Source organism: Paraglaciecola sp. (assembly GCF_030730205.1).
Classification (GTDB): domain Bacteria; phylum Pseudomonadota; class Gammaproteobacteria; order Enterobacterales; family Alteromonadaceae; genus Paraglaciecola.
Window position 1 is genome coordinate 1 of sequence record NZ_JANQVQ010000203.1, and the last position, 41,291, is coordinate 41,291.

The following is a 41,291-nucleotide window of genomic DNA, read 5'->3' on the forward strand; positions in this document are numbered from 1 at the left end:
GTCCAATCAAGCATTGGAGCGACAGAGATTGTGCGATTGAGTTGTTGTGTCACGATTTACCTGATTACTTAGCTATTCAAAGGGCACGCATTTTAGCTGATTTTGCCATCCGGCACTATAGATGCTACCACCCCTTACTTTAGCCAGTGAACTTGAGTTAAAAACGGCGTTAAAAAAAGCCCCGACAAGTCAACTCATCGAGGCTTGTTATGTCTCTTTACTAATTAAAGCACTTTAGCGTCTGAGTCTAATTCCACAATGTTGTTAAATAGCGGTTTAAGACTCTCTAGCACCGTGGCTTTGTCGCCCACAACCACCGTAATCATTTCGTCTAATTGCAAATGTTTCTTGGCCAAGGCATTTAGCTCATCTTTTGACACGTCAGACAAAATAGCGTTTTGTTTATCCACAAAACTTTTGTCTAAGTCATAAGAAATAATCTCTGACAAAAAGCCAAGCTTTTGATAAGGCGTTTCATAAGCGCGAGCATCGCGCTGACCAATGGCATTTTTCATAAAACGTAGTTCGTCGTCGGTCATACCAGCATCAGCGAAGCCTGAAATCTCATTTCTGAACTGCACGATTGAGTCAGCCGTGGTATCAGAACGTACACCAGCTTGAGCGCGGTAAAAACCATGTTTATTGTCACCAAAAAAGAATGAACGCGCTCCGTAGGTGTAACCCTTATCTTCACGTAAATTAAGGTTTATACGACTGTTAAAAGCTCCACCTAGGTTATAGTTCATTAAATCGGCTAGGTAATATTCGCCCGTTGCGTCATATTGTAACGCCCTTTTACCAATACGAATTTCAGATTGAGCAGCTCCAGGCTTATCAACAAAATACAAGGTACCCCCGGCTAGTTCAGGAAACCCGTTTAAACTCGGTGCTGGCGAGCTATTGCCTTGCCATTGATCTAACCCTTTAAGTGAGGCTTTAACGTGAGACTCATCCAAATTACTCACCACAATCAATTCAGCAAGCGAAGGCCCATAATTGGCCTTATAAAATGCTTTTACATCCTCTAAGGTTAAAGAGGCCACCGTATCGATAGTGCCATTACTCGGGTAAGCAAAACTGTTGTTTGCACCAAACACCAACTGGTTAAACACTGCGGTGGCCGTAGCGCTCGCATTTTTCTTGGCATTTTTTAGCCCTTCAATTTGTTGCTTTTGGAGACGGGCAAAATCGTCCTGCTCAAATTTGGGAAAAGTTAGTTTTTCCAACGCAATCGCGAGGGTACTATCAAGATTCTTAGTTAAGGACCGCACACTCATCGTGGTGTGTTCGTCATTCACGCTAAAATCAACGCTAGAGCCTAACTTTTGCAGCTCATTGGATAGTGCCTCAGCGCTCGATTTCTGCGTCGCTTCTTCCATCATTGCAGCCGTTAGTGCAGCCAACCCTAACTTGTCGAGCGGCTCATGGGTCTGCCCAGCAGGAATTTTTAAACGAATGGTGGTAGTAGGTACTTCGTCATTCACTGCGCCAAGAATTGCAATGCCATTTTCGGTTTTGGCTTTATAAATGTCAGGTATTTTGATACTAGGATTTTTGCCAGAAGGCGGAATAACTGAACGGTCAAAATCAGACGTTCCAGGGCGCAACTGTAACGCACTCTCATCCGTTTTTTCAGGGATGGTGCGTGTATAACGCTGCCATGTATCTGGTTTTATAATGGCATCAACTTGTCCCTTAGGGACGATACTCATAATGACGGCATGTTTATTTTTGATGTATTTTTGATACACACGCATCACATCTTCTTTCGTTACTGTTTCGTAGCGGGCGATATCATCACCAATAGCGTTAGGATCGTCGCGGTAAGTTTGGTAAGCCGCTAATTGACTGACTTTGCCACTAACACTTTCTAAGCCATAGATCATGTCAGACACAATACCTGCTTTCACACGTATTAAATCGTCGTCATTGGCACCACCTCGAGTTTCAAATTCAGCTAGCGAGTCACGGGCAATTTGCTCAAGTTCTGCCAATGAATTGCCCGGTGTAGGCAAAGCTAACAAGGTAAATTGGCAGCTTAACTCACCACAGGAGTGACCGGCTTGTGCTTGCACCGCTTTGCCATTTTTAACCATATTTTTATACAACAGTGAGGTTTTACCTGAGCCTAAAATCGACATCAATACGTCAAGCGGGGCTTCATCAGCATGGTTCGCATGGACTGTTGGATATGTCATATACATAAGCGGCAAACCAACATTATCTTCCATGGAGATATAGCGGTCTTCCTTGAGCACAACTTCTGTGTATTCTGGTGCAGCGACTTCTGGCCCACGGGGGATGCCACCGAAATATTTTTTCACCCATGCTAGGGTTTGAGCTTCATTCAAATCACCACCGATGGTTAGTGTGGCGTTGTTTGGCCCATACCAACGTAAAAAAAACTTTTTTAAGTCGTTTAAATCAGCTCGGTTTAGGTCTTCAATATAGCCGATAGTAAGCCATGAATAAGGATGGCCTTCAGGAAATAAGGCTTCATTCACACGCTCACGTAATAATCCATAAGGGCGATTGTCGTAGTTTTGGCCTCGTTCATTTTTAACTGTTTCGCGCTGATTTTCGAACTTTTCTTCTGTCACTGCGTCAAGGAAAAAACCCATGCGATCGGCTTCAAGCCATAACATGCGTTCAAGCTGATTTGATGGCACCGTTTCATAATAATTAGTGCGGTCAGTATTAGTTGAACCGTTTAAGGTTCCGCCCGATTCCGTAATCAAACCAAAGTGTTGTTCATCTGCTACGTTCTCGGAGCCCTGAAACATCATATGTTCAAAAAAGTGAGCAAAACCTGATTTTCCAACTTCTTCACGAGCTGAGCCAACATGATAGGTAATGTCTACGTGCACTAGTGGGTCAGAATTATCAGGATGCAATATGACTGTTAAGCCATTGTCTAATTCGTATTTAGTGAAGGGGATAAGGATCTCATCGCCCTGTTTACTTACCGAGCTAATTTTTTTAAAGCCGTCAGGTAAGGCGCTGGCCTTTGATGAGATTGAACTCCCAACCTCGTCTGGTTTTTTGCTATCACAGGCGCTTAAGCTTAATAGTGCAGCCATTCCCGTGGCGATAATAAAGCGTTTTTTCATTTTTATTTTACCCTCTTTTGCTTTTTTAATTATACAGAACGAATCATGCAGGATTCTCGCGATGGAATAAACCCTAAGGTCCAAACACTGCAAATAGCGGCAGTGTTGGCGTAAATCATTATTGTCGCTGGAGTATTTGAGACTAGAAAAATGCTAGTTGGAAACCCAAACTAATACGTTGTTGGTGGTGATTATAGTCAATCAAAGAATCACCATAACCGTTAAAGTATTGCAACAACACGTTGTATCTATCGTTAATCGGGTAAGAGAGATTGAGCTCAATACTGCCCTTATTATCGTTGGTTTTGAGATTATTACGTAGTAAGGTCAGGACATCGATATTTGCTATTTTAGTTCCAAAACCTAACTCGACATGCCCCAAGAAATCCGTAATGTCAGGATTATCGTCACCATTTGTGTCCATTGGATTTTCTTTGGCATCTTCGGGTATGCGATACCACGCTTTTACATAATAAAACGCATTTTCATCACTAAATAGCGTTGAAACAAATAAGCGATTCCAGCTTCGTGAGCGCAAGCCACTTTGGCCATTACTTTGGTGGTTAAAACCAGCTTGTAGCTGATTAAACTCAAAGCCCAATAGCTTTATTTCTTTTTGCCATGAATAAAAAATTTCAGGTTCATAATTTGTTTCCCGAAAAGGCTTTGATACTTCACTGTTGTACACCTGCCAAAATGACATGGCGGTAAAACCAAAATATAAACCGGAAGAATCTTTATCATGCAGGTATAAAGGCAATTTCATGCTTATTTGGTACTTTGCTTCAAAAGAATCCAAATTTCCGTCATTGATGCCATCTGCAGAAATATCATTTGGTTGCCCCACCCAAGATACAGGCAGCAAATAATTAAGCCGATGTTGTGCGATAGAAAACGGATTGGCGACTGCGGCATTGTCTGCCTTACTTCGCACGTTTAAAATTGACTCACCCGCTTGAGTTTGTTGTGCCTCTGATTGCTCAATTTCTTGGGCATTAATTGAAGTGCAAGATAAAACCAGTATAAGTGTTTTCAAGCACCAAATAGCCCCTCGTTTGTACTTGATTACCATGTCTCTCACCCTTACTTGCGCCCTAATGTAATTTTTTGTCGTATTTTAGCAGTTAACGTCGAGGCCTTATACCCACAATACCGACTTATGGATTGATAAAATATCAAACTAATCAGCTATTTGATTGATTTTAACCAACGACTATTACACACTTATGTCGTCTTACCGCCCTCTTGTACTGAGCCTTACCTTGAACGATAAAACCATAAAATCTGGAGTGCTATTTGCGCTAGCAGCTTATGCGATGTGGGGTTTTGCACCTCTGTACTTTAAATTGCTGCAAGCTTTACCAGCGCAAGAAATTTTGATGCACAGAGTCATATGGTCAGTATTGGTATTGTGTATTTTAGTGATCTTTACAGGTAAATTTACGCAAGTAAAAATTGCAGCTAAAAATATCAAAGTGATGTCTATTTTGCTTTTATCGGGTTTATTACTCGCGGTTAATTGGCTGATTTTTATTTGGGCGATTAACAACGGGCACCTACTCGATGGCAGCTTAGGCTATTATATTAATCCCTTGCTCAATGTATTTTTAGGTCGGTTATTTCTGCAAGAACGCTTACGGCCGCTACAAAAAGCCGCGGTTGCGTTAGCCTTTATTGGGGTTTCCATTCTCGTCATTTCTTTTGGTCAAGTGCCTTGGATAGCTTTGTCTTTGGCTGCGACCTTTGGCATTTACGGTTTATTGCGCAAAAAAGTGGCGGTAGACTCATTGCCAGGCTTATTACTAGAAACAATGATGATGTTGCCCTTTGCGCTAATCTACTGGTATGGCTTTAGTAGTGAACTTAGCGACCTTACTAGCAACTCTTTATCCCTGAATGTTAGTTTAATCTGTGCAGGTATTGTTACTACGGCTCCATTGCTTTGTTTTACTGGTGCAGCACGAAGATTGCGTTACTCAACTCTTGGCTTTTTCCAATATCTAGGTCCGAGCATCATGTTTGTTATAGCTGTTTGGTGGTTTAACGAAGCTTTGGATATGGCGAAAATTACCACCTTTGCTTTTGTGTGGTTGGCATTAGCCATGTTTAGTTTTGACTCTTACCGTGCTTATCGCTCGAGCAAAAAGCAAGCCGCGATAAATGCAACTATTCCTGTACGATAATCGCCTTTATTGGTCGCTGACGATTTGGTTACGTCCTTGATTTTTAGCTTGGTATAAGTGTTTGTCTGCTTGGCGGATCATCCTACTGATGCCGCCTTGAGCCAAATGGGTCAAACCAATACTCACCGTGCAATTAAATTGTACTTTCTCAAACACAAACTTTTTGTCTGCCAATGCAACACGAAACGCTTCTAGCGCTTGATGCACATCTGCTTGCTCTTCGTTGATAAAATAGATGCAAAACTCTTCGCCGCCAAATCGGGCAGCGGTAAAGTTTGCAAAATGTTTGGCCACTAATTTTGCGATTTCTTTTAAACTATAATCGCCGCAATCATGGCCATAGGTATCATTGATCCGCTTAAAATAATCGATATCGAGGATCGCTAAACTTTGCTGTTTTGGCTTATGCTTTTGCAAGGTTTCGACTTTTTCGAAAAAGTAGCGGCGGTTTGGTAAGCCTGTTAAAAAGTCAGAATCCGCGGCACGCCTAATTAATTCAATGTTTTCAACATATTCTATATGTTGCATTACACGACTAAAAAATTCCTCATGGCAATAAGGTTTGAGCAGAAAATCGTTAGCACCGCTTTTAATGTATCGGGCCGATAAGCCGGACTTTTTCGGAGACGTCATACCAACAAACGCCAAGTCTTCTTTTTTAAATTCTCTTCGCACAGCACTGAGCAGTTCGATGCCAGTCACTCTTGGCAGCCCCTCATCGTCAACAATAAGGAGTTTTATACTATTGCAGTTTTGTAAGGTAGTGAAAGCCGATTCCGCATCGGCTGCTTCATAAGTCAAAAAGTTATGACGACGCAGTAAGCCAACCATAGAAGCCCGGCGTGCTCGTAGGGCGTCAACGACTAACACACCAACCTTTTTGTTTTTTTCTAATCGGGATAATAGGCGACTTAAATAATCAAAAACTTGTTCGTTCTCTTTGGTGATGTAATCAACAATGTCTTTTTGAAGAATGGTGTGTCTGGTTTCGTCGTCTAAATACCGCGCCACAACAATAGTGGGCAAATAAGACTGGATAGTAAAATCAATCGCTTGGCCTCTGGGCGCATCAGGTAGATCGTAATCGACGATGGCGCATAAAAACGACTCAGGGGCGGAAGATGAAAAAATGACTTTCGCTTCAATGAGATTACGGGCACAAACGGGGTTCAACTTTGCCTTTAAGATCAGCTCTCGCATCACATCCATGCTGTGAGAATTGTCTTCAATGATCAACACACTTTGAGGCATAACGACCTTGAGCCACCTAAATTATTAAGTAGCAATCTACCAGAAGCAGTGCCAAAGACAAAACGCTCTGCGCTTTCTTTTTATGATTGGTATCAGCAACACACTTAAGCTTGCGTCAGCTTTGCAAATGACATCACCAACCATTTACTTCCAAAGTCTTCGAAATTAATTTGAATGCGAGCATGTTCGCCAGCCCCTTCATAATTTAGCACAGTGCCTTCACCAAATTTAGGATGGGCAACACGCTGACCTAATTTAAACCCCGTAGATTCAAACGCGGTGTGGCCTGTAGTGGGGGTAAAGCGGTTTTGTACTGGCCTTGAAATCGTCGTTCTCAGACGTACTTCTTCAATATACTGACTGGGTATTTCCTTAATAAATCGTGAAGGTGTGTGGTACTTGTCTTGACCATAAAGTCGACGGTTTTCTGCATACGTTATATATAACTTCTGCATTGCTCGGGTCATACCCACATAACAAAGTCGCCGCTCTTCTTCGATTTTGCCTGGTTCTTCATTACTCATTTGGCTTGGAAACATACCTTCTTCTACACCAGCCAAAATCACCAGAGGGAACTCTAAGCCTTTAGCTGTGTGAATGGTCATCATTTGAACTGCATCTTGATGACTGTCTGCTTGCGTCTCACCTGACTCTAAAGTGGCATGGGCCAAAAATGCGGACAACGGCGTCATATTTTCAGCTTCTTCAGGCGCTGAAAACTGCTTACACGCTGTTACAAGTTCTTCTAAGTTTTCAATACGTGCTTGGGCTTTTTCACCCTTTTCAGCCTGGTACATGGCAAATAGACCAGAATGTTTAATCACGTGGTCAGCTTGTTGCTCTAAAGACAATTCCGCAATATCACTCGCTAATTGCTTGATTAACTTAACAAAACCATCGAGAGCATTTAAAGCCCTGCCACTTAGACGCTTTTCATTAATCAGTTGTATCGCCGAATCCCATAAAGATTGCTCGTTCTCTTTGGCCAAATCACGCACAGCAACTAGGGTTTTATCGCCCAAGCCTCGGGTCGGGGTGTTCACGATCCGTTCAAATGCTGCATCGTCAATCTGCTGGTTAATGATCCTTAAATAAGCTAATGCATCACGAATTTCTTGGCGCTCGAAAAACCGTAAGCCACCGTAAATACGATAGGCGATAGACTCTTGCAACAAGGCTTCTTCTAATACTCGAGACTGAGCGTTATTACGATACAAAATGGCACAATCAGACAGTGCATGCCCTTTATCCCGCCAATCTTTTATGCGAGAAACATTAAAACGAGCTTCGTCGAGTTCATTAAAACCTGCATATAAGGAGATCAACTCCCCTTCAACGTCTTCTGTCCATAACTCTTTGCCCAAGCGCCCTTCATTATTACTGATGACCGCATTGGCTGCGTTTAGGATATTACCAGTCGAGCGATAATTTTGTTCAAGACGAATGGTGGTGGCACCACCAAAATCCCTAAGAAAATGCTGAATATTTTGTACGTTTGCCCCGCGCCAACCGTAAATAGACTGGTCATCGTCGCCCACAATAATCATATTGTTGGTCGGGCAGGCTAATAAACGCAACCAAGCATATTGGATATTATTGGTATCTTGAAACTCATCAACCAGAATAGTGCGGAAACGTTGCTGATAATGTTTCAGAACTGCAGGATTGTGTAACCATAATTCATGGGCGCGCAGCAATAATTCGGCAAAATCAACAAGGCCTGCTCGATCACACGTTTGTTGATATACCTGATATATCTCACGCATTTTTTGTTGACTTGCATCACCATGCGTTTCTATGTGTTCTGGCCGCAAGCCTTCATCTTTATTGCCATTGATATACCACTGAACGTGTTTAGGAGCCCAATGCTTTTCATCGAGGTTGAGACTTTTTAATACTCGCCTAACTAAACGATATTGATCATCTGAGTCTAAAATTTGGAAATTTTCTGGTAATTTTGCATCTGCATAATGGGCACGCAATAAACGGTGGGCAATACCATGGAATGTTCCTATCCACATATTCCGCAGAGCCGACCCTTGTAACTGCTCCACTCGACCGCGCATCTCGCGGGCAGCCTTATTGGTAAAAGTAACAGCAAGTATACTATGGGGTGCAATACCTTCGACGTCCATCAACCACGCCATACGATGAACCAGTACTCTGGTTTTACCACTACCCGCCCCCGCTAAAATTAGCATATCAGATGCTGGAGCGGCCACCGCTTGGCGTTGCTTATCGTTTAGTTGATCTAAGAGTCGAGATACATCCATTACAATTTACTTGTCTATATTTTTTTCGCAGTATACCAGTATTACTGTATTTAAATACACTACTACAGTTTTGCTAAAAGGAATTAATACAAGAATGGGATAACTTGTTATTCTGATTGAAGGAAAAAGATGCTGTTACCGCTCATTAACAGTCGCAAGTGTTAAGAGCTCATGCAAACTATTAAGTTGTAGATCAGGAAGTAAGAATAAAGATTCTTTTTTTAAACACATTGCTCGGTCATGGGCATACCAAGCACTTTGAAATCCAGCTTTAATCGCGCCATATACATCATTGTGTAAGTTATCACCTACATGTAAAATCTGCTCAGGAGCCAGATTTAACGCTTCTTTACAAGCATCAAACATCGCCCTATGAGGTTTCATTGGCTGTTCGAGGTTCGCCTTGAAAACATGACAAAAGTAAGGTTCTAAACCTATTTGCTGCAAGTTAACGTTGCCGTTGGTAATCGCAACCAGTGGATAGCGAGTGGCTAGGGCTTTTAATAAAGAATGAATATTTTCTTCTACCGTAAAATTACTGCGATGGAAGTAAAAACGATGGAAGCTATATTCAATAGCGCTGTGCAATTCTGCATTTGAAAAGCCCACTGATTGAAAAACCAAATCAAGTACTTGCTTACGTAACTCTCCCATGTCGTTTTTAAGATTCGGGTTGCTCCCCAGTGCAGCCTGACGAAACGCAAGCCAATGACTTTTCTCAATAGCCATTGTAGCGGGATAGGCTTGCTTGAGATCAGCTAAAAATGCTGCTTCAGCCACAGGCATATGCACGTTGTTGTCATACAGGGTGTCGTCTAAATCAAAGGTAATGGCTTGGAAAGGTTTAAGCTTTTTGTAGAATTTCATTTTTAATCATCTGTTTTAATTTATGACTCAAAGCGCATATTAGGCACCTAAATTCAGTAAACTAACCAACAGACTTAGTATTAATATTTTAATAATTTGGGAATTAATATACTGAGAAACTGCTGTAACTGGGTGATCAATAGGGTATCCATATCAGGATTAAAATGGCTAGCGTCCTTACTACTCACAGCCAGCATACCTAATTCGCCTAGATCACCAAGTAGCAACAAGGCAACTGAGTTTGCTTCTTGATCAGAAAACAATAGTTTTCGTTCATGTTCGCTTAACCGTCCAAAAAAGAACTTATCACGACGAAAACGTTTTTCGATGAATAAACGACGTTGGATCTCAGGAAAAGCATTAGCACCAACAAAAGGTTTAATCACTACCGATTCTAACTTTAAACGCTCTTGCATAATTTCTTCAAGTATAAGTTCAAGCTCTTCCATGCTTTCTGCCGCTAACAAACGCAAGTTTAGATCGGCATAGACGCGGTAAATTTGTTCATTTTGTCGCGCGATTGAAATCAATTGATTGAGTTTATAATTCAATAATCTCACTTTTTTACGCAGTTGTTCACTTTGTAATTCGACTAACGATACACTTCCTTTCAAAGTGTGGGGAATAGTTAAGTCTTCTAAAAGATGGGCATGTTTGATAAAAAAATCCGGATGGGAAAGTAAATAGTCAGCGATTTCTGTATCACTCAAAGCATTGTTGTCAAAGCCTTGGCCGATTTCTAACTCACTTTTTTGCTGTCCCATCACATCACTCATAAGTTTATTATTCCATCAAAAATATGTTCTGCTGCACCGGTCATTTTTAATACCGCATCTTTTCCAGGCCACTTGATTCGCAGACTTCCGCCTGGTAGGTCAACTCTCACATCTTTACTGAGACGATTTTGCAATTGACCTACTGCAACAGCAGCACAAGCACCACTTCCGCATGCTAAGGTTTCACCAGAACCGCGTTCGAATACCCGTAGTTTAACGTGACTTGGATTTATTATCTGCATAAATCCGACATTAACGCCTTCAGGGAAACGCTCATGTTTTTCAAGCAGGGGGCCAAAAGTCTCAACGTCAGCCTGCTGGACATCATCAACTAACAAGACACAATGTGGGTTCCCCATTGAAACCGCCCCACAGAAGAAGGTGTGGTCGTCAGCACGAATAATATAGGTTTTTTCTTGTTTATTTGCTTTCAAAGGAATGTGCACGGGGTCAAAATTAGGCACGCCCATGTTTACCGTAACCATCCCATCTTTTTCAAGATACAATACCATTTTACCCGCTTTGGTGCTGACGGTTATCTTATTACGATTGGTAAGACCTTTCATTTTGACAAAACGGGCGAAACACCGAGCGCCGTTACCACATTGCGAGACTTCAGAGCCATCGGCATTAAAAATGCGATAATGAAAATCTTGCTCTGGATCATAAGGAGGCTCTACTAGCAATAATTGATCAAAGCCAATGCCGAAATTCCGATCAGCCAACTGCTGAATCTTCTCCTTTGAGAAAAATACGTTCTGAGTGACATTATCAATAACAACAAAGTCGTTACCTAAACCGTGCATTTTTGAAAATTGAATTTGCATTATTACTACTTAGCTAATTTCGAACTCTAAGCCCATCGTTTCAGAACTTAGATAACATGTACAATTTATATCACTTCGCTGAATAACTGACTATGTCTTTAATCAGTTAGAGAGAAAAAATCCGGCATTTACGTAGGAGTAAATACCGGATTTTGAGGATTTTTATCCTAAAATATGCTCGCCAGCAAATAATTGCTCGATGCTTTCTCGCTCTCTGACAATATGACTTTGTACGCCATCCACCATTACCTCAGCGGCCCGGCAACGACTGTTATAGTTTGAGGCCATCACAAAGCCATATGCACCTGCACTTCTCACCGCTAAATAGTCACCTGCGGTGATAGCGAGTTCACGCTCTTTACCTAAAAAATCACTGGTTTCGCAGACTGGACCCACAACGTCATAAATTGCAGCAGGTTTAGTATTGTCGATAGCCAAAGGAATAATGTCCTGCCAAGCAGAGTATAGAGCAGGCCGTATCAAATCGTTCATCGCAGCATCAACAATGGCAAAGTTTTTTTCAGCACCTTGCTTGATAAATTCGACCTTGGTTAATAAAACACCTGCATTGGCGACAATGGCCCGCCCCGGTTCAAAGATCAATTGTAAAGATTCACGGCCTTGCATGCGCTGAGCAATCGCTTGCGCGTACTGATCAGGATGAGGCGGTTTTTCGCCTTTGTAGGTTACGCCCAGTCCACCACCAATATCTAAATGGGCGATTTCAATACCCAGTGCGGCAAGCTCATCGATGAGACTTAACATAATGTCCAACGCATCAACGAAGGGGGTTAAATCCGTCAACTGAGAACCGATGTGGCAGTCCATACCGACTATGTGCAAATTATCCAAAGAAGCAGCATATTGATACACTGCAATGGCTTGCTGACGCTCAACACCAAACTTATTGTCTTTGAGACCGGTAGAAATGTAGGGATGGGTTTTAGCATCAACATCCGGATTTACCCGCAAAGAAATAGGCGCCACCTTACCTAAGGATGCAGCAACCTGATTGATTCGGTCTAGCTCCGGTAAAGACTCGACATTAAAACATTTAATATTATGGGTAAGCGCGAGCGCGATTTCTGTTTCTGTTTTGCCTACCCCAGAAAATACGACTTTAGCAGGGTCGCCCCCAGCCTTTAAAACTCGAGTTAATTCACCGCCAGAGACAATATCAAAGCCTGAGCCTAACTTAGCCATGACATTTAATACTGCCAAATTAGAATTCGCTTTTACCGCGTAACACACTAAATGTGGATGGTCGCCTGCGGCCTTATCAAACGCTAACCAATGGCGTTCGATCGTTGCCTTAGAATAGACATAACAGGGTGTACCAAATTTTTGGGCAATGTCACTAAGCAAAGCATCTTCGGCGAAAAGTTGTTGACCTTTATAACTAAAATGATCCATCTCAACGGGGTTCCTGTTGGTTAGGTGACGGTAGGGTTTCACTCTTGTTGCTCGTTGGCTCTTCGGGTAAATACAAAGGGCCTTTTTGGCCACACGCACTAAGACCAACCAAGCCAATAAGCAGTAAAATAAATAACTTAGGATTTTTTAACATCAATATCAAAACAGTAAAAACAGAGTATGACTAATGATGTCATTTGCCAGACAAAAAACAAAGCGCCTTAATGCGATAAGTTAGTTATTTGATATAGATAAACCCGTTGATATTCATTTCGCTGACTGTTGCAATCCATACATATCTGAAAACAAACCAAAAGGCTTGAACGATTGAAAATATTAATGAGGTATTCATCAAGAACGCCCTTGCACAGCTTAAATCCCGAATTAAATTAAAACCGTTTAGAGGATAAAACTTAAGCGATTTACTATTTATTTTATAGCATTGCTAAGTAGGCGCAGTATACTGGATACCGATGTTGCCACCTGAAGGAATTAAAATGGAATACAATACATCTGCGTTGTGTGATTTATTTGCTGACAGTGTAGACGTGGTTGAACCCATGTTCGTTAGCTTTGGTGGCCGCCCGTCATACGGTGGCATAGTGACAACAATTAAGTGTTTTGAAGACAACGGCCTCGTGTTAAAAGCCATTACTCAGCCCGGCGTAGGCAAAGTCTTACTTATTGATGGTGGTGGTTCAATGCGCCGCGCACTCATAGATGCCAGTGCGGCTCAACTCGCTTATGAAAATGGTTGGGAAGGCATCGTGTGCTACGGTAGTGTTCGTGAAGTAGACGAGTTAGAAGAAATTAATATTGGTATTCATGCCATCGCGTCTATTCCAGTGGGTGCCGATGACCAAGAAATTGGCGAAGTCGATATTGCCGTCAATTTTGGTGGTGTTACTTTTCTACCCGAAGATCATATTTACGCCGACCGTACAGGCATAATTTTATCGCCTGAACCTTTGGATCTTGAATAGCTGCTTTATAATTTTCGATTCAAATAAAAACGCCGCTTAATAAGCGGCGTTTTTTTGTATGTATTTAAATGAAGTATTGTTTATTTCGCTACCAATACCGACACTTTGTCGATACCTGCTTTTTTCACTTCGTTGATAACTTCAGTCACCATACCGTGTTTCGCTTTTGGATGAGCTTGAACGGCAGCAGAATCTTGGTTGTTTTCAGCCAAGAAACTTTGAATGTTTGCTTCAACGCGTCGAATGTCTACTTCACGACCATTAACAACAATCGTACCGTCTTCGTTTACACGAATAGATAATGATTTAACATTAGTTGGAGGTGGTGGAGTATTAGTATCTTTCGGGCGGTTTATTTCCAAACCTGTTTCTTTAACAAACGAAGTGGTTACGATAAAGAAGATAAGCATGATGAACACGATGTCCAACATGGGCGTCATATCAATTGCTGCTTCGTCGTCAGAGGAGCCGTGTTTTTTTCTTTTCATCGGTATTAATCGCCAATAAGTTGAATATGAATCTGCCTAGTATAAAGACAGTTTTGCCTGAGAGCATCTATTAATTCGTTATGAATTAATCCAATGCTCAAAAATAAAGTCGTGTTTATTTGCTTATAGCCTGCCCCAAATGACAAAAATAATCCAGTAGCTTATGCGAAATAGTTTGTCTTAATTGATCTTGAGGATAAATTCCAAGCTTTGCTTCAGGACTTTGTTTGGTTCCTTGTACCAAAAACGCATTTTTAATTCGATGGTCCTGTATGGCGGCTTCAAACGCTCGAGCTACTAACTCTTGCGGTTGAGCATAGTAAAAACAATTCAGATGTTGGTCAGCGAGCACACTGCGATTGACAAACTCATTAGGGGCGCGTTCGTCGGTAGTTAAAAAAATACTTGCGTAACACTGTGAAAGTTTGGTGTTTAATGCATGGGCACGCATGTCGCGGTCACCAAGCCAAACGGCCGAGGCGAACTCATTGGGACGACTAGTCAAAAACAATTTATCACAGATATAGTGGTCAAAGGCATGCATCCATTCATGTGCAAGTGATCCACCTCCGGCATTTTTTGCTAAAGCCAGAATACGTGTATTGGACTCATAATGAGCACTGCTGTGTTTTCGCCCGCCTCTACCAAATGCCAGCGATAAGGTACCGTTTAAAGATATGACCTGTTCAGGCACCGCTAAAATATCCATTAAGTCGCATAGAGCATCAAAAAATAAGTTGGCAGCGGTTTGTTGTTCTTGCTTGTTAACCCAACTACCAATTGTGATAGTACGAAAGCCAAACATTTTTCTAATATCTTGAAAACTAACATCCGCCCCATCTCGATGAGAGGCTCCGTTACGATAATAAGGTTGCTGTAGCCGAGAGCTAGGATAAGCCGCCACGAAAAGTTAGATTTCCGCTAACTCGGCAACAAGTTGCTGGCACCATTGATCTATTCTGCTATCGCTTAGTTCATATTGATTTTCGTCATCTAGGCACAAACCAACAAAATATTCATCGTCAGCAATCAAAGCTTTTGATTCGTTAAATTCGTAGCCTTCATTAAACCAATAACCAATAAACTGACAACCCAGTATGGCCAGCTCATCATGCAACAGCCCTAAGGCATCTTGAAACCAGTCGGCGTAGCCAAGTTGATCCCCTAAGCCAAAAAGTGCGACGGTTTTATCTTGTAGATTAAGCTCTGCGATGTCATCCCAACTCGATTCCCAGTCTTCCTGTAACTCACCAAAATCCCATGTCGAGATACCAAAAATCAAAGTCGTAAATTGCTCTGCTTGTTTTAAAGCAACATCTTTTATGTTGAACAGTTGTATGTGCCTTGGGGCGAGTAAATCATTTAACTTAGCCTGAATTTTCTCGGCTGCCATTTCCGTGTAACAGGTGCTAGAGCCGTAAAATAAACCGATGTCATTAGTCGCTGTTGTCATTCAATAAGATACTTAATTTTAAAATTAAAGGAGCTAAACGCTGCAAGAGCATGATCTTATCACTGCCCTTGGATATGACCAACTTATCCACTTCCTTTAAACTATTGGGAAAGCCACCATCACGGTGAGAAAAAGAATAATGAGTCTTTCAGTACGCTGCTCTTCGTCAACTTGATCAAAGACGGTAAATTGAAAAGCCAGTCCTACACCTTCAACATCCTTTGATGTTTGCCCCAACAATTTTTATATAGAAAGAAAAAATTAAGTTTTAGCTGCTCTTTATGTGCATTCAAATATTCGTTAAAGTAAGGAGATCCTAATAATACTATAAATAGTATTCTTAACCGTAACCCGTTACTTGAGAATAGAATGCGACTCCAATGAAAAAAATTCAACTAGGCTTATTACTTTCGGCCGCGCTAACGCTCCTAGCCTGCGGTGAGCAAACACCTCAATTATCGTCACATGACAAGGCAACTCAACCAATGACTTCAACAACAGATAAGGCTCTACCTGATTGGCAAAATCCGCAAGTGTTTCAAAAAAATAAGCTTGCCCCCCGCGCGCATTTTTACAGCTTTTTACAAGACCCAGGCCAATTTGTGAGTGAGCCATGGGAACAAGATAATTACTTAAGCCTCAATGGCATGTGGAAATTTAATTACGTCACTGCCCCTGATGACAGACCAATCGATTTTTATAAAAATGACTATGACGTATCTGCCTGGAAAGAGCTTAAGGTGCCGTCAAATTGGCAACTTGAAGGATACGGCGTAGCAAATTATATCAATATGCGGGTGGACTTTACTGACAAACCTGTGGCCGGTGAGGTGCCTAATGATAATAACCCCGTTGGCTCATACAAACGCGAGTTTGAGCTTCCTGACAACTGGCAAGACAAGCAGGTATTTGCCTATTTTGGCGCCGTAAAGTCCGCTTTTTACGTTTGGGTCAATGGTGAAAAAGTGGGTTACTCTCAGGACTCTAAAAGCCCCGCTGAATTTGATATCACACCCTATGTGCAGTCTGGAAAAAATCAGATTGCCTTAGAAGTATATCGATGGTCTGACGGCACTTATCTGGAACTTCAAGATATGTGGCGTTTGAGCGGAATCGAACGTGACGTATATATATATGCAACGCCCAAAGTTCGCTTGGTTGATTTTCATGCTGATGCAGGATTAACAAACGATTTTGTTGACGGCGACCTGACATTTAATGCCCTTATCAAAAACCACAGCGCTAACACCGCGCAAGGCTATCAGTTGAAAGTGGATATAAGTGACGCTACTCATGCTTCGGTGTTAAGTAAAACAATCAATATTGATGCCTTTACTCGCGATCAAGAGCAGCAAGTCAATTTTGAACAACGTATTAGTAAAGTAAACCCATGGAATGCCGAACAGCCTCACCTCTATGATTTAACACTAACCTTGTTAGATGACCAAGGTGGCACGCAACAAGTCGTGCGAACTCGCCTCGGATTTAAACGCAGTGAACTAAAAAATGGCAATGTTCTAATTAATGGCAAACCTGTTTTGTTCAAAGGCGTTAATCGTCACGAACACGATGAGCATACAGGCCACGTTATTAGTCGAGAATCAATGCGCCAAGACATGGCCTTACTGAAACAATTTAATATCAATGCAGTGCGAACGTCTCACTATCCTAATGACCCTTACTGGTATGAACTTGCAGACGAATATGGCATGTATGTGGTTGATGAAGCCAATATTGAATCACATGGTATAGGTGCGTCTAATCAAGGGCACTCTTACGATCCAAGTAAGCACATGGTCAATATGCCTGAGTGGAAAGCGGCCTACCTATCACGGGTCGAAAATCTCTATGAACGCGATAAAAACCATCCTTCAGTCGTTATTTGGTCCATTGGAAATGAAAGTGGTGATGGCCCCAATATTGAAGCCTTATACGACTGGCTTAAAACCAAAACGTCGATACCGGTTATGTCAGAACAAGCGCAGACACGCCGCCATACTGATATGTACAGCCAAATGTACGCCAGTATCGATACCCTAAAACACTATGCCTTAACTGAATCAGAGTTACCTTATCAGCGCCCTCTGATTTTATGTGAATACGAACACGCCATGGGTAATTCTATGGGAAACCTAGCCGATTACTGGCAATTGATTGAACAATACCCGGTGTTGCAAGGCGGCTTTATATGGGACTGGGTTGACCAAACGTTCGCCATGCCAACGCCCGATGGCGGCACTTACAAGGCTTATGGCGGGGACATGGAAACCGAAGGCATGTACAACGATGGTAACTTTAGCGCAAATGGAATGATGGCAGCTGACCGTTCGCCTAATCCCCACGCTTTTGAAGTGAGAAAGGTATATCAGTATATCGATGTATCCGCTGAAGATTTGTCAAAAGGCCAAGTGAACATCATCAATAAACGAGATTTTACGTCTTTGTCGGACGTTTATTTAGAATGGCGTATTGAGGGGAACGGTGAGCTGATTGAGTCTGGCAAAATTGATACCGTCAACGTCGCGCCTCAGCAGCAAACTATGCTGACATTGCCTTGGAAGTTTAAAGCCAACCCCAATACCGAGTACTTTGCTATTTTTGTTTGGAAAACGAAACAAGCCACGGTTGCCTTGCCTGCCGGCTTCAGTGTTGCTAGCAGCCAACTGGCCTTAAAACCCGCAGCGAGAAGTGAATCACCCGCACTCGCTTCTGGCATTATTGACGTGCAAGACAACGAACAACAGCTGCTTATTGCAACAACATCCAACAATCATAAAACGTCCATCGCCTTTGACAAAACCTCTGGCTGGTTGAGCCGCTATGATTTAGCCGGTAAAAACATGCTTGTAGCAGCTTTGCGTCCTGAGTTTTGGCGCGCGCCAACCGATAATGACTTCGGTGAGCAGTTCCCGAAAAAAGCAGAGGTTTGGAAATTAGCAGGTCAACACAGCACCTTAACTCAATTCAATTGGAAACAACTAAATGACCAACAAATTGAAATAAAAACAGAGCATTACCTTGCTGATGTTGAAAGTCGTTATTTGTCTACTTACCTTGTGTCAGCGTCTGGCCAAGTTGACGTTGATCATTGGTTTTATGCTGCCCCGCATAAATTTCAGTCAGCCCTGCCACGTATCGGGAACTTAATGCAAATTCCCGGTGAATTTGACCAAGTTAGCTGGTTTGGTCGTGGGCCTCATGAAAACTACTGGGACAGAAAAACCTCCGCACTAGTGGGTCGATACAGCATGTCGGTAGACGAATTGTACTTCCCTTATGTCAGACCTCAGGAGAATGGCTATCGCAGCGACGTGCGTGAAGTCAGTTTTACCAACAAAGATGGACAAGGTTTGCAAGTCACAGGTCTTCCGATGATTGGTTTTGGCGCGCAGTTTTATGATGTACACGATTACGACCAATTTGACAAAAAAGGGCTTCATCCGCATGATTTGCCCAAAAAAGAGCATATCTTTATCAATATCGATTACAAACAACGAGGTATAGCGGGCACAGATTCTTGGGGCTCTTCCCCTCTTTATCAGTACACCTTACCTTGGCGCGATTATCGTTATGGATTCAGCATCAAACCCATTTATACCAATAAGTAACTGATAGGCTGATACGAAAGAGGCATGCCCTTTCGTATCAGTTTTTTATGTTAAACGTTTCCTTGCGGTCAAGGTACTTTCATGGCCCCTTCATTGCTACCGTGATTTAATTGAATATTTCACTTTCTAAGCTATAGACCTGCTGGAAAATGGCTTTTAATATGAGTTGACTCAGATGCGCTCAACAAGAATTTCTGTTCTGTTGGTTAGCCATCACCACCATGTCTGCACACTCTGCAGTTGAAAACGCTCGATTATTATTAGGAAGATGATGAAATTTATCGTAACGACGCTTTTAGCAAGCGTACTGCTTAGTTCGTGCTCACCGGCTAAGGTGGAAGCTCCCGTTGCCAAACAGGCTGCCGTTTTTCCCGTATATGGTCAGTGGATTACTGAGCCTGATGGTAGTGTCATGCTCGATTCTCAACCCTCAGGCTTGGTCAATTGGCGTCAGCAATTAATGATACTCAGTGACAGAAGCGCGTTAGAACAACATCGTTTGCGTCTGAGAACGATTGAGCCAAACACGGCGCAAATGCCTGATAGTGGTATAAAATTGCGATTGGCTGATGAGGTCAAAGCAAATTGTTTTGCCGGATATGTGAGCCGTAACCCCGATTTAGAATCCCTAGTAGTTGATCCCGATGACGACACTATTTTGTACATGGTGACTGAAGATGCCACGTATGATGACGAGTTAAGCGCACAATGCCGTGATACGTTTCAGCAGACAGACACAAGCCAGTATCCTTTTTTGCTCGTTCGCATTGTCCTCCAAGACAACAGCAGCGCTTTGATAACGCATATTCGCCCGCTGCAATTTACTGATGAAATGCAAGTGGGCAACACGCCAAATGATGGTATCGAAGCCATGGCTTTTGGGAAAAACCGCACGTTATATTTAGGACTTGAACGAGACAGTCACAAACAAGCGCGGATTTTCTCTTTGCACATGCCAAGTCACTTTTGGCAGAGTACTGACTTTGCCGCTGTTGACGATCCACAACTTAAATTACCCAAGTTTGATAAGGGTAATCACCCCATTAACGGCATGGATTATTATCAAACAACTGAGGGCCAAGATTTTCTGATTGCTTCAGCTCGCAATGATTCTAAATTATGGCTCATCGACTTAAGTGGTAGCAAAGAAACCCGTATTCTCCCCCTTGAATTTTATGCGCAACTTACGTCTTCGACTGATAACTGCCAAGATTGGGAAAAGATGGACAATGCCTCGATAGAGGGAGTGGCCGTAATCGGACAAACTATATGGATGGTCAACGACCCTTGGAAAGAGGCCTATCCTAAAAATATCTTGTGCTTACAAAACAAAGAGAATTACCAGAATTTTTCGCCACTGCTGTTTAGTTTACCCATCCAAGCTCATTGGTTTGAATAGGCAAGACTGAGGGGCTCACCTATGCGTATTGCTGCTTGATTATGGAGTCAAGCAGCAAGCTATCATTCTGCGCTTTTTAGTAAACTGGCAAATTTTTTCTTAAATTTGGCTAATTTAGGTGCCACGACCATGTTGCAATATTGGTTTTGTGGATTATTAGTAAAGTAATCTTGATGATAATCTTCAGCTTGGTAATAGGTTTTCAGCTCAGTAATTTCAGTGACCACGGGATTAGACCAGATCTCTTCTAACTCGATTTCATCGATGATCTGCTCTGCCGTTTTCTTTTGTTCAGCATCATGATAAAAAATTTCACTGCGGTATTGCGTACCCACATCATTACCCTGACGATTCATTTGCGTGGGATTATGCAGGGCAAAGAACACTTCTAAAATATCTCGATAGCTAATTTTGTCTGCATCAAAATTCACTCTCACCACTTCGGCGTGGCCCGTTGTACCCTCACACACCTCTTCATAGGTAGGATCGACTTTATGACCACCTGCGTAGCCAGAAAACGCAGACTCTACCCCTTCAACACTATTGAAGGCTGATTCTATACACCAAAAACAGCCACCGGCTAAGGTTGCATGTTGAATATTTGCCATAATGTTTCCTTAAAAAATGACTACTGACGCAATGTAGTTACGCGGTATCGATACATCAAGACCAGCATAAACAAAAATTTATCCTACTACTGTTGAATCCAAAAGTGCTCAATCAACGAGATAGTTAAGACCTATTATAACCCTAGACTCATTCGGTTTAAGATAGGCTTGTGAAAATTTTAAAACGTTTCGAATAGCCATGACCTAGTCACCAATCTTAGCCACAGTGTTTTTTTTAAATAACTAATCTAATTTGAGCCTAGCGCGTAAACACCAGTAGAACTAATAGCAGTTAAGTGACCCCAGCAAATGAATACTCAATTAACCGTGTTTTACGATGGCTATTGTCCACTTTGTATGGCAGAAATGAACAAGTTAAAGCAGCTTGATAAACACGCTACCCTCGGATTTGTGGATATTCAAACGCCGGCCTTTGCCCGTGACTATCCCCATTTAAGCTGGTCAGCCTTGAACGCTCGGATTCATGCGCAGTTGCCGGATGGCAGTTTAATTAGCGGCTTAGATGTGACCTATCTAGCGTGGAAATTAGTTGGTAAAGGTTGGGTTTATGCGCCACTGCGCTGGCCTGTAATTCGATGGTTTGCAGATAAGGCTTATTTGGTATTTGCTAAACACCGCTACACTCTGTCTTTCTGGTTAACTGGCAAACGACGTTCTGTCGCTGCCAATGACTGTGAAGTGTGCCGACCAAACAAGGAGGAGAGACCGTGAATATCCAACACAAAGCTTTGGTCATCGGTGCCTCAGGGGGAATTGGTGAAGCAATATTGGGTGAACTCGTAAAAGCCCAAAAACACTCTGAAGTGCACGGTATCTCTCGCTCTTTACCAACGAACCTTATTGAAGAGGTAAACTACCACGGCATCGCTGAGCACAATGAAACCAGCATTAGCGCATGCTGCCACAAGCTAGCTCAATTAGGCGGCCTCTTTTCTACGGTTGTGTGCTGCATTGGCACCTTGCATGACAAAACCGTTTCTGGGGTGAACATTCAGCCGGAAAAACGCTTAGAGGACCTACATGCTGAGCAATTGCACCATTACTTCCACGTTAACACAATTATCCCCGCGCTTTGGTTAAAAGCACTTGAGCCCCTTGTGAAAGGTCAACATCAAGCCAAAGTCATATTTTTAACGGCAAGAGTAGGCAGTATCAGCGACAACCGCCTTGGAGGTTGGTATGGCTATCGCGCCTCAAAAGCAGCCTTAAATATGTTGATTAAAAGTGCTCAAATTGAGCTACAACGACGTGCAAAAAACGTGACCTTAGTGAGTTATCACCCAGGAACAGTAGATACCTCATTATCTAAGCCCTTTCAGTCAAATGTTAAAGCTGAAAAACTCTTCAGTGCACACTTTACCGCTCAGCAATTATTGTCTCAACTTGATGATTTGCATGCGCAAGATGGCCCTTACTACCTTGATTGGCAAGGAAAAACGATACCTTGGTAGGCCTGTAAAGTTTTTTTGCTATTTTTTTTAAACGCGATTACTGAAGCAAAAGACTTTTTTATTGGGTGCTGTTAACATCAGCGCCAACTACAATAATAATACAGGTAATTACATGGGCGCTTCTCGCGAACAATTTGGCTCTCGCCTCGGATTTATTTTAGCTGCTGCAGGCTCAGCAGTGGGTATTGGAAATCTCGTTGGATTTCCCGTTGGTGCCGCCAAAAATGGTGGTGGTGCATTTCTAGTAATGTATGCCCTATTTGTATTTTTTATTTGTTTACCTGTGATGATCGCCGAAATGACCACTGGCCGCGCGAGCCAAAAAGATCCTCTTGGTGCCTACACTGCATTATCTAATGCAAGCCCCGGTTGGCGCTTAGCAGGTTGGTTATCCATTATAACGCCCTTCATGATTGCTGTGTTCTATCTAGTTATTACCGTGTGGATATTTGGCTACTTGGTTGAGTCCGTTCTAGGTAATTTAGATGTGCTGGCCCAAGCCGACACATTCGGCGCGTTTATTTCTGGCAATAGTTTATTTGCTTACATGGCAGGTGTATTGGCGCTGGTGTATTTAATTTTGCAAGGGGGCGTAAAAGAAGGCATCGAAAAAGCAGCAAAAATTTTAATGCCTGCCTTATTTTTCATGCTGTTGGTGCTGGTTGTATTTGTCCTGACTCGCGACAACGCCTTTGCGGGGGTTGAATATTATCTTGTTCCGGATTTCGATAAAATCAATGCTGGAGTGGTAAACGGCGCGTTGTCACAAGCCTTTTTCTCTTTGTCTTTGGGTATGGGGATCATGGTCACTTATGGTAGCTATATTGATAAAAAAGCCAATTTACCCACTTCTGCTAAGCTGGTTGCATTAACGGATACCGCCGTTGCCTTTGCTGCCGGTTTAATGATTTTACCTGCTATTTTTTCGTTTAATCCTAATGTAAACCCAGATGAACTAAGCGAATCGTCTATCTCGATGATTTTCTCTTATTTGCCACAAATCTTCTTAGAACTGCAAAATTCATTAGGTTATGTAGGCGCAAGCATCGTCGCTAGCTTATTCTTTTTATTGGTCTTTTTTGCTGCAATTACCTCTTTAGTTTCAATCTTTGAAGTGCCTGTAGCGTCCCTTATGAGTGAGAAAAACTACAGTCGAAAAGGGTCATTATTATTATGTGGCGCGCTACTGGTGATATTCTCTTTGATGTGCGCATTTTCTTTCGGCTTTTTTGACTTTTTCTCTAACTTTATGCATTACGCCGGCTCATCTAAGTCATTTTTTGATTTAGTTTATGATGTGTTTTACGACACTATCTTGCCCTTAAACGGTTTGTTGATTTGTTTATTTGTGCGCTATCGCTGGAAGAAAAAAGGATTTAATGAAGAACTTGAACAAGGTGCGCCAAGCTTCAAAGGCAGCCTGTTAGAACGTTATATTAACTTCTCTGTTGGCACCTTTATTCCATTCATTTTATTTGTCATTTTTATCAATACGGTGGCGCTGAAATTTTTTGGTACCGCGCTAATTGGTTAAGCACTCAACATAACAAACAACAAGGCCAAGCTTTTGCTTGGCCTTGTTGTTTGTACCTGAGCAAAATCCCTAATTAAGCATGTCGTAAGGGCTGGGATAGTTGAGCACGATCCCTAGGGTTTGACAGGTCCAGCTTGCGTTAATTTGTTTTCCAGTTGAAGGGTGCAACTCTTCGATAAATTCGGGCAAAGGCAATGCAAGTTTAGCGCATGCCCAGTGATAGTAATCACGGCGACTAGGGTGATCATGAGCACATAAGTGGTAAATATGCCCATAAGCCTCATTACGAATGATACTTTCAATAGCTTGGATGACATCTTGTTGATGAACCAAATTAACATGTTGCGAACCAAGAGCAATATCATGACGACCCGCTAAGTACTTAGCGGGATGCCGGTCTTGGCCTACCAGTCCGGCTAACCTGAGTATGCAGGCCTGCTGCGCAAACTCGGCCACTACATGTTGCTCGATAATCTTATGGGCCTTGGCTGACTCAGTGACTGGCGCTATACAACTCCGCTCATTGAGCTCACCTTCTAACTCGCCATAGACTGCGGTTGTACTGATAAAAATAAGCTTACTCACTCCTTGTAGGCGAGCTTGAGTAATGAGCTGGCAGATGTTTTTAATATAAGATGCTGCTTGAATTTGTCGACCACCCGGAGGCAAATTGACGATAAGCAAAGAAGATTGAACAAGTAACGAAAAGCTGTCACTTTGACATGCATCACCTAAGTGATAGATAAGCCCTTGAAAACCTTGCTGCTGAAAAACAAAGCGCTTCTCTTCAGAACGAGTTGTGGCCACAATACTGTGACCACATTGATATAATTGTTGAGCAAGAGGTTGGCCTAACCAACCGCAACCCACGATAGATATTTGCATAACATAATGACTTAGACCCTAAAGCCCTAAATTATCACATGGCCTGTGGTCTTGTCTTAATTTGCACCACGTCCAAGTCAGATAGTGCACTTATTGAGTCCTGTAATTTTTCTTCTACTTCATCAATGGCTACCAAGCTTAAACACAAGGAATCAGCTCTCGCTTCTAATGCGCTACTTTGAAACTCTACTCGCTGTTCAATGCTTTGCCCAAACCGCTCCATTTTACGCTCAAAAGCATCCATATCGCCGCCGCTAAATAATATTTCACTACCAATAGAAATGAGTAGGTGGCCCATAGAGTTTGAGACTACTTGTTCTATGACATTCTCAAATTCGTCCTCCCAGTCTTGCCCCAAAAAACTACCATCATTGAAACTATCCGAATTTAAACGTATCTCGCCATTACTGGCGTAAAAATTCATGTGAATTTGATCGCCTAACTCATCCAGTTTGCTAGTTAAATCATTAATTGCATCACTTTCACCACCAAGCAACTCATAGAAAACCTCGTTAACGGTGACACTGGCCAATTTTATAGCATCGCTCGCTATGGCGGCCGCTTGAGGAGCTGCAGCATAAATACCCGCATAATAATCAGAGACTAAACTTTGTTGGTAACGAGATAACGCTATTTTTTCGCCATTAACAAAGAGTTGGTTGGCTTGATTAATCACGATTTTGCTGTGATCGTCAGTTTCAATACTCAACACACTCTTTTCTAATTGAAGGCTACCCTCAAAACTAATGTCGCATTCGTTCGCCGCAGCGTAAGTAGTTGTGGTTAAAGTCAATAAGCCAGCCAGTAATAAGGTACGCATGATATTCTCCAAGAGCGTTTTTTGATTAATATGACTTAACTAGAGCAAAGCCTAAGCCAACTATTTTTATTCATATTTATCAATAAGTTGCCCTATATCCCTACGTTATATTTGCTGTAAAAATTAAAGTACGTGGCGTAATTGACGAATTATTAGTGTAAAAGACAATACTCTTGGTTTTAATATAGATGGCAGCTAAATACGCTAAAAAGATGGGAAAAAATTGTCATAGGCCCTGCAGATAGCTTACAATTTGACTTACATTCATAGGCACTAGCGTCTTAAAGGTAAATTTAATGAGTAACTGGGTCGAACCACTGATTTTTTTGTTAATGGTAATTTCATTTGTATTAGGTGTTAGCAGTATTATTATGGGCGTATTTGCTCAGCCTGCCGCTACCGCATCGATGAAAACCAAAGTTGAATACGGCTTTTTCGGTTTGACTGGTTTAGTGCTTTGCGCGGTATTTAGTTACGCTTTAGCCATCGCTTAGCTTTTAGCGTTATTCTAGGGCCTGTCGCTCATACGTTGATAGGCTCTTAGTTTGAAAACCGGCAAAATAGCCAATAGATGGTCAAATATATCAGCCTGTATCCCTTCATAGTTAACCCAATTTTTGTCTGCACTAAAACAATAGATCTCTAAAGGTAAACCCAATTCGGTAGGTGGCAACTGCCTAACCATTAACGTCATGTCTTGATTCAATTTAGGGTGGCTGGCTAAATATGCCTGCACATAGGCGCGCAACGTGCCTATATTGGTTAAGCGTCGGCTGTTGACTAAGTCTTGTGTATCGATTTTTTGTTCACTATGAAAGGCTTGCAGTTCATCTTTTTTCTTTTGGATATAGGTTTTGATAAAGCGAATTTTCGCGAAGTCTTCTAACATCTGCTCATCGCAAAACTGCACACTTTGCACATCAATATTGATCGCACGTTTTATTCGCCGTCCACCGGATTCACTCATTCCTCGCCAGTTTTTGACTGGCTCTGCGATTAACGCGTACGTCGGGATGGTGGTGATGGTTTTGTCCCAATTTTGTACTTTAACCGTGGTTAAACCCACTTGCAGCACTTCACCATCGGCTTCAAATTTTGGCATCGATATCCAATCGCCGGTATTGACCATGCGATTAGCCGCTATTTGAATACCTGCAACAAAACCTAAAATCGTATCTCTGAAAAGTAACAGTAATATAGCAGTGACTGCACCCAAACCAGACAAAAGTAATAAGGGCGACTTATCAAGTATACTGGATATCACCAGTACCAAAGCAACGATGATGACAAACAATTTACCTACTTGAATAAAGCCGGTAATAGGTGCCTTTTTGGCTAAGTTCGACGCGTTATAGGTATCTTCGATGGTGTTTAACAGCGCACTTATCATTCTCACCATGGTGATCAGCGCATAAATAATCGCTACTTTTTGCAAGAAGTTGAGTAAAAGCGGACGACTAATAAACAAAGGGCAAAGCGTGTGGATCAATAAAGCAGGCGCTAAATGGCTGGCCCGACGAAAGAAGTTATGTTTGTGTAATTCGTCATCGAAAGTATTTTTAGTACGCAGTATCAACTGCGTCACATTGCCACTTAAAAACACGCGGGTCATTTTAAAGCTAAGCCAAGCAAGACAGAAAATAACAAACAAAGCACTAAGCTGAAATAACAAACCAGTCTGCGTCACCTTAATGCCAAAGTAGGCAAAACTATCGATAAAGGCTTGCGTTATGAGGTCGTTAGCTTTCACTGGGTTTTCCATCTAGGTTGCAAATTAATTGGTCTTTTTCGAGCCATACGTGGTTTAGCCATGTCTGAAAATTTATGCGAAACTGCTCATTCTCAAAATAGTCACCAATAATGCCTTCTTGAACATCTAACACTTTAACTCTTAATACAACTTTGCTCAGCTTACCGCCTAACATCGCCAACATGGCGCTACCTTTGGTATTGGGATAAACAATGGTCACATCCAAAATACTGGTAAACAACTCACCCATAGCCGCTAGGGTAAACGCAATCCCCCCTGCTTTTGGCGGCAAAAGTTGTTGATAGGGGCTTTGCCGAAGACGATGTTTTTCGCTGGTAAAGCGGCTGCCTTCAACAAAGTTAATTACTGTGGTCGGCATCTTTTTAAATTTTTCACAAAATTGTTTTGTGGTTTCAATATCTTTGCCCTTTAAATGCGGATTTTTGGCTACAAACGCACTGCTATAGCGGCGCATAAAAGGCATATCTAAGGCCCATGCTCCTAAGCCCACAAAGGGCAGCCAAATCAGCTCTTTTTTAAGAAAAAATTTAGGTGCCGGGATTCGATCGGCGGCAAATTCAGTCAAGATAACAATATCCAACCAACTTAGATGATTTGGCATCATCAAATACCATTCGTCTTTACTCAGCTTGCCTTCAACCACATAGTCAAATTGGATACGATTGGTCTGTTTAATCAATTTCACACTGAGCTTGCCAAACGCACACAACATAAAATTAATTAATAAATTAACCGGTTTAACCACCACACTGAAGGGTAAGAGCAGTTTGATTATGCCGAATAAAATAATCAACACGCCCCAAAAAGCAATATTGATTAGTTGCAGGCACAGATGCAAAGGAAATAACAAAAAAGCAGGTAGGAAACGCAACATACTACTTTTGGCTCATGGCTAGTTTTTTAAGTTCTTGGTCTTTTTGCTTCCACAATTGGCTAAGCCATACTTGGAATATTTCACGTTGCTCTGGATTGTCAAAATAATCCATACCAAATACGCCGCTATTTACCAGCTCTTCTATTGAAAAGACCGCCACATGAACATTGATTTGGGGCACCCTGCCACATACAAAATCCCAATAACTCGGGATCCCGTGTGGGTAGTGTATCGTGATATCTAGTAACTTATGTAACTTATCACCCATTGCACTTAAAACGTAGGCCATGCCCCCCGCTTTAGGATTCAGCAAACATTCCAGAGAGGTGTTTTGTGCCGCATTTTTTTGGGGTGTAAAACGCGTGCCTTCAACAAAGTTCATGATACTGACGGGTTTGAAACGAAATTTCTCGCAGGCCTTGCGCGTTGCCTCTAAGTCTTTGCCTTTTAATTGGGGATGCTTGGCGATAAAAGCTTTGCTATAGCGGCGCATAAATGGAAAATCTAAGGCCCACCACGCCAAACCTAAAAATGGCACCCAGATGAGTTCTTTTTTAAGGAAGAATTTTAAAAATGGAATTTTACGATTAAAAACTCGCTGTAATACCAAAATATCAACCCAAGAGGCATGATTCGCAATAATCAAATACCAATCTTTATGGGTTAAACCATCAACGCCGCTGACATTAAAATGGGTTCTCGAAAATAGATTTTGATTGAGCTTATTAATACTGATCCAAGCAGTAGCGCAGCCATCTAAGAAATACGATAAAAACGTGCGCCAAGGTTTAATGGGGATAATCTTCAAAATCGACATGATCAAGATTGGCGTAACCCAAAAAACAGTATTAATAAAATAAAAGAGGGATGAGAAAATTCCGATAAATACGTGCATAACTGCCAAAAATAACCTAACTTCGTCAAAAACAGCAGCAAGTGTAAACCAAAACGGTGTTTAAGCAGTAGCAAAAAATCATCTGAGGCAGGATGCTATTGCTTGTTTTTAGACAAGTTACGGCTAGACGAGTGCGTAGCCAAAATCTTTAAGACATTTGGCTAGCGAATTATCCGAAAGATCTAATTTAATTCGTCATTAGGCCAGTATTTGGTTCCTTTTATCGTTGCTTGCAAGGCTAATCCATTTTTAGTGATTTGATAAATGGTCATATTGTCCACCGTTACTTCACCACCCGCAGCGCCGCCTTTTTCTCCCGCTTTTGCCGCTGCATCCGCTTGAGCACCAAAAGCCCAGCCTTGATTTACAAATCGATCTAACACCGCTTGATTGTGGAAAATAAAGATAACGCGAAAGTCTTTAACGCCTGCGCCTATACCTAGGCCCACTTCTGCCATTTTCATATACGTTTGCGCACCTGTAGCATTATTTTTAACCACACCATAACCACCACCAAAACTGGCTAACAGCACATTAACGTTAGTGTTATCAAACACCGCATAACCTGCAGCACTCATAATTTGCTGTTCAACACTGGGCTTTAACACAAACAACTCATCAAGGACCTTAGCCCGCATTTCCAGTACCACTTGGCGCTGCTGATTGACGTTTTCACCTGAACTACTTGCGCAGCTCGATAGGCCTAAACACATCAAAACAAAAGCTAGACTACGATAACAATTTACTACTTGCATACTCTTCTCCTCGGGTTTGGCGCTTTTAACCATGACTCAACATTATTTTGGCATGAATAAAAATCCGCTTTGTCCAAGCAGAAGCAATTATCAATCCAAGCTTTATGTAAACCCTGCTGAGTTTGCAGATTATCTAAGTGCGCCGCTTCACCCCGACCGGAAAATGCATTGTGACAAGCGGATAAATACTGGCTTTGCGTGGCAGTGAAGCTAAACTCAGCGATGCAAATAAAGCCTAGAGCAAAGGCACATAGAGGCTAATTGTAGCGTGACGCCAAAACGCTTCTGCCGCGTTATTCGGTACCACGCTATTCATCACTCTTGCTATTGTTACTTTTTCACTACGGATAAAGGTAAATCTTACACAGATGCGTTGACGTTTTTTTCTAGCTCGCTATGTATGTACCTGCTCGCCCTAATATCACGTTATTTCATTACATACGTTTGCAACAAATCGCCATTGATAGTCGCTACGATTACACTGACTTCAATGTAATAAAAAATCAGGAAAAACGGAGTGAGCCAATTTAACGGTTATTTCAGGATGATAAAAAGTGCCCTGTTATATGGGTTAATTATTTATAGCTCGGCGGTTTCAGCCACACCGATTGAACGGGTAGAACCGCTCTTTTGGTGGACTGGTATGGCAAATCAACAAGTGCAACTCATGGTATATGGTGAAAACATTGGTCGAACCACGGTCACAACCTCCTATTCAAATGTCACTATTCTCAATACCGAGCAGGTGGACAATCCGAATTATCTGTTTGTCACCTTAGATATTGCCCCAGACACTCAACCCGGACAACTTACTCTGGAATTTTCTAGCCCGACAAGTAGCAGCCCATTTCGCTATTTATATGAACTAAAAGCCCGCGAAGCTGGTTCCGCTGAGAGACAGGGATTTAATCAAAGTGATGCCATCTATTTGTTGGTACCTGACAGATTTGCCAACGGTGATCCCACAAACGACGCCAGTAAAGAGACCCTTGAGTTGCCCAACAGGAGTGAACCGAATGGTCGCCATGGTGGCGATATTCAAGGTATGAGCAATGCACTGAGTTATCTTCACGATATGGGGTTTACCCAGATCTGGTCAACGCCCTTAACTGAGAACAATAGTGGCGCATATTCGTATCATGGTTATGCCGCAACCGATTTATATCGCATTGATCCTCGCTTTGGCAACAATGCCACATACCGCGACTTTGTTAGTAAAGCGAAAGTACAGGGCATTGGCGTTATTAAAGATATAGTGCTGAACCATATTGGTATCGAACACTGGTGGATGAAAGATGTGCCCGACGCCAATTGGATCAATAACAACGCTGCTTTTAGCCCTACTAATCATGCTCGTCAGACCGTGCAAGATCCTTACAGCGCCAACATCGACAAAAGCGCTTTTGTCGCAGGTTGGTTTGTGCCCACCATGCCCGACTTAAATCAACAGCACCCTTTGTTAGCCACCTACCTGATCCAAAATAGTATTTGGTGGATTGAATACGCCGGGCTATCTGGCATACGCGAAGACACTTATAGCTATGCAGACAAAACCTTTTTGAGTCGGTGGGCCAATAGCATACTGAACGAATACCCTAATTTTACTATGGTTGGTGAAGAGTGGAGTGCTAATCCGCTGATTGTGGCTTATTGGCAACAAGACAAAACAAACATCGATGGATATGAGGGTACGATGCCCAGCATGATGGATTTTCCGAATTACTATGGGATGTTGGCTGCGCTAAACGAAGAAGAAAGCTGGGATACAGGCTGGATTAAACTTTATCAATCGTTAGCTAATGACGGTATTTATCCAAACCCTTCAAAACTGGTGCTATTTGAAGGTAATCACGATACTGCCAGACTCTTTTCATTACTCGATGAGGACGTCCACAAATTCGCACAAGCCATGGTATTGATGACGACCTTACCCCGTATTCCACAGTTTTTTTATGGCACAGAAATCCTGATGCAAAGCCCCAAACAACGAGATGATGGGCTGGTGCGCAGTGACTTTCCAGGTGGTTGGGATGAAGATGCAAGGAATGCCTTTACAGGCCAAGGTTTAAATGCACAACAACGCCAAGCACAATCTTTGCTAAGCCGCCTTTTAAACTATCGTAAAAATAATCTTGCCATTAGTCATGGCAGCATGACGCATTTTTTTCCACAAGATGGCGTTTATAGCTATGTTCGAGGGGAAAAGCACGGTTCAACACATAATCAGCTATGGGTGTTTTTGAGTAAAAATGACCAGCCAGTGGCCCTTGATAGCGCTCGCTATGAAGAGCTTGCACCTGATACATGTTTGTTTACTGATGTTCTGAGCGGCCAACAGTATTCTGGGCTAAACGAAATCAGTATTCCTGCGCGGGCTTGGCTAATGTTGGAATGTCAGCCAAAATAGCAGCAATTGTCATGTTAGCTTAATTGATGGACGGCGTGCTCAGTAATCTACTCAACATTTTTTGGCGCTTTTTTGCTTTGGGCTGCATTAGCTTTGGAGGCCCCGCGGCGCATATTGGCTATTTTCAAGCGACCTTTGTTAAACGTTTAAAATGGCTAAGCCAAGAAAATTACGCCACGCTTGTGGCGGCCAGTCAATTTTTGCCCGGCCCAGGATCCAGTCAGGTGGGTTTTGCAATTGGCTTACACCGAGCGGGTCTAGCTGGAGGCCTCACTGCTTTTTTAGGTTTTACCTTACCCTCGTTCTGTATCATGTTGGCACTTGCTAATTACATGCACTTACCCACTGCAGCTCAGGGGGTTCACAATATCATTACGGGCCTCATGTTACTTGCCGTTGCTGTGGTTGCTGACGCTATATTGACCATGGCCCAACAATTTTGCCGTACTGTTGTTACGCGATGGATGGCATTGGCTGTTGCTGTAATTCTCTTGTGTGTTAACAGTGTTTATTCACAAATTGTGCTGTTGAGTGTGGCCGCATTTATCGGATTCGTTGGGCAAAGGCATTTTGCCAGGGGTGCAATTTTGGCGCCCGTGCAGCGCCGTTATGTTAAGACCACAATTGCATTGACGATATTTGTCATATTATTTATTGCCAGTGCTTTAGTTCGCTATTTTTACCCCGATATGGCCCTCGGTGTTTTTGATATCGCGGGGCGGTTTTATCAAAGTGGTAGCTTAGTATTTGGTGGTGGACATGTGGTCTTACCTTTATTGCAGCAAAACCTCGGGACTAGCGTTACGCCTGACGCCTTTTTACTTGCTTACGGGGCGGCGCAAGGAGTGCCAGGCCCGATGTTTAGTATTGCCACGTTTTTAGGGGCGAACATGATGCCGGACTCTCCTTTAACAGGAGCCTGCGTGGCAACAATAAGCATATTCTTGCCTGGCTTATTACTCATGTATGCCCTGCATCAACAATGGGCGGTATTGTCAGCTCGTCCCGCATTCAATGGCGCAATGGCCGCCATTAACGCTGCCGTTGTTGGTTTACTGTTTAGTGCTTGGGTCAACCCAGTGGTAAGTCACGCAATGCAACAATACAGTGATGCGTTGCTTGTCCTCGTTTTACTGGTGTTATACCGTTTTTTAAAATGGCCGGTACTACTGATAATGCTGCTGGCCTGTGCTTATACCTCCATCTTGCGGTAAGTTTCCTGTGTAGCAAGCGCCGTGCAGCATAGTAAGCCCTACTCTCATGTAAAAGAATCGGCTAATTTCAACGATCTAATCATTATAAAATGTTCTGACCTTTTTCGGGATCCCGCGCTTCTTTAGCTTGCTGACGGATATCATCGGCATCACTGGCGAGATCTTCTTCATGCTCATTGTCTTGTAAATCGATGGACGAATCGTCGATGATAGGTTCGTGGCTAATCTTCGGTGTAGGTTTCACATCAAGACTTTTGCCGGCTTCAGTTGCTTGATGCACCACAATGCCTTGGGGGAATATAATCTCGCGTGCATCATCAGGCATACTTATGCCACGTTTTTCGAATTCTCGCATAATGGTTCGCATTAAAAACGATGAGACCTTCAACAAACTATGACTATGGGTATTAATCCAAAAATACACTTTAAGGTTCACTGTCGATGAAGCCAATACGTCAACCAGCACCTGTGGCTCTGGGTCTTGCAACACTGCATCAGTATTGTTTAGTACGTCCATGGCAATTTTTTGCGATTCGATAATACTGGAGTCATAACCGATACCAATCACAAACTTGCCCCGAGACTTAGGATTAGCGGTGAGATTGCGAATAATATTTTTGTAGACTGTGGCGTTAGGAATTTGAATATGATCACCATCAAAATCCACCAAGGTCGTTGCTCTTGCCGTTACCTGTTTAACCACCCCAATACGACCTTCGACTTCAATAACGTCATCAATTTTAAAGGGTTTCTGAATACTCAAAAGTAAGCTTGAAATAAAATTTTCGGCTATATCTTTAAAAGCAAAACCAATTATTAAGCCAATCACCCCAGTACCCGAAAGCACGGCTACTGCAAATTCACTTAAACCAGCAAATCGTAAAAATAAATAAAATCCAAAGAGAATAAATAGGATGCTAATCAGCCGCCGTGTGACTAAGCGGATCAATTGACTGGTACTGACAAATGAAATTGGTCTAACTAACAATTCTGAAAGTGGGCGGGCAAGTAAAAAAATCAAAATGAACATCGCCAGCCCAACACCTATCATCGGTAACTTTTGTAAAAAAAGCTGCCAATTTAATTGCATGTCGTGCCAAATTTGACTGGTTTCTTCCGTGACAGACGGGTCGCCAAGAGGAGTAAATAAACTACCTTCCTCTTTTGTGTTATTTGTCTCATTCTGTTGATCTCCATCAAGTGTCTGGGTTTGAATGGACTTTGTCGTATCGAATAATTGCAGTGACTGCGCAAACAAGGACTGAGTGATTAAAACACATAACAAAAGTAAAGGCAGAGGCTTAAGCATGGTGTTGCTTCCTAAAGAAATACGCATAGAGATCGAAAATCAATTCTGAGCACAATAATCTATTTACATTATTGATGGTACAGCCCTCGTTCTCAACGTGAAAGAGGCTTAGCATTGCAGCGCGTAAGGCACAGCAATGCCTATTTTGCTAAACCACAGCATGCTCACCGAGGTCTTCAGGTTCAACAGTGGCACCAGTAGCCAGTTTGATTTTGCCGGTGATGCTTGCATCTTGGGTCCAGATTTCAGCATTGTTAAGGTCAAAGCGCATCATTAATAAACTGTCGTCCTCTTTACCATTTTCATACCATGCTTCAACACCGCTTGACCAAAACTTATCTATCAGTGAGGTATCTGATTCTTCAGACAGTTGGCCTAACATGCAAGCGAAGAGGTCATGACCTTTGCTAACGAATTGAATCATGGATTTGCCACCCGTGGCGACTCTGTTGTCTTTGGTGGTATAGATCCACAGTGAATGTGGCTTTGATTTATCGACGTGCGCGTGCATTGGCTCACTATGTTGGTCAGTTTGGCTTAAACCCACCATAACAAAACCTTGCTCAGTAATATTATCCCATAACTCTTTTTTAAGTTCGTTCGACATATCGTACTCCTCTCATTTTAAGTTTTGACAATAATGGCCTTAAAGTAGGCCCATAAATAAACAACTGCACAAAGCGATCCAGCCATTCTTAAATTAAGAATAAACATAAAATACAATTACTTATAAAGAGAATTAGGATTGAAGCCAATTAAGTACGCTTTTTACTGATGGGCGGAACGTGAAAAATTTACAGAGTGGCGTCGTAAGTTCGAAAGAGCAGATGGCTCCTATACCCTCCACTGAAGATCAGAAAATAACGCTTTTTACCCCGAGTTAACTCTATAACGCAGGATTTTTTTAAGCGTTACCTTACTGACACGCATCCATAGGGCCGCATAAGCCACTCGCTTGTAAGATCGAAATTGATCTAATTCACTTGTAATTTCGTTTTACCTGCACCACACTATATGTCACAAGTGTCCTATTTGTCACATTTAACTAAGTTGTGATTATTTATTGAAAGAATGAGGTCAATATGTTTTTCAACCGTGCCAAAGCCACCCCACCAGAGTTAGATCCAAACCATCTAGCCTTAAGATATTTAGTTAAGTCGATTGAAAATTATGTTGCGACAATTTCATTCACTCCTGAAGGAAAAGTCATTTCAGCTAACCCTCTCTTTCTCGCAGCGACGGGGTACAGCCTAGAAGAAATTACCAATCAACATCACCGTATGTTTTGCCCTGCTAGTGTGACAAATACCCTGAAATATCAAGATTTTTGGCGAAAATTGCGAGAGAAAAATCAATTGTCTGGCACCTTTCTAAGGAAAACCAAAGCTGGCGATGATTTATGGCTTGAAGCAACTTACTTTCCTGTCACTGATGACTCCGGTTCATTGCTATACATCTATAAGATCGCTTCAGATGTGACTAAAAAGCAACAAGAACATTACCGATTGCGCGGAGCGGATGCTGCGCTGAATGCCTCGATGGCAATTATTGAGTTTACGCCAAAAGGCGAAATAATTACGGCTAACGATAATTTTTTAAAAACCATGGGTTATAACTTGAATGACATTATTGGCAAACATCACCGTATGTTTTGTGATGACAAGTTCTACCAAGATAATCCTAACTTTTGGCCTGAATTAGCCAATGGCAGAATCAATACCGGTTTATTTGAACGCCGCACCGCCAGTGGCAATACAATTTGGCTTGAAGCAACTTATAACCCCATCGTTGATGATAATGGTCAAGTATGCAAAATCATTAAGTTTGCTGCAGATACCACCGAGCGAGAAAGCCGCAATAAAGCGGTTATTCAAGCTGCAGAACTTTCATTTTCGACCGCCGAAGAAACGGCACAAATAGCCAGTAGTGGGGCAGACTTGTTGGCTAAATCAGTGCATGACTCAAATGCGATTGTAGAGCAAGTTAATCAAACGAATCAGTTATTAGAACAATTAAACGAGCAATCTAAAAATATTGTCGCCATCGTTTCCACCATTGGTAGCATTGCGGATCAAACTAATCTGCTAGCCTTGAACGCGGCGATTGAAGCGGCTCGGGCGGGTGAACAAGGTAGAGGATTTGCCGTTGTCGCAGACGAAGTCAGACAACTGGCAGCCCGAACCAGTAAATCGACCGCTGAAATTGAACAGGTTGTTAAAACAAACGAGGGTTTAACATCAAAAGTGAACGACTTTATGGCTAAAGTGCGATCCAGTACAGAGCTCAATAACAACCAAATATCGCAAGTATCAAATGTTATTAGCGAGATAAGAGAGGGAGCATTAAACGTTTCTAAGACGGTATCTAAATTACTGTAAGTAGGTAGTAACTACATTTGCCTGTAGCCTCTGGACAGGCAAATTAAGTTCGTCATCCCATGATATTAAAATTGATAACCTAGTTGAAATATAAGGCCGCTTCCAGAATCGTATTTTCCATTACCGGTCACCGCAGCAATACCCAAATTGGTACCGCCTGCGGATATTCCATTGAAAAAATAGTAATACCCAATGCCTACCCCATTGACGATTTCGCTTTGATTATAATCTGTGCGCTCTGACCCTACAGCGCCAAGATAAACACCTAAACCATGGTTATTGGAGTCTGCGCCAAATAAATCGGTTTTAATCCAGCCAAGACCAGCACCACAGGTATAACCCGCATAAGTGCTATAACTTAAACACCCTACTGATAGGTACTTCATATCAACATCAGATAGCATGCTGACATTCGCGCCGACTCCACTGTACAGTGTGCCTAAACCTAGCCCAAAAGAATAAGAGCCAGCGGCATTGGCCTGGCCCGCAGCTAACAGCAGAGAAATAATAGAAAGCGACTTTACAATAAACGTCATGAACATCCTTTTTGGCAATAGATAATGACCAATATGCTTAAAAAACGAGAGATAGGTTATAAATATTACCCTGTTTATGACTTCAATACCGCTTATTTTTTTGCTTCATGTCGCTTTTTGCGGCCTACGCAAATTTTCAAATAGCGAAGGCTCCCATGGGCGCATGGCCATCAGCAAACCAAAGTGTTGTCGTTGGTGTAAAGGCAAATCCGCATCTTCTTGATTAAGCACAGCGGCTTCTTTAGTGAGCTGATTGAGTTTGCGTTGAATGATATCGATAGAGGTTTGTGAATACCGCCCACGTAAATAAAAGCGAAAGGTCCACGGCTCTTCTTTTTTGGGTGCCATAAATTTAACCATCACCTCTTGCTCCATAAATTTTTCTAAAGGGCCGCCAGGGATCCAACGAAAATCCTGAGCAATAAGGGATTTAAAATGATTGTTGGGCAATAAACTGATAATTTTAAGCCTATCTAAGCGAGCGAGTAAGCGAATACACTCATGTTTATCAATGGCATAATAGTCAATTATTTCATCAAAGGTCCAAGCATCTCGCACGCACACAGCCACCAGCAGAAGCTTGGTATCGGCTAATAGTTCCATCTCTTGTTCTTTAGTTAACTGGCTTAACTGCTGGGTTTGTTTTTGCGCAATGATGAATAAGTCAGACAAACTCATTTGCAGTAATTCACAAATTTGCTCAAGCCGCTCCAAGGTAAAGCTATTGGTGGAAAATATCCGTTTAATATTGGCTTCGCTCATATCGAGCTTTTCAGCAATATCTTTATAGGTGAGTTGGCGCTCACGAAGCAACTGCTTTAAGGTATTGCGAATTTGATTAATTTGGCTCATTTTTACTCACTAGTAGCGTATTACTATACTTTTGGTGTTGCTTTAGTATACATATTTCAAGGTCGTTTACAGTAGTGCTACCTAAGCATATTGTTGTTTCGTCTGATGTCAGACGCAACTTAACAAGGACTTACCATGAAATTGTTTAACGCATTATTTGTTCTTAGCCTTTCTTGTAGCACCTTTACCTTACACGCTGAGGGTTCAGTCAATCACAGCGCTCAAGCGAGCAAACACAGTGTATTAGCTGTCACAGAGGGCGTAGCGTCAACAGCTAAAGTCGCCAGTGTAGTAGTGGCAGCACCTTTAGTAATTGCCGGCGGGGCCAGTTTGGCTACCGGCAGTCTTATCGCAGAATCTGGCAATAAGATTAAAAGCAGCCATGCCCACCAAGGCCCTTTAGTTATCAGTGAAACAACTGTTACCGCAGATCCTGCCCCCAACCAAGTTATCATTATCCAAAACACCACGACTCAACACACTGGTAAGGAGTAAGTGATGAATATTAAACATCTTGTGATGTTTGCCGGCTTAGTGGTGACTACTCTGTCACCACTAGCCGAAGCAGGCAGCAAAGCAAATCAAGCGCCAAGCCACGAACCACAGCAAATAGTGAGTTTTGCCAAAGATGTTGAAAAATATGCTGCAGCACAAGGCGCGCGAGCCTTTATTATAGCCAGAGTAGGCCGTCCCCAAAAAGACTTACCCAAAGGCATTCAGTTTACCCATACCGCTGTGGCGATATATTCAGATATCACCTTAGACAGCGGTGAGGTCATCCAAGGATATGCGATTCATAACTTGTATCAAAAAGACGGTGAAGTAGATAAAAGTCAATTAATCACCGACTATCCGGTAGACTTTTTCTGGGGTGCCCATGACTTAAAAGCTGGGATCATAATTCCGACCCAAGAAATTCAAACTCGACTGATTGCATTAATCAGCGCTGGAGACGATAAGCGATTACACAACGAACGATATTCAGTATTGGCCAACCCTTTTAATTCGCAATTTCAAAATTGCACAGAATATACCTTGGATTTACTCAACGCCGCGATTTATCAAACAACTGATATTCAAAAATTAAAAGCCAATGCCTCGGCTTACTTTACGGCACAACGCGTGCACACTAGCGGCTTTAAGTTAATGTTAGGCTCAATGTTTCAAGACGACATTAGCACCAAAGATCACAAAGGCAAGGTTGCCACTGCTACGTTTACCACTATCGCGAAATATTTAAATCAGTATGGCTTGGTCGATACCATGGTCACTTTTTACAGCGATGGCACGACCCAAATAATCGAAGGCTAGTGTTAGCTGACACCCCAATTTTAATAATGCAAGTGCAATAAGGAATTTCAACATGACATTACACGCCCCAACTAAACCGTATATTTTTGCTTCTATTGCCGCTTTAATCATAGGCACTGGCGCCTATGGCATTGGCTTACTGAATTCAATCATGGCATTAAATGAAAAAGGCTATTACCTCATCACCTTACTTTACGGTTTGTACTCAGTGATCTCATTACAAAAGACCATTCGCGACAAAGCAGAAGGCATTCCAACTACCAACCTGTATTTCATGATTTCGTGGATTTCAAGTGCTATTGCCATCGCCTTATTAGCGATAGGATTGGTTAACGCCGATATGACATTGAGTGAAAAAGGCTTTTACGCCATGGCTTACACGCTGAGTCTTTTTGCTGCAATTACAGTACAAAAGAACGTACGCGATAAACAACAGGGCAATGTTCAGTCTGACAACTCAGCGCCTCAAGTTGCAGCAACTGAATAGCTTGTGGTCAAGGAAGCAAGGTTTATACTTGTCACAAAATTCGTTGATAAAGCGTAACGATGGAAATCATCAGAAGTAAAAACTTTAGTGCTCCTCAAGCATGGGGAGCACTCGATATCGCCAATATGAATGGCATTACAACCCGTTTACATTGGACCGACAAACCCTATAAATGGCACATTAACGACGGTGAAGAAGTGTTTGTGGTGTTGAGTGGTGTGGTCGACATGTATTACCGCCGCGCTGGCAACGAGCACTGCGCCACCTTACAAGCTGGCGATATTTTTTATGCAACAGTAGGCACCGAACATCTTGCTCACCCACAAGGTGAAGCCAGAATTTTAGTTATCGAAAAACAAGGCAGTATATGAGCAATGAGAAATTTCAACATCGCCTAGTTCCACGATAAATGACAAATTATTAACGGCCGCAGACAGTAGCAACAGTTGCCGAGTCGCGTCACCAGCAGCGTGTTACCAATTTAGTCCTCTTTATGGCAGGCTCAACAAGCAGGCTTTAAACGACTTACCAACCTTAATGGCTTTGCCGCCT

At 42.3% G+C, this 41,291-nt stretch carries 38 protein-coding genes; 15 read left to right on the forward strand and 23 right to left on the reverse strand.

Annotated features, from left to right (window positions below; all coding sequences use genetic code 11):
• Positions 1 to 224: 224 nt before the first annotated feature.
• Entirely contained in the window at positions 225 to 3,110 is a 2,886-nt protein-coding gene (locus NWQ57_RS13665) for a pitrilysin family protein (RefSeq protein ID WP_306022712.1), read from the reverse strand.
• 142 nt (positions 3,111 to 3,252) lie between these two features.
• A complete protein-coding gene (locus tag NWQ57_RS13670; RefSeq protein ID WP_306022713.1) occupies positions 3,253 to 4,146 on the reverse strand; it encodes a phospholipase A in 894 nt (297 codons plus the stop codon).
• Positions 4,147 to 4,372: 226 nt separating this feature from the next.
• Between NWQ57_RS13670 and rarD the strand changes: the two genes are divergently transcribed.
• Complete coding sequence (gene rarD / locus NWQ57_RS13675; protein WP_306022747.1) at positions 4,373 to 5,293, forward strand: EamA family transporter RarD; 921 nt, start codon at positions 4,373 to 4,375, stop codon at positions 5,291 to 5,293.
• A 6-nt stretch (positions 5,294 to 5,299) separates the two neighbouring features.
• Here rarD and NWQ57_RS13680 read toward each other — a convergent pair whose 3' ends face one another.
• From NWQ57_RS13680 to NWQ57_RS13710, 7 genes are all read right to left on the reverse strand, one after another.
• Positions 5,300 to 6,544, reverse strand: coding sequence for a diguanylate cyclase (locus NWQ57_RS13680; protein WP_306022714.1), 1,245 nt, complete (start codon positions 6,542 to 6,544; stop codon positions 5,300 to 5,302).
• A gap of 104 nt (positions 6,545 to 6,648) precedes the next feature.
• Positions 6,649 to 8,817 (reverse strand): DNA helicase II, encoded by a 2,169-nt coding sequence (uvrD, locus tag NWQ57_RS13685; RefSeq protein ID WP_306022715.1) that lies wholly within the window; start codon positions 8,815 to 8,817, stop codon positions 6,649 to 6,651.
• A 135-nt stretch (positions 8,818 to 8,952) separates the two neighbouring features.
• A complete protein-coding gene (locus NWQ57_RS13690; protein ID WP_306022716.1) occupies positions 8,953 to 9,684 on the reverse strand; it encodes an HAD-IA family hydrolase in 732 nt (243 codons plus the stop codon).
• 80 nt (positions 9,685 to 9,764) lie between these two features.
• Positions 9,765 to 10,460, reverse strand: coding sequence for a DUF484 family protein (locus NWQ57_RS13695; protein WP_306022717.1), 696 nt, complete (start codon positions 10,458 to 10,460; stop codon positions 9,765 to 9,767).
• Positions 10,457 to 11,287, reverse strand: coding sequence for a diaminopimelate epimerase (gene dapF, locus NWQ57_RS13700; protein ID WP_306022718.1), 831 nt, complete (start codon positions 11,285 to 11,287; stop codon positions 10,457 to 10,459). Before dapF ends, NWQ57_RS13695 begins: the two co-directional genes overlap by 4 nt.
• A gap of 162 nt (positions 11,288 to 11,449) precedes the next feature.
• On the reverse strand, positions 11,450 to 12,700 hold the full coding sequence (lysA, locus tag NWQ57_RS13705) for a diaminopimelate decarboxylase (RefSeq protein ID WP_306022719.1): 1,251 nt from the start codon (positions 12,698 to 12,700) through the stop codon (positions 11,450 to 11,452).
• Between the two features lies 1 nt (position 12,701).
• Complete coding sequence (locus NWQ57_RS13710; protein ID WP_306022720.1) at positions 12,702 to 12,854, reverse strand: lipoprotein; 153 nt, start codon at positions 12,852 to 12,854, stop codon at positions 12,702 to 12,704.
• Positions 12,855 to 13,197: 343 nt separating this feature from the next.
• On the opposite strand from NWQ57_RS13710, the gene rraA reads away from it, so the two are divergent.
• Positions 13,198 to 13,683, forward strand: a complete 486-nt coding sequence (rraA, locus tag NWQ57_RS13715; RefSeq protein WP_306022721.1) for a ribonuclease E activity regulator RraA — start codon at positions 13,198 to 13,200, stop codon at positions 13,681 to 13,683.
• Positions 13,684 to 13,763: 80 nt separating this feature from the next.
• Here the strand turns inward: rraA and NWQ57_RS13720 are convergent, their stop codons facing one another.
• The 3 genes from NWQ57_RS13720 to fldB all read right to left on the reverse strand — a co-directional run bounded on the left by NWQ57_RS13720 (position 13,764) and on the right by fldB (position 15,624).
• The gene (locus NWQ57_RS13720) at positions 13,764 to 14,171 is read right to left on the reverse strand and encodes a biopolymer transporter ExbD (RefSeq protein ID WP_306022722.1); all 408 of its coding nucleotides are present in this window, start codon (positions 14,169 to 14,171) and stop codon (positions 13,764 to 13,766) included.
• Positions 14,172 to 14,286: 115 nt separating this feature from the next.
• Positions 14,287 to 15,075, reverse strand: a complete 789-nt coding sequence (locus NWQ57_RS13725) for a CLCA_X family protein (protein ID WP_306022723.1) — start codon at positions 15,073 to 15,075, stop codon at positions 14,287 to 14,289.
• 6 nt (positions 15,076 to 15,081) lie between these two features.
• On the reverse strand, positions 15,082 to 15,624 hold the full coding sequence (gene fldB, locus NWQ57_RS13730) for a flavodoxin FldB (protein ID WP_306022724.1): 543 nt from the start codon (positions 15,622 to 15,624) through the stop codon (positions 15,082 to 15,084).
• Between the two features lie 380 nt (positions 15,625 to 16,004).
• Here fldB and NWQ57_RS13735 point away from each other — a divergent pair, with 380 nt between their 5' ends.
• Positions 16,005 to 19,232 carry a glycoside hydrolase family 2 TIM barrel-domain containing protein gene (locus NWQ57_RS13735; protein ID WP_306022725.1) on the forward strand — a complete coding sequence of 1,076 codons (3,228 nt, stop codon included), beginning with the start codon at positions 16,005 to 16,007 and terminating at the stop codon, positions 19,230 to 19,232.
• 271 nt (positions 19,233 to 19,503) lie between these two features.
• On the forward strand, positions 19,504 to 20,631 hold the full coding sequence (locus NWQ57_RS13740) for a hypothetical protein (protein WP_306022726.1): 1,128 nt from the start codon (positions 19,504 to 19,506) through the stop codon (positions 20,629 to 20,631).
• 62 nt (positions 20,632 to 20,693) lie between these two features.
• Here NWQ57_RS13740 and msrA read toward each other — a convergent pair whose 3' ends face one another.
• Positions 20,694 to 21,239 carry a peptide-methionine (S)-S-oxide reductase MsrA gene (msrA, locus tag NWQ57_RS13745; protein ID WP_306022727.1) on the reverse strand — a complete coding sequence of 182 codons (546 nt, stop codon included), beginning with the start codon at positions 21,237 to 21,239 and terminating at the stop codon, positions 20,694 to 20,696.
• Positions 21,240 to 21,548: 309 nt separating this feature from the next.
• Between msrA and NWQ57_RS13750 the strand changes: the two genes are divergently transcribed.
• The 3 genes from NWQ57_RS13750 to NWQ57_RS13760 all read left to right on the forward strand — a co-directional run bounded on the left by NWQ57_RS13750 (position 21,549) and on the right by NWQ57_RS13760 (position 24,245).
• Complete coding sequence (locus NWQ57_RS13750; RefSeq protein ID WP_306022728.1) at positions 21,549 to 21,971, forward strand: thiol-disulfide oxidoreductase DCC family protein; 423 nt, start codon at positions 21,549 to 21,551, stop codon at positions 21,969 to 21,971.
• On the forward strand, positions 21,968 to 22,711 hold the full coding sequence (locus NWQ57_RS13755; protein WP_306022729.1) for an SDR family NAD(P)-dependent oxidoreductase: 744 nt from the start codon (positions 21,968 to 21,970) through the stop codon (positions 22,709 to 22,711). The genes NWQ57_RS13750 and NWQ57_RS13755 overlap by 4 nt, the downstream gene beginning before the upstream one ends.
• Before the next feature lie 112 nt (positions 22,712 to 22,823).
• Entirely contained in the window at positions 22,824 to 24,245 is a 1,422-nt protein-coding gene (locus tag NWQ57_RS13760) for a sodium-dependent transporter (protein WP_306022730.1), read from the forward strand.
• Positions 24,246 to 24,314: 69 nt separating this feature from the next.
• Here the strand turns inward: NWQ57_RS13760 and NWQ57_RS13765 are convergent, their stop codons facing one another.
• Together NWQ57_RS13765 and NWQ57_RS13770 are read right to left on the reverse strand one after the other, a co-directional pair.
• Complete coding sequence (locus tag NWQ57_RS13765; RefSeq protein ID WP_306022731.1) at positions 24,315 to 25,130, reverse strand: SDR family oxidoreductase; 816 nt, start codon at positions 25,128 to 25,130, stop codon at positions 24,315 to 24,317.
• A gap of 34 nt (positions 25,131 to 25,164) precedes the next feature.
• Complete coding sequence (locus tag NWQ57_RS13770) at positions 25,165 to 25,950, reverse strand: DUF2884 family protein (RefSeq protein ID WP_306022732.1); 786 nt, start codon at positions 25,948 to 25,950, stop codon at positions 25,165 to 25,167.
• Between the two features lie 296 nt (positions 25,951 to 26,246).
• On the opposite strand from NWQ57_RS13770, the gene NWQ57_RS13775 reads away from it, so the two are divergent.
• Positions 26,247 to 26,444, forward strand: a complete 198-nt coding sequence (locus NWQ57_RS13775) for a hypothetical protein (RefSeq protein ID WP_306022733.1) — start codon at positions 26,247 to 26,249, stop codon at positions 26,442 to 26,444.
• Between the two features lie 14 nt (positions 26,445 to 26,458).
• Here the strand turns inward: NWQ57_RS13775 and NWQ57_RS13780 are convergent, their stop codons facing one another.
• The 4 genes from NWQ57_RS13780 to NWQ57_RS13795 all read right to left on the reverse strand — a co-directional run bounded on the left by NWQ57_RS13780 (position 26,459) and on the right by NWQ57_RS13795 (position 30,203).
• A complete protein-coding gene (locus NWQ57_RS13780) occupies positions 26,459 to 27,700 on the reverse strand; it encodes a mechanosensitive ion channel family protein (RefSeq protein ID WP_306022734.1) in 1,242 nt (413 codons plus the stop codon).
• Positions 27,690 to 28,595: an acyltransferase gene (locus NWQ57_RS13785; RefSeq protein WP_306022735.1), complete on the reverse strand. Its 906-nt coding sequence runs from the start codon at positions 28,593 to 28,595 to the stop codon at positions 27,690 to 27,692. Before NWQ57_RS13785 ends, NWQ57_RS13780 begins: the two co-directional genes overlap by 11 nt.
• A 1-nt stretch (position 28,596) precedes the next feature.
• Entirely contained in the window at positions 28,597 to 29,490 is an 894-nt protein-coding gene (locus NWQ57_RS13790; protein ID WP_306022736.1) for an acyltransferase, read from the reverse strand.
• Between the two features lie 182 nt (positions 29,491 to 29,672).
• The gene (locus tag NWQ57_RS13795; protein WP_306022748.1) at positions 29,673 to 30,203 is read right to left on the reverse strand and encodes a YSC84-related protein; all 531 of its coding nucleotides are present in this window, start codon (positions 30,201 to 30,203) and stop codon (positions 29,673 to 29,675) included.
• 559 nt (positions 30,204 to 30,762) lie between these two features.
• Here NWQ57_RS13795 and NWQ57_RS13800 point away from each other — a divergent pair.
• Both NWQ57_RS13800 and chrA read left to right on the forward strand, forming a co-directional pair.
• Positions 30,763 to 32,652: a glycoside hydrolase family 13 protein gene (locus NWQ57_RS13800; RefSeq protein WP_306022737.1), complete on the forward strand. Its 1,890-nt coding sequence runs from the start codon at positions 30,763 to 30,765 to the stop codon at positions 32,650 to 32,652.
• A gap of 26 nt (positions 32,653 to 32,678) precedes the next feature.
• Positions 32,679 to 33,866, forward strand: a complete 1,188-nt coding sequence (chrA, locus tag NWQ57_RS13805; RefSeq protein ID WP_306022738.1) for a chromate efflux transporter — start codon at positions 32,679 to 32,681, stop codon at positions 33,864 to 33,866.
• An 82-nt stretch (positions 33,867 to 33,948) separates the two neighbouring features.
• On the opposite strand, the gene NWQ57_RS13810 is transcribed toward chrA, so the two are convergent.
• Positions 33,949 to 34,956, reverse strand: a complete 1,008-nt coding sequence (locus NWQ57_RS13810; protein WP_306022749.1) for a mechanosensitive ion channel family protein — start codon at positions 34,954 to 34,956, stop codon at positions 33,949 to 33,951.
• Between the two features lie 367 nt (positions 34,957 to 35,323).
• Positions 35,324 to 35,782 (reverse strand): pyridoxamine 5'-phosphate oxidase family protein, encoded by a 459-nt coding sequence (locus tag NWQ57_RS13815; protein ID WP_306022739.1) that lies wholly within the window; start codon positions 35,780 to 35,782, stop codon positions 35,324 to 35,326.
• A gap of 475 nt (positions 35,783 to 36,257) precedes the next feature.
• On the opposite strand from NWQ57_RS13815, the gene NWQ57_RS13820 reads away from it, so the two are divergent.
• Positions 36,258 to 37,553, forward strand: a complete 1,296-nt coding sequence (locus tag NWQ57_RS13820) for a PAS domain-containing methyl-accepting chemotaxis protein (protein WP_306022740.1) — start codon at positions 36,258 to 36,260, stop codon at positions 37,551 to 37,553.
• A gap of 65 nt (positions 37,554 to 37,618) precedes the next feature.
• Here NWQ57_RS13820 and NWQ57_RS13825 read toward each other — a convergent pair whose 3' ends face one another.
• Both NWQ57_RS13825 and NWQ57_RS13830 read right to left on the reverse strand, forming a co-directional pair.
• Complete coding sequence (locus tag NWQ57_RS13825) at positions 37,619 to 38,089, reverse strand: hypothetical protein (RefSeq protein WP_306022741.1); 471 nt, start codon at positions 38,087 to 38,089, stop codon at positions 37,619 to 37,621.
• A gap of 105 nt (positions 38,090 to 38,194) precedes the next feature.
• Positions 38,195 to 38,941: a helix-turn-helix transcriptional regulator gene (locus NWQ57_RS13830; protein WP_306022742.1), complete on the reverse strand. Its 747-nt coding sequence runs from the start codon at positions 38,939 to 38,941 to the stop codon at positions 38,195 to 38,197.
• A 135-nt stretch (positions 38,942 to 39,076) separates the two neighbouring features.
• Between NWQ57_RS13830 and NWQ57_RS13835 the strand changes: the two genes are divergently transcribed.
• Genes NWQ57_RS13835 through NWQ57_RS13850 form a run of 4 tightly spaced genes read left to right on the forward strand, consistent with a single transcriptional unit; the run spans position 39,077 to position 41,110 of the window.
• A complete protein-coding gene (locus NWQ57_RS13835) occupies positions 39,077 to 39,436 on the forward strand; it encodes a hypothetical protein (protein WP_306022743.1) in 360 nt (119 codons plus the stop codon).
• Between the two features lie 3 nt (positions 39,437 to 39,439).
• Positions 39,440 to 40,252 (forward strand): DUF2145 domain-containing protein, encoded by an 813-nt coding sequence (locus NWQ57_RS13840; protein ID WP_306022744.1) that lies wholly within the window; start codon positions 39,440 to 39,442, stop codon positions 40,250 to 40,252.
• A 52-nt stretch (positions 40,253 to 40,304) separates the two neighbouring features.
• Positions 40,305 to 40,739 carry an inner membrane protein YiaA gene (gene yiaA / locus NWQ57_RS13845; protein ID WP_306022745.1) on the forward strand — a complete coding sequence of 145 codons (435 nt, stop codon included), beginning with the start codon at positions 40,305 to 40,307 and terminating at the stop codon, positions 40,737 to 40,739.
• A gap of 59 nt (positions 40,740 to 40,798) precedes the next feature.
• The gene (locus NWQ57_RS13850; protein WP_306022746.1) at positions 40,799 to 41,110 is read left to right on the forward strand and encodes a cupin; all 312 of its coding nucleotides are present in this window, start codon (positions 40,799 to 40,801) and stop codon (positions 41,108 to 41,110) included.
• Positions 41,111 to 41,291: the final 181 nt, after the last annotated feature.

What these genes read in the sequence shown, in the direction of transcription:
- NWQ57_RS13665 (WP_306022712.1), bottom strand. Translation starts at nt 3,110, where the DNA reads ATGAAAAAACGCTTTATTATCGCCACGGGAATGGCTGCACTATTAAGC.
- NWQ57_RS13680 (WP_306022714.1), bottom strand. Translation starts at nt 6,544, where the DNA reads ATGCCTCAAAGTGTGTTGATCATTGAAGACAATTCTCACAGCATGGAT.
- uvrD (WP_306022715.1), bottom strand. Translation starts at nt 8,817, where the DNA reads ATGGATGTATCTCGACTCTTAGATCAACTAAACGATAAGCAACGCCAA.
- NWQ57_RS13690 (WP_306022716.1), bottom strand. Translation starts at nt 9,684, where the DNA reads ATGAAATTCTACAAAAAGCTTAAACCTTTCCAAGCCATTACCTTTGAT.
- NWQ57_RS13695 (WP_306022717.1), bottom strand. Translation starts at nt 10,460, where the DNA reads ATGAGTGATGTGATGGGACAGCAAAAAAGTGAGTTAGAAATCGGCCAA.
- dapF (WP_306022718.1), bottom strand. Translation starts at nt 11,287, where the DNA reads ATGCAAATTCAATTTTCAAAAATGCACGGTTTAGGTAACGACTTTGTT.
- lysA (WP_306022719.1), bottom strand. Translation starts at nt 12,700, where the DNA reads ATGGATCATTTTAGTTATAAAGGTCAACAACTTTTCGCCGAAGATGCT.
- NWQ57_RS13710 (WP_306022720.1), bottom strand. Translation starts at nt 12,854, where the DNA reads ATGTTAAAAAATCCTAAGTTATTTATTTTACTGCTTATTGGCTTGGTT.
- rraA (WP_306022721.1), top strand. Translation starts at nt 13,198, where the DNA reads ATGGAATACAATACATCTGCGTTGTGTGATTTATTTGCTGACAGTGTA.
- NWQ57_RS13720 (WP_306022722.1), bottom strand. Translation starts at nt 14,171, where the DNA reads ATGAAAAGAAAAAAACACGGCTCCTCTGACGACGAAGCAGCAATTGAT.
- fldB (WP_306022724.1), bottom strand. Translation starts at nt 15,624, where the DNA reads ATGACAACAGCGACTAATGACATCGGTTTATTTTACGGCTCTAGCACC.
- NWQ57_RS13735 (WP_306022725.1), top strand. Translation starts at nt 16,005, where the DNA reads ATGAAAAAAATTCAACTAGGCTTATTACTTTCGGCCGCGCTAACGCTC.
- NWQ57_RS13740 (WP_306022726.1), top strand. Translation starts at nt 19,504, where the DNA reads ATGAAATTTATCGTAACGACGCTTTTAGCAAGCGTACTGCTTAGTTCG.
- msrA (WP_306022727.1), bottom strand. Translation starts at nt 21,239, where the DNA reads ATGGCAAATATTCAACATGCAACCTTAGCCGGTGGCTGTTTTTGGTGT.
- NWQ57_RS13750 (WP_306022728.1), top strand. Translation starts at nt 21,549, where the DNA reads ATGAATACTCAATTAACCGTGTTTTACGATGGCTATTGTCCACTTTGT.
- NWQ57_RS13760 (WP_306022730.1), top strand. Translation starts at nt 22,824, where the DNA reads ATGGGCGCTTCTCGCGAACAATTTGGCTCTCGCCTCGGATTTATTTTA.
- NWQ57_RS13765 (WP_306022731.1), bottom strand. Translation starts at nt 25,130, where the DNA reads ATGCAAATATCTATCGTGGGTTGCGGTTGGTTAGGCCAACCTCTTGCT.
- NWQ57_RS13770 (WP_306022732.1), bottom strand. Translation starts at nt 25,950, where the DNA reads ATGCGTACCTTATTACTGGCTGGCTTATTGACTTTAACCACAACTACT.
- NWQ57_RS13775 (WP_306022733.1), top strand. Translation starts at nt 26,247, where the DNA reads ATGAGTAACTGGGTCGAACCACTGATTTTTTTGTTAATGGTAATTTCA.
- NWQ57_RS13785 (WP_306022735.1), bottom strand. Translation starts at nt 28,595, where the DNA reads ATGTTGCGTTTCCTACCTGCTTTTTTGTTATTTCCTTTGCATCTGTGC.
- NWQ57_RS13790 (WP_306022736.1), bottom strand. Translation starts at nt 29,490, where the DNA reads ATGCACGTATTTATCGGAATTTTCTCATCCCTCTTTTATTTTATTAAT.
- NWQ57_RS13795 (WP_306022748.1), bottom strand. Translation starts at nt 30,203, where the DNA reads ATGTGTTTAGGCCTATCGAGCTGCGCAAGTAGTTCAGGTGAAAACGTC.
- chrA (WP_306022738.1), top strand. Translation starts at nt 32,679, where the DNA reads ATGGACGGCGTGCTCAGTAATCTACTCAACATTTTTTGGCGCTTTTTT.
- NWQ57_RS13810 (WP_306022749.1), bottom strand. Translation starts at nt 34,956, where the DNA reads ATGCAATTAAATTGGCAGCTTTTTTTACAAAAGTTACCGATGATAGGT.
- NWQ57_RS13815 (WP_306022739.1), bottom strand. Translation starts at nt 35,782, where the DNA reads ATGTCGAACGAACTTAAAAAAGAGTTATGGGATAATATTACTGAGCAA.
- NWQ57_RS13820 (WP_306022740.1), top strand. Translation starts at nt 36,258, where the DNA reads ATGTTTTTCAACCGTGCCAAAGCCACCCCACCAGAGTTAGATCCAAAC.
- NWQ57_RS13825 (WP_306022741.1), bottom strand. Translation starts at nt 38,089, where the DNA reads ATGACGTTTATTGTAAAGTCGCTTTCTATTATTTCTCTGCTGTTAGCT.
- NWQ57_RS13830 (WP_306022742.1), bottom strand. Translation starts at nt 38,941, where the DNA reads ATGAGCCAAATTAATCAAATTCGCAATACCTTAAAGCAGTTGCTTCGT.
- NWQ57_RS13835 (WP_306022743.1), top strand. Translation starts at nt 39,077, where the DNA reads ATGAAATTGTTTAACGCATTATTTGTTCTTAGCCTTTCTTGTAGCACC.
- NWQ57_RS13840 (WP_306022744.1), top strand. Translation starts at nt 39,440, where the DNA reads ATGAATATTAAACATCTTGTGATGTTTGCCGGCTTAGTGGTGACTACT.
- yiaA (WP_306022745.1), top strand. Translation starts at nt 40,305, where the DNA reads ATGACATTACACGCCCCAACTAAACCGTATATTTTTGCTTCTATTGCC.
- NWQ57_RS13850 (WP_306022746.1), top strand. Translation starts at nt 40,799, where the DNA reads ATGGAAATCATCAGAAGTAAAAACTTTAGTGCTCCTCAAGCATGGGGA.